Below are 57671 nucleotides of genomic sequence, written 5' to 3' on the forward strand. Positions count from 1 at the left end.
CTTTACGCACGACCGGGCCCAAAGGCTCCTTGGAGATGGTTTCCGGCAGAACGACGTAGTCGGTCGGGGTCGCCAGCTTGCTGCGTTGTGCGTAGAGCTGGGATTTGTCGGAGGTCAACACGTCGCAACGACCGGATTCCAGCGACTTGGCGCTTTCATCGGAGGTGTCGAAGGTGATCGGGGTGTATTTCAGACCGTTACCGCGGAAGTAGTCGGAAACGTTCAGCTCGGTCGTGGTACCGGCTTGAATGCAGATAGTGGCGCCGTCGAGCTCTTTAGCGCTTTTCACGCCCAGCTTGTTGTTCACCAGGAAGCCGATGCCGTCGTAATAAGTCACGCCGGCAAACACCAGGCCCATGCCCGAATCGCGGGAGCTGGTCCAGGTGGTGTTACGCGACAGCACGTCGATTTCGCCGGACTGCAGCGCAGTGAAGCGCTCTTTGGCGTTCAACTGGCTGAATTTGACCTTGGTCGCGTCGCCGAATACGGCAGCGGCCACAGCGCGGCAGACGTCGGCGTCGATGCCGATGATCTTGCCAGTGGAGTCCGGAACCGAGAAGCCCGGCAGACCGTCACTCACACCACACTGTACGAAACCTTTCTTCTGCACTGCATCCAGGGTTGCACCCGCCTGAGCGAACCCACTGACACCGAGCACTGCGGCTGCAGTCACGATGGCCAGGGTGGATTTCAATATCTTCATTCAAACCTCCAGTTTTGCTCTTGTTGTGTCGGAGCTTGAGCCCTGTCGCACCCTTATGAGGCGTTGTTGACCCGTGTTGGCTTTTTTTAGGGTCAACCGACGCAGGACCGTCGCTATGAGTCTAGTAGGAGAAAATCCACGTTCTGGATAACTCCCTTCTCACCAATCGGCCGAACGGGCGGTAGCCCTTTCACGTTCGCGAAGCCCGTAGCGGCCATTGGCGAACATCCATCACCGGATTCTTTGCTATCCCACGACCAGCCGTACACTGATAGTGTTACCGCCAGGCATGAGATTGGTTGCACAGGTTCTCCCATAGCAAAGCCCGTACCAGACCGCTCGCTAAAGCGATTAAGCGACAGGTCAATAGCAAAACTTTCAGCCTTGCGACATCTTCTTAACTGATCAACCAGACGCGCACTCAGAGCTCGCACTTCAATGAGAACGCACGCACACATATGGAGCACCCATGACCGAGCCCTTGATTCTGCAACCCGTCAAGCCCGCAGACGCCTGCGTAATTTGGCTGCACGGGCTGGGCGCCGACCGCTACGATTTCCTGCCGGTGGCTGAAGCGCTGCAGGAAAGCTTGCTGACCACACGCTTCGTCCTGCCCCAGGCACCGACTCGCGCCGTCACCATTAACGGTGGCTACGAAATGCCGAGTTGGTACGACATATTGGCTATGAGCCCGGCGCGCGCGATCAACCGCGAGCAGCTGGAAGCGTCCGCGCAACGGGTCTTTGATTTGATCAAAGAGCAGAAGGCCAGCGGAATAGACGCCTCGCGCATCTTTCTCGCCGGGTTTTCCCAAGGCGGCGCGGTGGTGTTGCACACGGCCTTTGTGAAATGGCAGGGACCGCTGGGTGGCGTACTTGCCCTCTCGACTTATGCGCCGACCTTCAGCGATGAACGGGAGCTTTCCGCCAGCCAGCAGCGCATTCCGGTGCTGTCATTGCACGGCCAGTACGATGACGTGGTTCAAAACTCCATGGGCCGGACCGCCTATGAGTATTTGAAGCAACGTGGTGTCACCGTGACATGGCAGGAATACCCAATGGGCCACGAAGTGTTACCCGAAGAAATTCGTGACATCGGCGTCTGGCTCGCCGAGCGTTTGCGCTAAAAGCTACCCATTGATCCATCCCACTACGCCGCGCCCGATTCTTGCATTACACTGGCCGGCGTATATTCCTTAACCAATTGATGAGATGACCGTGCTCAAAGCACTCAAGAAAATGTTCGGTAAAAGCGAGACTGAGCAGCTCGCGCCAGTCTCCAGCGCTCCTTCTCATACTCCCAGCCACCGCACCGACGGTAATCAGCCTGGCCGGACCGCAACCGTAGCGGCACCGAAACACGAGCCGGTGACCACACCGACCGTCCCCCCTGTAGAGGCCATCGCCTCTGAGCAGCCGCGCAGCGAAGCCCCGAAACCGGCAAAACCGCGTCGCGAACCAAAGCCAAAAGCGCCGGTTATTCCCTGGAAACTCGAAGACTTCGCCGTCGAACCCCAGGAAGGCAAAACCCGCTTCCACGATTTCAAACTCGCCCCCGAACTGATGCACGCCATTCAGGACCTGGGCTTTCCGTATTGCACGCCGATCCAGGCGCAGGTGCTTGGCTTCACCCTCGCGGGCAAAGACGCCATCGGTCGTGCCCAGACCGGCACCGGCAAAACCGCCGCGTTCCTGATTTCGATCATCACTCAGCTGCTGCAAACCCCGCCGCCCAAAGAGCGCTACATGGGTGAGCCGCGGGCACTGATCATCGCCCCGACGCGGGAACTGGTGGTGCAAATCGCCAAGGACGCAGCCGACCTGACCAAGTACACCGGCCTCAACGTCATGACATTTGTCGGCGGAATGGACTTCGACAAGCAGCTCAAGCACCTCGAAGCCCGTCACTGCGACATCCTCGTGGCCACTCCGGGCCGCTTGCTCGACTTCAACCAGCGCGGCGACGTGCACTTGGACATGGTCGAAGTGATGGTGCTGGACGAAGCCGACCGGATGCTCGACATGGGTTTCATCCCACAAGTGCGTCAGATCATTCGCCAGACCCCGCCGAAGAACGAGCGTCAGACGCTGTTGTTCTCCGCGACCTTCACCGAAGACGTGATGAACCTCGCCAAGCAATGGACCACCGACCCGTCGATCGTCGAGATCGAAGCGCAGAACGTGGCCAGCGAAAACGTCGAGCAACACATCTACGCGGTGGCCGGTGCCGACAAATACAAACTGCTCTACAACCTGGTCAACGATAACGGCTGGGAACGGGTAATGGTCTTCGCCAACCGCAAGGACGAAGTGCGGCGCATCGAAGAACGCCTGGTACGCGATGGCGTCAACGCGGCGCAACTGTCTGGCGATGTGCCGCAGCACAAGCGCATCAAGACCCTGGAAGGTTTCCGCGAAGGCAAGATCCGCGTGCTGGTGGCCACCGATGTTGCCGGTCGCGGCATTCACATCGATGGCATTAGCCATGTGATCAACTTCACCCTGCCGGAAGTCCCGGACGACTACGTGCACCGCATCGGTCGTACTGGCCGTGCCGGCGCGGATGGCGTGTCCATCAGCTTTGCCGGTGAAGACGACTCCTACCAGCTACCGTCCATCGAGGCGCTGCTGGGTCGCAAGATCAGTTGTGAAACGCCACCGACGCATCTGCTGCGGGCGGTTGAGCGCAAGCGCCCGTAACTCGGGGCTTTCAGAAAGAAGCGCAGCCGGAAACGGACTGCGCTTTTTTTTTGTCCGGTTTTCAACAGGAGCTTGCTCGAAGCAACTAAAAGTCCATAATAGACAAATTAGTTTACTTTCAGCGCCCGGAGCCGACCATGCCCAGCACGCCTTACGTCATCACCCAACCTCAGGCCAGCGAGTTGCTGGCGCAGGTCGACGTGCCGCAGATCCTGCGCAAACTGTTCCGCGATCTGGCCGCCGGGCAAGCCGTGCAGCCGGCGCAACAACTGGTGGAATTCCCGCAGGGCGCTGGAGACTTCATCAACTACTTGGGCGTGCTGGCCGAAGACGGCGTTTACGGGGTCAAGACTTCGCCATACATCGTGCGTGAACAAGGTCCGCTGGTGACCGCCTGGACGCTGTTGATGTCGATGCAAACCGGCCAGCCGCTGTTGCTCTGCGATGCCGGCGAACTGACCACGGCGCGCACCGCTGCAACCACAGCAGTGGCGGTCGACGCCCTCGCCCCGCTGAAGGCCCAACGTCTGGCGATCATCGGCAGCGGCAAGGTCGCCCAGGCGCACCTGCATTACGTCAAAGGTCTGCGTGACTGGCAGAGCATCAGCCTCTACTCGCCGAGCCTGAGCGACAAGAATCCCGACGTATTGGCGCAACTCCAAAGTCTCGATCCTCGGCTGACCATCGTCGACAGTCGTGAAGCGGCCGTGCAAGACGCCGATGTCATCATGCTCTGCACCTCTTCCGCAGGCCCGGTGATCGATCCGACAAGCTTGAGCAAACCGGCGCTGATCACCTCCATCAGCACCAACGCACCACGTGCCCACGAAGTACCGCCGCAGAGCCTCAATGACATGCAAGTGTTCTGCGACTATCGTCTGACCACCCCAGGCTCGGCCGGCGAGATGCTGATTGCCGGCGAACAACATGGCTGGGGCGAGGGCGCAATTGTCGGCGACCTGCCCGATCTGCTCAGCGAAAAAGTCCAGCGCCCCGACTACGACCGTCATGTGTTCTTCCGCTCCATTGGTCTGGGTCTGGAAGACATCGCGCTGGCCAACGCCATCTACCAACTACAGCACTAACCCCCCCGATCCTGTAGGAGCAAGGCTTGCCCGCGATGCAGACGCCGCGGTCATTCAGGTAAACCGCGGCGATGCATTCGCGGGCAAGCCTCGCTCCTACAGCATTTACGCCCCATCAGGAGACGTTCATGAGCCAGGCAGATTTCATCATCATCGGCGGCGGGATTGCCGGCGCTTCCACCGGTTTCTGGCTGTCGCAGCACGGGCGGGTGATTGTGCTCGAACGCGAATCCCATCCGGCTTATCACTCCACCGGACGCTCGGCGGCGCTGTTCACCGCCGCCTATGGCACACCGCAGGTTCGGGCATTGACTCAGGCCAGCCGCGACTTCTTCGACGCGCCACCGCCCGGTTTCTGCGAACACCCGCTGCTGACCCCGCGCGGCGAGATGACCGTCGACTTCACCGGCGACCCGGCCGAGCTGAGCAATCAATACCTGAGCGCCAAAGCCACGGTGCCGCAAATGCAATGGCTCAGCGCCGACGAAGCCTGTGCGCGTCTGCCGATCCTGCGTCGGGAAAAAGTCCATGGTGCGATCTACGACCCGACCGCCAGCGACATCGATACCGATGCCCTGCATCAGGGCTATCTGCGCGGTATCCGGCGCAATAAAAGTGAAATTCATATCGACAGCGAAGTGCTCAGCCTGACCCGGGATGCCGAAGGACTGTGGCAGGCTCAAACCGCGACTCAGACTTTCAGCGCCCCGATCATCATCAACGCCGCCGGTGCCTGGGCCGACAAGATTGGCGAGCTGGCCGGTGCCCAACCTCTAGGCTTGCAACCCAAGCGCCGGGCAGCTTTTATCTTTGCCGGCCCCGAAGGTCTGGATATCCATGACTGGCCAATGCTGGTCAGCCTCGATGAATCCTTCTATATGAAGCCCGACGCCGGCATGTTCCTCGGCTCCCCGGCCAATGCCGACCCGGTGGAACCCCACGACGTGCAGCCCGAAGAGCTGGACATCGCCATGGGCATTTACCAGATCGAAGAAGCCACCACCCTGACCATCCGCCGTCCGACCCGCACCTGGGCTGGCCTGCGCAGCTTCGTGCGCGACGGGGATTTGCTCTCTGGCTTCGATCGGCAGGTGCCGGGGCTGTTCTGGGTCGCGGCGCAAGGCGGTTATGGCATCCAGACGTCGCCGGCCATGGGCCAGGCCAGTGCTGCACTGGTGCGCGGCGAAGCTTTGCCCGAGCAGCTCACCCGTTTCGGCCTGGACGCCGAAATGTTCTCCCCCGCCCGCCTGAGCTGATTCTGATCCTGCCCTCAGGTGACGTGTCCACACGATTGCGGCAAACTTCCAGCGTCCCTTTTTAACGGGGCGCTGACGCTGCCTGGAGTTCCACTGTATGAACGCACCTGAAAAAGACTCGGCCCTGGACGCTACGTCCATGGACAACTTTCGCGCGATTGCCGATGCGATCGCCACGTTGTTCTTCCCTCACGCCGAGGTGGTGCTGCACGACCTGCGCACGCAAAAGGTCGATTACATCGCCAACAACCTGTCCAAACGGGAAATCGGCGACGACTCCTCGCTGGAAGACATGCTCAGCGAAGAGGTCAGCGAACGAAACATCGGGCCGTACGAAAAGCTCAACTGGGACGGCCAGAAGATTCGCAGTCTCAGCAGCGTACTGCGCGACAGCGAAGGGCGTCCGCTGGCAGTGCTGTGCATCAACCTGAATATCTCGCTGTTCGAGAACGCGAAAGCGGCGCTGGATTTGTTCCTGTCGCCGACCAAGCTGATTCCGCAACCGGACTCACTGTTTCGTGATGACTGGCAGGAACGGATCAACACCTTTCTGCACGCCTGGCTGCGCGAGCGTCAGCTGAGCCTGAATGTGCTGACCCGCGACCACAAACGCGAACTGGTGCTGGCGCTGCACGCCGAAGGCGCCTTCAAAGGCAAAAGCGCCTCCAACTATGTGGCCAATGTGCTGAACATGGGACGGGCGACGGTGTACAAGCATTTGAAGGAATTGAAGGGTTGAGCGTTGAGATGCGTGCTGTCTGCCAGGGCCCCATCGCGAGCAGGCTCGCTCCCACAATGGACCTGCATGCGCAAGACTAATGTGGGAGCGAGCCTGCTCGCGATGGCGATTAATCAGTCGCCGTAGATATCCGACTTGAAGTACTTCTGCGAAATCTTCTGATACTCGCCATTGGCGCGAATCTCATCGATAGCCTTGTTCAGATCCGCCACCAACTGCGTGTTGCCCTTGCGCACGGCAATCCCGGCGCCCTCGCCCACGTATTTCGGGTCCTTGAGTTCCGGCCCGACAAAAGCGTAACCGGCGCCACGAGGCATCGCCAGGAAGTCACTCAATGGGATGGTGTCGGCAAAAATCGCATCGAGGCGACCGGCTGCCAGATCCATATAGATTTCTTCGTTGTTGGCGTAGCGCTTGACGTTGACGCCCATCGGTTCGAAAACCTCGGCAGCAAAACGGTCGGTGGTGGTTGCGCGCTGCACGCCGACATTCTTGCCCTTGAGGCTGGCGTACTGGTCATCCACCACTGCGCCATCCTTCATCACCAAACGCGATGAGGTGAAGTAATACTTGTGAGTGAAATCCACCGATTTCTTACGGTCTTCGTTGATGGTCATGGACGATAGCGCCATGTCGATTTTCTTCACCTTCAGGGAAGGAATCAGACCGTCGAACTCGCCTTCGACCCACTCACACTTGACCTTCATCTGCGCACACAGGGCATTGCCGATCTCGTAGTCGAAACCGACTATCTTGCCTTCCTGGGTTTTGGACGCGAACGGCGGATAAGCCGCTTCGATGCCAATGCGCAGGTTTTTCTCGGCGGCGAACAAGCTACTGCACGCCAACAGGCTCAGGGCCAGGCCGGTGATGAGGGGGAATTTCTTCATATTCGTTCTCTCGCGGGTTGTTGTTGGTTTGGCAAGACAGAAGAAAAAACTGAAACGGGGGGAAACGCTTTTTTTGTACTTCGAATTCCATACTGGACTTTTATGTATTTTCCGTCAATCGGGCAGACAGCCTCATACCCGGCCTCTGGTCGGGTGCTGGCCAAATGTAAAAAAGGCCGGGTTGGTGCTTCGCGAACAAGCGAAACACCAACCCAGCCTCAGGAATCACCGCAAACAGTTATTCCAGCGCGGCGGCCGGCCCGAAGAACTCGTAACGGCTCTGCTTCTCCGGCACACCCAAGGCCTTGAGGTGACGCTTGATCGCTGCCATGAAGCCTTTAGGCCCCAGGAAGTACGCATCCACATCGCGCTCTTCCGGCAACCACTCGCCAAGTTGCGCCTGGCTCAACAGGCCAACCTGGTCCGCCGCCGGGCTGATGCCATCGTCTTCGGCATAGCAATAAAAACGCTTGAGCTGCGGATGACGCTCGGCCAGCCCATCGATCCAGTCACGGAAAGCATGCACGCTACCGTTGCGCGCGCAGTGAATAAAGTGCACCGGCCGCTCGGTCGCCAGCGCCGCTTCGAGCATCGGCAGTGTCGGAGTAATGCCGACGCCGCCACTGATCAGCACCAGCGGTTTGTCGCTGGCGGTCAGGGTGAAGTCGCCCGCTGGCGGGAATAGCAGGATGCTCGCGCCGACGTGCAGTTGATCGTGCAAATGGTTGGAAGCGCGACCGCCGGTTTCACGTTTGACGCTGATGCGGTACTGGCCCTTGTTGGCCAGCGCCGACAGCGAATAGTTACGTCGAATTTCTTCGCCATCGAGGATCAGTTTCATGCCGATGTACTGGCCAGGCTCTGCCGCGAGAATCGGACCCTTGTCCGCCGGTTCGAAGTAGAACGAGATGATTTCCGCGCTCTCTTCCACTTTGGCCGCCACGATGAATTCCCGCGCGCCACGCCAGCCGCCCGGCGCCTGCGCTTTCTGGTCGTAGATGCTGGCTTCGGCGCCGATCAGGATATCAGCCAGTTGATTGTAGGCCGCGCCCCAGGCACTCATCACTTCAGGCGTGGCAATCTCTTCGCCCAGTACCTCGGAGATCGCTCGCAACAGGCAGCTACCCACAATCGGGTAATGCTCCGGGAGGATTTGCAGGGCCACGTGCTTGTTGATGATCTTGGCCACCAGGTCACCCAACTGATCGAGCTGGTCGATGTGCCGCGCATACATCAATACACCGTTGGCCAGGGCGCGTGGCTGATCGCCACTGGCCTGGTGGGCCTGGTTGAACAGCGGGCGGACCTCCGGGTATTCGGAGAGCATCATGCGGTAGAAGTGAGTGATCAACGCTTCGCCGCCGCTTTCCAGCAACGGCACGGTGGACTTGACGATGGCACGGTCTTGAACGCTAAGCATAAGAGCAACCCCTGGGCTTTATATGAATAACCTTTTCATATCAGTTTCCATGCCAACAATTAAAACCCTATAAATCAGTTAGTTAAAAACACCGTAGTCATCTCGACAACAGAGGCTTTATAGTCACACCGACTACACGGAGTCATTATGACTGCAAAATTACTGCTCACGACCCTGCTGCCCCTGGTCTCCGACCTGTCCCGCGAATTGCCCGAAGGCGAGCGCTACCGACGCCTGCTCGAAGCCATGCGCGCCCTGCTCCCTTGCGACGCCGCGGCCCTGCTGCGACTCGATGGCGAATGGCTGGTGCCGCTGGCCGTGGACGGGTTGAGCACCGACACCCTCGGTCGACGTTTCAAGGTCAGCGAACACCCGCGCTTCGAAGCGTTGCTCAGCAGCCCCGGCCCGACTCGCTTCGCCGCCGACAGCGATTTGCCCGATCCTTACGACGGGCTGGTCGATGGTCTTCACGAACACCTGGAAGTCCACGACTGCATGGGCTGCCCGCTGTTTATCGACGAGCGTCCGTGGGGTTTGCTGACCCTCGACGCGCTCGACCCTGAACGCTTCGAACCGATCGAACTGGACGCCCTGCAAGCCTTCGCCAGTCTCGCCGCCGCCACGGTCAACGCCGCCGAGCGCATCGAACGGCTGGCCAATCGCGTCGAAGACGAACATCAGCGCGCCGAGGTTTACCGTCAGGCCAGCGGCCAACAGAACCGCGAAATGATCGGCCAGAGCAAGGCTCACAAACGACTGGTGGAAGAGATCAGCCTGGTGGGCGGCAGCGACCTGACGGTGCTGATCACCGGCGAAACCGGAGTCGGCAAAGAGCTGGTGGCCCAGGCCATCCACGCGGCTTCGTCCCGGGCCGACAAACCGATCATCAGCCTCAATTGCGCCGCCCTGCCAGACACGCTGGTGGAGAGCGAATTGTTCGGCCATGTGCGCGGTGCTTTCACCGGCGCGACGAATGATCGGCGCGGCAAGTTCGAACTGGCCAATGGTGGCACGCTGTTTCTCGATGAAGTGGGCGAGCTGTCGCTGACGGTGCAGGCCAAATTATTGAGGGTGCTGCAGAGCGGGCAATTGCAGCGCCTGGGCTCAGACAAGGAGCATCAGGTCGACGTGCGATTGATCGCAGCAACCAACCGCGACCTGGCAGAAGAAGTGCGCAGCGGTCGCTACCGTGCCGACTTCTATCATCGCTTGAGCGTTTACCCGCTGCTGGTGCCCGCACTGCGCGATCGCGGTCGGGATGTGCTGTTGCTCAGCGGCTACTTCCTGGAACAAAACCGTTCACGCATGGGCCTCAACAGCCTGCGCCTGACCAGCGATGCGCAAGCGGCATTATTGGCGTATGACTGGCCGGGGAACGTGCGGGAGCTGGAGCATTTGATTGGCCGCAGTGCGTTGAAGGCATTGGGCAACTGCAAACAACGGCCAAAGATTCTCAGCTTGAGCGCGGCGGATCTGGACTTGCCCAACGGCAGCGTTGAATCCGCGCCGGAACCGGTGGATGCTGCGCCGGCGGCTGCATTAATTGCAGGGGATTTGCGTGAGGCCACCGAGCATTATCAGCGCCAACTGATCAGCGCTTGCCTGGAACGGCACCAGAACAACTGGGCCAGCGCGGCGCGGGAGCTGGGTCTGGATCGGGCGAACCTGGGGCGGATGGCCAAGAGATTAGGCATGAAATAACGCGATCTCCTGTAGCAGCTGCCGGCTGCGGAGCAGTCGTAAACCGGCAAACGCGGTGCCTCAGGTACAACTCATTGCCCGGTTTGGCGAGGACTTCGTCCTCGAACGCAGCCTTCGGCAGCTGCTACAAAAATCGCGTTGGTCGTTATGCTGGGGAATATCCCTAAAGCCAGCCCCCGACAAGTCGATAACCCGGCATCGATAGTTGTTGGCGATCTTCACAATCGCCCATCACCTTTTTCCACAGAAGGTTTTTATGTCTTCCAATAAAGCCCGCGCAGATTCACTTTCGCTTCTGCTGTTTACCTTGCGCAGCGGCAAGCTGATGGCGATCAACCTGCTGAAAGTCAGCGAAATCATCCCCTGCCCGCCACTGACCAAGCTGCCGGAGTCGCACCCCCACGTCAAAGGCATCGCCACCCTGCGCGGCGCGTCGTTGTCGGTGATCGACCTGAGCCGCGCCATCGGTGAGCGACCGCTGGAAGACCCGAACGGTGGCTGCCTGATCGTCACCGACGTCAGCCGCTCCAAGCAGGGCCTGCACGTTCAGGCGGTGAGCAAGATCGTCCACTGCCTGACTACCGACATCCGTCCGCCGCCCTTCGGCTCAGGCGGCGTGCGCTCGTACATCACCGGCGTGACCTCGGTCGACGGTACGCTGGTGCAGGTGCTGGACATCGAAAAGGTTATCCACGGCATCGCTCCGGCGCAGATCGAAACAGCCCCGACCGAACTGAGCATGGAAGACGCCGAAGTACTCGGCAACGCGCGGATTCTGGTGGTCGATGACAGCCAGGTCGCCCTGCAACAATCGGTGCACACCCTGCGCAACCTCGGCCTGCAATGCCACACCGCTCGCAGCGCCAGGGAAGCCATCGACTGCCTGCTGGACCTGCAAGGCACCGCCCAGCAAATCAACCTGATCGTCTCCGATATCGAAATGTCGGAAATGGACGGCTATGCCCTCACCCGCACCTTGCGCGAAACGCCGGACTTCTCGCACCTCTATGTGTTGCTGCACACCTCGCTGGACAGCGCGATGAACAGCGAGAAGGCTCGACTGGCAGGGGCCAACGCGGTGCTGACCAAATTCTCCTCGCCGGAACTGACCAAATGCCTGATCGCGGCGGCCAGGGCCATCACCGAACAAGGTCACTGAGTTGTGGCCGAGGTTTTTTGTTTTCTGATGCGGCGCAACCTCGCTGAGGATGTGCCGCCTTTCACTTGGCCAAATGGCATTGAGTTGACCGAGTACCGTCCCGAACTGGCCGAAGCCGTTCATCACTTGATGGAACTCGGCTATCTGGAAGGTAGCGGTCGCGTACCGGCGCTGGAAGTCTGGCAACAGCGTTTCGAAACCGATCCTGAATACGATCCGTCCCTGTGCTTCATCGCATTCGACGCCGAAGGAATCGTCGGCGTCGCCCAGTGCTGGACCAGCGCCTACATCAAGAGCCTGGTGGTGCATCCGCGCGCTCAAGGCCGCGGACTTGGCCGTGCGCTGCTGCTAAATGCTTTCAACGTGTTTCAGCAACGCCGCGAAGGCTTTGTGGACCTGAAGGTGCTGGAAAACAACCTTCGGGCACAGCGTTTGTATGAAAGTGCCGGGATGTATGTGGTCCGCCGGGAACCGGTTCCAACCTGAGACCGCTTTCGCGGGCAAGCCTCGCTCCTACACAGGTCACCGAACCTTGTAGGAGCGAGGCTTGCCCGCGAAGAGGCCTGCCTAAACAATTCAAAACCATCAGGCATACTCACCCCTTGGCCAATACCAGCCCAAGGATGCCCAAACCATGAAAACCACCACCCTGACCTTCCTCTGCCTCGCCGCCCTCGCCACCCAAACCCACGCCTCCAGCCCCGACGCCTGGGTCGCCTACGACAAAGCCGTGCTCGCCAGCTGCACCAAAACCAGTGGCCTGAAGAACGTCAAACCCGTCGGCAATGCCGCGCAGTTCGATGACCGGGTCGGTTATACCGCGCTCCTGCTGCAAGGCCAGTACCCGCAAAAACACATGAAAGGCCAGCAAGGCACCGAGTTGTGCCTCTATAACAAGAAGAGCAAAACCGCCTACGTGACCGAATGGGACTCCATCCGCCCAACAGCAAAAGCGCAGTGAATGGCGCATAACTTGCTTCGGTACAGACCTTTGCGGTGGCTTTTTGTCGCCATTTCATGCGCTCACAGGTGACTGGCCGTTCAATGAATACAACGTTTTCCTGCGTGGGTTGTGGCAAATGCTGCAACGACCACCACGTGCCCCTGACACTGACCGAAGCCCGGACGTGGGCGGCCGATGGCGGTCAGGTGATCGTGCTGGTGGAGGCCTTCCTCGCCAATGGCCTGGGCTTGCCCGTGCAGCAACGCGAACATGCCGAACGCCGTTCAATTGTGGTTCGAAGCGGCGCCTGCGACGCGCACGTGGCGATCACCTTTGCCGCGTACAACGTCGGTCCCTGCCGGAATCTTGACGAAGACAACCTCTGCCGCATCTACGAACGCCGACCGCTGGTGTGCCGCATCTATCCGATGGAAATCAATCCGCACATCCCGCTCAACCCGGCGATCAAGGAATGCCCGCCCGAGTCTTGGGATACAGGGCCGAATTTGATCATTGGGGGTGAGCTGGTGGATCAGGAGCTTGTGGGATTGATCCAGCGCTCCCGTCAGGCGGATCGCGATGAGATTCAGACCAAGGAGGCGATTTGCGCGTTATTGGGGATTCGGACGACAGCGCTGAAGGGCGATGGATTTACTGCTTATCTGCCGGACATGACTGCGTTTGCCGTGGTTATTGATCAGGTGGCTCAGCAGCCGTTGGCGGGGTCTGGTGGTGAATGGGTCTTTCATGTGTCAGGCGATGACATTGCCGGGCAAGTGCTGGCAGCCGGGGCTCAGGTGGCGACTGAAGTGCCGCTGAACTATGCGTTTATTTCGTTGCGGGCGGCTTGAGCCAGAGGTGTGTGGTGTTTGTGCGAACCCCTTCGCGAGCAAGCCCGCCCCCACAGTGGATTTGTGTCGCACACCGAATCTGTGAACGACGATGAACCACTGTGGGAGCGGGCTTGCTCGCGAAGACGGCAGATCAGGCACCGCAGAGGTAAAAACTCAGCGCTTACCCATCGAACGACGAGTGCCAGGAGGCGCTGCACCCGGAGTCTTGGTGTGACCGTTCTTGGCGCCATTCTTGTACCAAAGCTGACTGGCATTCTTCGCCGCAGCCAATTCACCCGGCTTGAATGGAAACTTGAATGCGGGGATCGCCGCTTTGGTTTCGCTGTCTGCGCTGGAGTCGACGCTGTCTGGCAGGTCTGCCTGGTCGTCGCTCAAGGCGTCGGCAACCGGCGGTTGTGTCGGGGAAGTCATGAAAGCTCCGGGTGATGCTCAAAGAGTCGGGCCCGGTAGGCGAGCCGCGAAAGGCAGCAGTATACCTGTCTCAGGGGCCGCAAGCTGCAGTTGGTCAGTAGGGTTTTGTGCTGACTGACCTGCCGCCTTCGCAAGCCTTGCTCCTACAGTGGTTCATCGTCGTTCACCGATTCCGTATACGACATAGATCCACCGGGCGCACATAAAAAAGGCGATCCATTCGGATCGCCTTTTTTATTACTTCACCACCTTCAAACTCGGTCGACCGCTGGGACGCGGCGGCTCACTGTCGGGTGGCGGAACATCATCATCCGGTTCGATATCTTCCTCGTCTTCCAGAGGCGATTCCATATCGAACACCATGCCCTGACCGTTCTCCCGGGCGTAAATACCCAGGATCGATGCGATAGGCACGTACAGGGTATGCGGCACGCCACCGAAGCGCCCCTCGAAACTGACTGCCTCGTTGTCCATGTGCAGGTGACGCACGGCCGCCGGGGAAACATTCAGGACAATCTGTCCGTCACTGGCAAAACCCTGAGGCACCTGCACCGATGGATACTCGGAATTAACCAGCATGTGCGGGGTGCAATCGTTGTCCACAATCCACTCGTAGAGCGCGCGGACCAGATAAGGTCGACTGGAGTTCATAGCGGCTCCTTAAGCCTTAGCGCATATCGCGTTCGACACCAGACAGACTCGCCTGGAAAGCCTCACGCGCAAACGAGCGCTCCATATAATCAAGCAGCGGCTTGGCAGGCCGCGGCAGTTCAATACCCAGAATCGGCAATCGCCAGAGTATTGGCAATAGGCAGCAATCCACCAGACTTTGTTCCTCACTGAGGAAAAACGGCTTGTCGGCAAACAACGGCGACACGCCTGTCAGGCTTTCGCGCAGCTCTTTACGAGCCACGACACGGGCTGCTTCCTTGGTCCGCGAATCCAGAATCAGATCCACCAGACCACACCAGTCACGCTGAATGCGATGAATCAGCAGACGACTGTTGGCACGCGCAACAGGATAAACCGGCAGCAATGGCGGGTGCGGGTAGCGCTCATCCAGATATTCCATCACCACGGTCGACTCCCACAACGCCAGGTCGCGATCGACCAGGGTGGGCAGGCTTCCGTAAGGGTTCACTTCAATCAGTTTAGGCGGCTGGCGACCAGCTTCCACGTAAATGATCTCGGCGCTGACACCCTTCTCTGCAAGTACGATGCGCACTCGGTGGGAATAGTGGTCGGCGGGGTCGGAGTAACAGGCCAACCGATTGGTCACGCCCATGGCGGTCCTCCTCGCTTGTTGAAATTATCGGAAACGGAAAAACACGCGCGCCCAGAGGGCGCCTCCCGTAACGCCTGGATCACCAGACTCGTTACACCTTCAGAGACGCCCCTGGGCGCGCGCGATTAACAGCAATGGCTTACAGAGATATCAATGGACGTCTTTCCAGTATTCACGCTTGAGCAAGTAAGCGAATACGAAGAAAAACGCCAGGTACAGCAACACATAGGTACCGATGCGCTGATGCTGCAGCTTCACCGGGTTGGCCGAGTAGGCCAGGAAGGTCACCAGGTTCTTGACCTTCTCGTCGAACTGCTCTTCGTTCAGCGTGCCGGTTTTCGGTAATACAGTCAGTTGATCGCAGGCTTCATGGGTCAAAGCGGTGCCGGTCAGCGGATCGTATTGCTTCTTGCCGTCTTCGACGATTTGAACTTGTTTACAGCCTACCACTTGACGACCCTGCAGGCCGACCAGAACGTTAGGCATGCCGACGTTCGGGAACACCTTGTTGTTCACGCCCCAAGGACGCGAAGGGTCTTCATAGAAGGAACGCAGGTAGCCGTAGAGCCAGTCGGTGCCACGAACACGAGCCACCAGCGTCAGGTCGGGCGGTGCCGCACCGAACCAGTTTTTGGCGTCCGCCGGCTGCATGCCGATGTTCATGTGGTCGCCGATCTTCGCACCAGTAAACACCAGCTTCTCGAGCATCAGCTCGTGAGGAATGCCCAGGTCATCGGCGACACGCTCGTAGCGCTGGAACTTGGCGCTGTGGCAGCCCATGCAATAGTTGGCGAACGTACGCGCGCCATCCTGCATGGCAGCCTTGTCGGAAACATCGATATCGACCTTTTCCAGCTCCGGGCCACTCGATGTCGATGCGAAAGACAGTACAGGCATCGCCGCAAGAATCAGTACAGCCAATAGCTTTTTCATCAGCCAGTCACCCTTTCCGGAACCGGTTTGGTCTTCTCGAGCCTGGTGTAGAACGGCATCAGAATGAAGTAGGCGAAGTACAGGAAGGTACATACCTGCGACAGCAACGTACGGCCTGGAGTTGGAGCCAGAACACCCAACACACCCAGGATCACGAACGAGATGCAGAACACCCAGAGCCAGATCTTGCTCAGCCAGCCTTTGTAACGCATCGACTTGACCGGGCTGCGATCCAGCCATGGCAGGACGAACAGCACAGCGATGGCCGCGCCCATGGCGATTACGCCCAGGAGCTTGTCCGGAACCGCCCGCAGGATCGCGTAGAACGGCGTGAAGTACCAGACCGGAGCGATGTGCTCAGGGGTCTTGAAGGCGTTCGCCACTTCAAAGTTCGGCTTCTCGAGGAAGTAGCCGCCCATTTCCGGGAAGAAGAATACGATCGAACAGAAGATGAACAGGAACACCACCACGCCGACGATATCTTTCACGGTGTAGTACGGGTGGAAGGCAATGCCGTCCAGCGGTACGCCGTTTTCGTCTTTGTGTTTCTTGATGTCGACGCCATCCGGGTTGTTCGAACCGACTTCGTGCAGCGCCAGAATGTGCACCACCACCAGACCGAGGATCACGATCGGCAGAGCAACCACATGCAAGGCGAAGAAGCGGTTCAGGGTAATACCGGAAATCAGGTAGTCGCCACGAATCCACTGGGTCAGGTCGTTACCGATGACCGGGATCGCACCGAACAGCGAGATGATCACCTGGGCACCCCAGTAGGACATCTGGCCCCACGGCAGCAGATAACCCATGAAGGCCTCAGCCATCAACGCCAGGTAGATCAGCATGCCGAACACCCATACCAGCTCGCGCGGCTTCTGGTACGAACCATAAAGCAGGCCACGGAACATATGCAGGTAAACGACGATGAAGAACATCGAAGCACCGACTGCGTGCAGCATGCGCAGGATCGAGCCGTGCTCGACGTCGCGCATGATGTATTCGACGGAAGCAAACGCTTCTTCCGCCGACGGGGTGTAGCTCATGGTCAGCCAGATACCGGTAACGAGCTGGTTGACCAGAACGAGCAGCGCCAGGGAGCCAAAGAAATAGAAGAAGTTGAAGTTCTTCGGGGCGTAGTACTTGCTGAGATGGTCTTCCCACATTTTGGTCGCGGGAAAGCGCGCATCAACCCAATCCATGAACTTGCTCATCACGCTTTCTCCGTATCGACGCCAATGACAATGATGTCATCGGTCTCATAGGAATGCGGGGGAACTGGCAGGTTCAAAGGCGCGGGTTGCGACTTGTAGACGCGGCCAGCCAAATCGTAGTGGGAACCGTGGCAAGGGCAGAAATAACCCCCTACCCAATCCTTGCCCAGGTCTGCTGGTGCCACTTCCGGGCGGAAGGTCGGTGAGCAACCCAGGTGAGTGCAGATACCGATCAGCAGCAGAACTTCTGGCTTGATCGAACGCGTCTCCGGGTCGACATAGGTCGGTTGCGTCGAGTTCTTGGAGGTCGGGTCAGACAGCTGGCCCTCGATCTTTTTCAGATTCCCCAGGATTTCCTCGGTACGGCGGACAATGAACACCGGCTGGCCGCGCCACTCAGCAATCATTTGCTGGCCTGGCTCGATTTTGCTGACATTCACTTTCACCGGTGCACCTGCAGCTTTCGCCTTGGCACTGGGAAACCATGACCCCACGAACGGGACCGCAGCCCCCACCGCTCCTGCAGCACCCACCACGGATGTGGCTGCTACCAAGAAGCGACGCCGGCCTGCATTCACGCCGTCATTGCTCATTCAGTCCTCTCCCATCAGCTTTGTGGCCTGTTAAATCAGGCGTCTACTAAGTAAAAATCTGAACTTATAAAAATTTTGCCGAATGGTAATGAAAAGCCCCAATTCTGACAAGGTAATTACCGAGGGGCTCCACTGCCAAGCCTTGCAGTATAGGGCTTCTGCGGATGTGGCAAGTTGTCACAGCGCAATTCCTCGATAAATCGCGCCCATAAAAAAACGCCCAGCTTCGCGAGGAAACTGGGCGTTCTTTTTGAACGCGAAAGCGAATTAACGCTTCGAGTACTGCGGACGCTTACGCGCTTTACGCAGACCAACTTTCTTACGTTCAACTTCACGAGCATCGCGAGTAACGAAGCCAGCTTTGCGCAGAGCGCCACGCAGGGTTTCGTCGTACTGCATCAGTGCGCGAGTGATACCGTGGCGGATTGCGCCAGCTTGACCACTTACACCACCGCCGATCACGGTGACGTAGATGTCGAACTTCTCGACAGTCTCAGTCAATTCCAGCGGCTGACGAACTACCATGCGGGCAGTTTCGCGGCCGAAGAAATTATCCAGCGAACGGTTGTTGATGGAGATGTTACCAGTACCCGGACGCAGGAAAACGCGTGCGGTTGCGGTCTTGCGACGGCCAGTGCCGTAATTTTGAGTCGCCGACATAATGAACTATTCCGTTAAAACTTCAGTTCTTGGGGCTGCTGAGCAGTATGAGGGTGTACAGCGCCCGCATAGACTTTCAGCTTACGATACATGTCGCGACCCAGCGGGTTCTTAGGCAGCATGCCTTTGACCGCGGTCTCGATCACGCGCTCAGGGGCTTTAGCGATCAGCTTTTCGAAGTTGATCGACTTGATGCCGCCCGGGAAACCGGAGTGGGAGTAGTAGATCTTGTCGGTGGTTTTAGCACCGGTTACACGAATCTGCTCGGCATTGATAACGACAATGTAATCGCCGGTGTCAACGTGAGGTGTGTACTCAGCTTTATGCTTGCCACGCAGACGGCTCGCGATTTCGGTGGCCAGACGACCCAGGGTCTGACCTGCAGCGTCGACGACAAACCAGTCGCGCTGTACTGTTTCCGGTTTAGCAGTAAAAGTTTTCATTCTTTATAGCCTCAGGGGCCGCCCTGTAAATTAGACGGCGGATCTTACTGAATAGTGCGTACTTTGACAAGTCAAAGGCAGCCGGATACAGACGCTTTCGGGGGCTCGGGTCGGCGCGTCCGTTCAACGGCAAGATTCTTCGGCGGCGGCGCATCACTTCCACTGCAGAAAGAGGTGCGCAATTATGCAGATTGCGAAAAATAATTCAACCTGCTTTTATGATTGTTTTGCCCAAGGAGCACCCGATGGACTATCGCCAGCTAGGCCGTACCGATCTGAACGTGAGTGCAATCTGCCTCGGCACCATGACCTGGGGCGAGCAAAACAGCGAGGCTGAAGCCTTCGCCCAGATCGAACGGGCCAAGAGCGCCGGGATCAATTTCATCGACACCGCCGAAATGTACCCGGTGCCGCCCAAGGCCGAAACCTACGCCACCACCGAGCGCTACATCGGCAATTACTTCAAAAGTCGCGGCGATCGCGCCGACTGGATCCTGGCGAGCAAGATCGCCGGCCCCGGCAACACCATCGACTACATCCGCGACAAAAACCTCAAGCACAACCGCGAGCACATCGTCCGGGCGGTGGATGCTAGCCTCAAGCGCTTGCAGACCGACTACATCGATCTCTATCAGTTGCACTGGCCGGAACGCAGCACCAATTTCTTTGGGCAACTGGGCTACAAGCACACGAGCGAAGTCAACCTCACGCCGTTGGAAGACACCCTCGAAGCACTGGACGAACAGGTCAAGGCCGGCAAGATCCGCCACATCGGCCTGTCCAATGAAACCCCGTGGGGCACCATGCGTTTCCTCGCTATCGCCGAAGCCCGGGGCTGGCCGCGCGCGGTGTCGATCCAGAACCCCTACAACTTGCTCAATCGCTGCTTCGAAGTCGGCCTGGCGGAAATCGCCATCCGCGAACAGTGCGGCCTGCTCGCCTACTCGCCACTGGCGTTCGGCTACCTGTCGGGCAAATACGAAGGTGGCGCGCGCCCGCCCAAAGGTCGTCTGAGCCTCTACAGCCGCTTCAGCCGCTATTTCAATCCTCAGTCAGAGGCAGCGTGCAGCCGTTATGTGGCACTGGCTCGTGAACACGGCCTGGATCCGGCGCAGATGGCATTGGCATTCGTCACACAGCAACCGTTCGTCACCAGCAACATCATTGGCGCCACCACGCTTGAGCAACTGGACAGCAACATTGCCAGCTTCGAGCTGAAACTTTCCGACGAAGTGTTGGCGGGGATCGAGGCGATTCACCAGGATCATCCGAATCCTGCACCTTGATTGATTCATAGGCCCAATCGCGAGCAGGCTCGCTCCCACATGGATCCGTGCCGATCACAAAATGGTGGTCTGACATAAATCCAATGTGGGAGCGAGCCTGCTCGCGATAGCGGTCTGACAATCACTGCCGCATCAAAGCGACCGCGCAATAATCTCCTTCATGATCTCATTGGTCCCGGCATAGATGCGCTGCACCCGCGCATCCGCCCACGCCCGGGCGATCGGGTATTCCCACATAAACCCGTAACCGCCATGCAACTGCACACACTCGTCGAGCACCTTGCATTGCAGGTCGGTGCCCCAGTACTTGGCCATTGCAGCTGTCGGCACGTCGAGCTTGCCTTGCAGATGCAGTTCCAGGCAGCGATCGACGAAAACCCGGCCGATCTGGATTTCGGTCGCCATTTCAGCGAGTTTGAAGCGGGTGTTCTGGAAGTCGGCGATGGCCTTGCCGAAAGCCTTGCGCTCACGGGTGTAATCCAGCGTCCATTGCAACGCCGCTTCGGCTGACGCCAAGCCGCCCACCGCGACCGTCAGACGCTCCTGCGGCAGTTCCTGCATCAAGTAAGCGAAGCCCATCCCGGCCTGGCCCAGCAGGTTTTCCTTTGGCACCCGAACATCCTGGAAGAACAGCTCCGAGGTGTCCTGAGCCTTCATGCCGACCTTTTCCAGACGCTTGCCCTTGGCGAAGCCCGGCGTATTGGCCTCCACCAGAAACAGACTGGTGCCCTTCGCCCCCGCCTTCGGATCGGTCTTGGCCACCACGATCACCAGGTCAGCCAGAAAACCATTGGTGATGAAGGTCTTCGAACCGTTGATCACGTATTCGTCGCCATCCAGCACAGCGGTGGTTTTCACCCCTTGCAGGTCGGAACCGGCACCCGGCTCGGTCATGGCAATCGCGGTGACCATCTCGCCAGACACCAGTTTGGGCAGGTATTTGTGTTTCAGCGCTTCACTGCCGTAATGCAGGATGTAAGGCGCCACGATGTCCGAATGAAGAGAAAAACCGATCCCGGTCAGCCCCAGGCGGCCGACCTCTTCGATCACCACCGCGCTGTAGAGAAAGTCTGCCCCCAGCCCGCCGTATTCTTCCGGCAGATGCGAACAGAGCATCCCCGCCTCCCCCGCCTTGTTCCAGAGTTTGCGGTCGATATAGCCTTGTTTTTCCCATTGCCCATGGAACGGCACGGCCTCTTTTTCGAGGAACGTTCGCACGCTGTCGCGAAAAAGTTCGTGCTCGGAGCTGAACAAGGTTCTGGGGATCATGCGACACCTGTGGTTATTGTTAGTCGGAAATGTCCTTCAGAGACTAAGCCTCGCTTCCGATACAGGACACTGGACACATCCGACAAAAAATAAGACGATCCCGCCGTCTGGTGACCACTTTCCCCTATAAGAATAAAGTTGAATTATGTCTAACCAAGTCTCCACGCCCTTGCGGCGCGTCAGCATCCTGGCTATCGACCGGGTTTTCGCTTCCACCCTCATGCAAGCCAAGGATTTCTTCCATCTGGCCAGCCTGCGCTATGGCAAACAACTGGGCCAAGGACTGACACCGGCGTTTGAAACCCGGTTGGTCAGCCCCGATGGCAAACCGGTGAACAGCTTCAGCGACGTGATCATGCCGGTGGACGGCGGCCTGGAAAATGCCGACGTCATCATCCTTCCCGCCTTCTGGGACGATTTCGACACCCTCTGCAAACGTTATCCACAGGTCCTGCCGTGGCTGCGTCAGCAGCATGCACGCGGCGCAGTGTTATGTGGCGAGGCCACTGGCGTGTTCTGGCTGGCCGAGGCCGGGTTGCTCGACGGCAAGGAAGCGACGACCTACTGGCGTTTCTTCAATGCGTTTGCCGAGCGCTTCCCGCAGGTCCAGCTCAATCAGGACAAACACCTGACCGACGCCGACAACCTGTATTGTGCCGGCGGCACCACGTCAGCCTGCGACCTCTACATTTACCTGATCGAGCGTTTTTGCGGCGCCCACGTGGCCCAGGCCGTGGCCCGCGACATTCTTTACGAAGTGCAGCGCAGCTACGCGCCGGGGCGGATCGGTTTCGGCGGTCAGAAACTGCACCAGGACGTGATCATCCTGCAGATCCAGCATTGGCTCGAAGAACACTTTGCCGACAAGTTCCGCTTCGAAGACGTGGCCCGCGAACACGGCATGAGCATCCGCAACTTCATGCGCCGCTTCCAGACCGCCACCGGCGACAAACCGCTGCATTACCTGCAGCGACTGCGCATCGAAACCGCCAAGGGCTTGTTGTCCGGCAGCCGCAAGAGCATCAAGACCATCAGCTATGAAGTCGGTTACGACGATGCGAGCTTCTTCGCCCGGCTGTTCCGCCAGCACACGGAGTTGTCGCCGAACCAGTATCGACAGCAGTTTCAACAAGCGGCTTAAGGGCTGGACGCAAATCCAATGTGGGAACGAGCCTGCTCGCGATGACGGCCTCACCTCAAAAAAAGAAGTGACTGACAGACCGCAATCGCGAGCAGGCTCGCTCCCACGGGGTGGTGCGCCCTCCATCTGACATACAGGGTTTTTTCCCACGGCAAAAAACGAATTGAGAGCCCCGCCCCGCCCTGTTTTGCGGCTAGGCGCTGATCGCTGCAGTCTTCAACATCTTTCCCTGCCAACATCATCAGGGAAGATCAACCATGACCATCGGCTCAAGCTACAACTACCCCGCCCACGTTGCCAAAGACGCCGTTCGAAAAAAACGCTCGACGGTCAACAAATGGTCAGGCCGTTTCCCCAATCCGCCCGATTTATGCTTCGACTACCGCGCGTTGGTCGAACAGGAAAACGGCATCGCCAGGGCCACTGCCCCGCAGCACAGAATCTGCATCATCGGCGCCGGCGTGACGGGCCTCACCGCCGCCAGAGAACTGCATCGCTGCGGATTCACCCACATCACCCTGATCGAACAATCAACTCGCATCGGCGGCCGGCACCTGACTGTACCCGGAAGCCGACAATCGAACGCGAGCCATACGCCGTTTGAAATGGGCGCCATGCGCATGCCCTTTTTCAACCGCGTGGATGAATCGCCGATCGAGGGCCGATCGCTGATGGCCTACTACGCCGATACGTTCGATCTGGCGTTTAGCGATTTCGCCAACCCTGGAAGCCAATGGGTCAAATCAACCGGCATCTATTTGCGAGAAGGCAGTCTGGGCGGGGAATCGCGCCCGCAGATGCTGATCTGGAACAACCCGGACGGCGAAACCCCACCACCCGGCGAGAAGCTGCAAGCGGTTTACGCCAAATGGAAAACCTTTGCCGACCGCATGACCCGGCACGTTGCCGAGGTTTATGCCAGCCAGGCGTGGGAAGCCATGTGGGCGGCTATCGTCGAAAAATACCACAGCGTCTCGTTTCGCGACCTGGTCAGCATGCCCGCCATCGAGGCGTGGGACAAACACACTCCAGGCGACTTCGGCGGCATGGGCATGACTGCCCAGGAATCAGCGATTTTCTACGCCATCGGCATCGGCGATGGCAGCTGGGGAGCATTTTATGACGTTTGCTCCCTTTACCCGTTACGCACTGCCATTTTTGGATTCAGCAGTCAGCTACAGCTGATTCAGGGGCGGGTTGACTCACAAGGCGATCCTTTGGCCGATTCACCCCACCTGCACAGCAAGGCAGTCTTTGACTCGACCGGACTTTCTTTCGATCAGCCCCGCTACATCGGCCTCGCCGCGCTCAACGAATGCCTGCTATTCATGAAGCCCAGGGAAATGGCCAAATCCTTCTACGAACACTGCCTGGACAGAACCAATGGTCTGCTCACGGATTCGTCCGTCACCAAACTCAGGAAACTCGCCAACCAGAAAACCCGCGTGTATTTCAACTGGAAACACAGCCAACCGGAGCACACCCAGGAGCACTTCGATGACTATGATTCGGTCATCCTCACCCTTCCCTCCTGGCTGATTGAAACGCGAATCAAATTGGAGGATTTCACCCCGCAAATGCTGCCATTCGAGACGATCAATGCCTATAAAACGGCGCACTGGGAAACCAGCTGCAAGGTGTTCGCGCCATTGAAAAAAACTTTTCTGTCCGGCAACAGCAACATTCCTCAGGTCATCGTCACGGACAGTTTCATCCATGACGTTTACACCTATCGCTACAACGACAATTACAGCTATGACTGCATTCTGCTGAGTTACACCTGGGAAGATGACGCGACCAAGCTGGCGTGCTTTAGCGATACAGAACTTGTCAAAAAGTGCGCAAAAGAACTGGATCGGATTCTCATGAACTCGAGCAATATTCAGCAGAGAATTTCTCCGTACATCGGTCTCGAGCAAGCCGTGGTGCAGCGCTGGATGACGGATAAAAATGCCTTGGGCTGTGCCAAGTTGTACCGCCCCGGTGCCTACTACGACGCCGTCAGCCTGATGAAATACAACCGCGACTATGCGCATGTTTCTGGCCTGTACCTGTCAGGTGAATCATTCTCTGTCGACGCCGGCTGGACCGAACCCTGCTTCAGGGGCGCCGTCGACGCAGTTATCCATATCTGCAACAAAACCGCCGCGACTTTCAACGGCGGTTTTTCGATGAGTGACTACCCGCACTACAACGTCGCTACCTGACGCCGACCTCGGCTTTCGCTCCAGCGCCAACCTGCGTCAATACATCTTGGGAGATGGCCTACAGCCGTCACGGAATCGGCTGACTTACTCGCTGCCCTCGTTTCGCCTCTTATGAACACGCAGTTAAACCGCGTGAAAACAATAAAAAGAGGTCATCCGAAATGAGCGAGCCCATCAGCCCTGTTCGTGTAGCAGTCGTGCAATTCGATCCACAAGTCGGCATGGATAACCGTGACGTCAATGTACTTCAGAGCCTGGATCTGGCTCGAGAGGCAGCCAACGGCGGGGCGAATCTCATCGTCCTGCCTGAGCTGTCGAGTAGCGGATACTTCTTCAGCAACCGTCAGGATGCATTCGACCATTCGGAAGTGGTTCCCGAGGGGCCGAGTGTGCAGGCGTGGATGGAGTTCGCCCGCGAGCACCGGGTGTACCTTGTGGCCGGTTTGACCGAGCGCGATGGCATGCGTTTGTTCAACACCGGGGTACTGGTCGGACCCGACGGCTTCATCGGCAAGTACCGCAAGGCCCATTTGTGGAACCTGGAAAAACTCTGGTTCACGCCGGGCGACCTGGGCTTCCCGGTGTTCGACACGCCCATCGGCCGAATCGGCCTGTTGATCTGCTGGGACATCTGGTTCCCGGAAGTGCCGCGCATCCTCAGCCAGCAAGGCGCGGACATTATCTGCAGCCTGAACAACTGGGTCTGGACGCCACCGCCGCTGTTCGATGATGCGGGCAAATGCATGGCCTCCTACCTGACCATGACCGCCGCGCATGTCAACAATGTGTTTATCGCCGCCGCCAGTCGAATCGGAGAAGAACGCGGTGCGCGCTATCTCGGCTGCTCGCTGATTGCCGGCACCAACGGTTGGCCGATCGGCAAGGTGGCGTCGGCAGACAAGCAGGAAATTCTGTTCGCTGATATCGATCTGACCAGCTCTCGCAGCGCCCCCATCTGGAACAGCTTGAACGACCTGCACCGTGATCGCCGGTCCGATCTTTACGATCAGATGCTGGGTTATCACCAGCACCCTTGCCTGCCGCGCTGACAGGGGGCATGACGGATGGACACCCCAAACCAGAAACAACTGAACCACGTGCCCGCCCGCTCGCCGCTCGATAGCGCGATTATCGGGTTGATGCTCGGCACGTCCCTGCTGATCATATGGCTGTCATTCACCAACCGCTCGTTCTGGTCAGCTCATTGGCCAGACTACAGTCACCTGCTTTCGAGCCTCCCGGAGCCCACCGCCTGGTTGCGCTGGGTGTTGGGCGACATCAGCGAGGTGGCGTTCTACAAACATGAGTTCGCCTCGATCGGGTTGCTCGCCGGCGCCTACCTGGCCTACTGGGCGAATCGAACGGGCAAAGCCTGGCAAGGCTTTACCATTTGCTACGGCAGCGGGTTATGGCCGTGGCTGGTCACAAGCTCGTTGCTTGGGCTTTTACTCAGCAACTTGCTGTGGGGCTGGACGGTCACGGCCACCAGTTGGCAACCGACCTTTGCCGCCTTCGTCTCGCTGCCGGCGGCGATGGTGCTGATGTTTGGGGGCGGCTGGAAGGTGGCAATCAATGGCGCAATCATGGGTGCGCTGTTTGTCACGCCGATGTGTTTGCTGATCGTCAACTACGTCTGCAATCCTCTTGGATTGCCCGTGGTGATCGGCAACGTCTCAGGTATGGCGGCGGCGAGTGTCGGTGCCTTTCTGCTCTGCCGGTGGATGCCGAGGCTGGTGAAGTCCGCCGCACCCGAGCAGCCATCCGACGTTGCGTCTGATCCCGCTCTCATCAAAACGCCCGATTACGGGGTGTTCTGGAGCATGCGCCGGGTTCTGGCGGATTTTTCTGAAGCGCCCTTCTTCGGCAATGAATGGGCCAGTCTCGGCCTGATAGCGGGCGCCTTGCTCGCGTTCACGTTGAATCCGATGAGCCCCGTCTATGGGACCGGCTTGCTGCCGCAACTGCTCGCCGCGCAGGCACTGACGTCGGCATTGGGGATCGTGATCTGGCGGCAACAATGGATATCACGCGGCTGGTATCCGACTTATGTGCCACTGGTGTCAGTCGTACCGGCGGCAGTTCTGACCTACGGCGGCAGTTGGCAGGTCATCGCGTCAAGCGCACTGCTTGGCGCGCTGATTGCGCCGCCCCTGGCATGCATGCTGGCGCAGCGGGTACCGGGTTATATGCATGGCTTCATCGGCAATGTCCTGTCCATGGCCATCAGTACGCTGATGATCGTGCCGTTTGTGGGTTGGCTGATCAGCCACTGACAGCGTAACCACCTTTGGCCATTCCCGGATTGAATCCGGGAGCGGCCCATCACTGCGAGGTATTAAATGGACTTGCCCAAACTTTCCATTGCAGCGCTTGGCGGGACTGTGAGCATGCAATCGGAAAATACTGGCGAAGGGATTGTTCCGACTGTCAGCGGCGAAGCCCTGCTGAGTTCGGTGCCGACGCTTAAAACGCTGGCGCACATCAGCGTCGAAACGCTCGGGCTGATGCCAAGTGCCTCCCTGGACTTCGAGTTCCTGTTGAGCGTTCTGTCCTGGGCCAACTTCCAGATCGAACATGGTGCTGCAGGCGTGGTGATCACTCAGGGCACCGACACGCTGGAAGAAAGCGCCGCATTTCTGGATTATTTATGGGATCGCGACGAACCACTGGTCCTGACCGGCGCCATGCGCTCGGCCTCGGAACCGGGCGCTGAGGGTCCCGCGAACCTTCTGGATGCCTGTCGGGTCGCCCTGGCGACACACAGTCGCGGGCGCGGCGTACAGGTAGTGATGAATGGTCAGATTCATTCGGCGAGCGCTGTGCGCAAAACCGATTCGCTGGCATTGCAGGCGTTTTCATCGCCCATCGTCGGCCCCGCTGGCTTGCTGGTGGAAAGCAGCGTGCGCTATCTGCGCCCGCCCTCTCTACGCAACGTCTTGCCCTTGCCCCAGCAGACGTCGCAGAAAATCGCACTGCTGGAAGCCTCACTATCAGCTGATTGTTCGATCCTCGAAAACATTCTCGGGCTGGGTTATGACGGGCTGGTGATTGCCGGTTTCGGTGCCGGGCATGTTTCCGAGAGCTGGGCCAATGTCATGGAAACCATCGCCTGGCAGATTCCCGTCATTGTGGCGACGCGGACCGGTTCTGGATCGACTGCCCAGGTGACGTACGGATTTACCGGCGGCGAGATGGATTTGACTCGCAGGGGTGCGCTGATGGCGGGATTTGTCTGCCCGCGCAAGGCAAGAATCCTGTTGTGGCTGCTGGTGGGGTGTGAGCGACAGGGTGAGCTGGCGCGCTACCTGACTCAAGACTGACAACGGCACCTGTGTGAGCGGGCTTGATCGTTCCCACAGGGGTTCTTCGGCGCGCACAAAAAAGGGCCTGAATATGCAGTCTGAATATGCAGGCCCTTATTTATGTTTTCGAATTGTCTACGGCTTATGCGCCCGGGACAGGAATTCGTGTGACTGCATTTCCAGCAAACGGCTAAGCGTGCGCTGGAACTCGAAGTTCAGGCGACCGCCGGTGTAGAGGTCTTTGAGCTCGACTTCGGCGGAAATGATCAGCTTCACGTTACGGTCGTAGAACTCGTCGACCATGTTGATAAAGCGTCGGGCGATGTCGTCGGTGGTGACGCTCATCTGCTCGACATTGCTGAGCAATACTGCGTGGAAAATTTTACCCAGTTCGATGTAATCGTTCTGGCTGCGTGGGCCGTCGCAGAGTTCGCGGAAGTCGAACCAGGCCACGTCATCGCAGGTGCGCACGGCACGGATTTCACGGTTCTCGATCACCAGCACGTCATTCTCGATGGCTGCCGTGCATTCCGGCGTCAGGGCCCGGAAGCTCTTGCGCAGGCTGTCCTGGGCAGCGTCATCCAGCGGGAAGTGGAACAGTTCCGCTTGCTCGAGGTGGCGCAGACGGTAATCGACGCCGCTGTCGACATTGACGATCTCGGTGTTCTGCTTGATCAGCGCAATAGCCGGCAGGAAGCGCGCACGCTGCAGGCCGTCCTTGTACAGGCCGTCCGGCACGATGTTCGAGGTCGCGACCAGGGTCACGCCGTTCTTGAACAGCTCTTCCATCAACGTGCCAAGGATCATCGCGTCGGTGATGTCAGAGACGAAGAACTCATCGAAACAAATCACTCGCGACTCGTCCGAGAAGCGCTTGGCGATGATGGTCAGCGGGTTTTTTTCGCCGCCCAGGGTCTTCATCTCTTCATGCACGCGCTTCATGAAGCGGTGGAAGTGAGTGCGGGTCTTTTCCTTGAACGGCAGCGCTTCGAAGAAGGTGTCGACCAGGTAAGTCTTGCCGCGACCAACGCCGCCCCAGAAGTACAGGCCCTTGACCGGTGCCTGGTCTTTCTTGCCAAACAGTTTGCCGAGCAGGCCCGGTTTGTTCTGCGAGGCCGCGACCAGATCGTCATACAGGCGCTGCAAATGGCGTACGGCAGTTTCCTGCGCGGCGTCATGAAAGAATTCCGGGCGTTTCAGATCAGCTTGATATCGTTCTAGGGGCGTCATAATTCGTTAGCAAGGCAACAAAAACGGGCCGTCACTGTAGCGACGGCCCGTGGGAATGGCAATCGGCCCTTGGTCGGACCGAGCCGTTGATTATTCCTGAACCGGTGTCAGCGCAACACGCAAAGCACCGATGGCAGCATCGCGAGCAGCGCTGTCGGCGAAGGCCGGACTGTCGGCAACGCACTCGCCTTCCAGCCAGACGCTGAAGCTCAGGTCTTCACTGCGCACGTCCAAGGCTTGACCGGATTGCAGTTGCTTGGTCACTTGTCCTGCGGTTTTACCGTCGGCGAAGTTGCGCGACAGCAACAGTTGCTCGCCATCGGCCGCCAGTAGACGGAAGCGGAAACTGCCGTCGTCTTCACGAAAGCTGACGAAGCGCGCCGCTTTCGCAGCTTTCTTCTTGGTGGTCGCTGCAACTTGGGTTTGAGCGACGAAAGAGCGCAGGCCGACCGCTTCACGCAGTTCGTGGAGGAACGGCGTCGCCACCGAGCGGGCCTTTTTGGCGCCGATCTGCAGCATGTCTTCCAGATCCGCCGGGCGTTCGATCAACTGGTGATAACGCTCGCGGGATTCGCCCAATTCGCTGTCGAGCAACTGGAACAGACGGTTCTTCGCCTCGCCCCAACCCAGGCCCTGAAGCAATTCGCTGCGAAATTCGTCGGATTGTGCCGGCGTAGCGAAGGCCTGGAACAAGGTGAACAGGTGCGAATTGTCCGGATCCTTGGCTTCGCCCGGGGCACGGGAGTCGGTGACGATCCGCGAAATCGCGTCCTTCATTTCCTTGGCGCTGCTGAACAACGGAATGGTGTTGTCGTAGCTCTTCGACATCTTGCGACCGTCGAGCCCTGGCAAGGTGGCGACGCTCTCCTCGATCAGCGCTTCGGGCATGGTGAAGAACTCTTTGCCCTGGCCGAACAAGTGATTGAAGCGCTGGCCGATGTCACGGGCCATTTCCACGTGCTGGATCTGGTCACGACCGACCGGCACCTTGTGGGCGTTGAACATCAGAATGTCTGCAGCCATCAACACCGGGTAGCTGTACAAGCCCATGGTGATGCCGGCGTCCGGGTCTTCGCCGGTCTCGACGTTCTTGTCCACCGAGGCCTTGTAGGCATGGGCGCGGTTGAGCAGGCCCTTGGCGGCCACGCAAGTCAGCAGCCAGGTCAGTTCAGGGATTTCCGGGATGTCGGATTGGCGATAGAACGTCACGCGGTCCACGTCCAGGCCACCGGCCAGCCAGGTCGCGGCGATTTCCAGACGCGAGCGCTGGATGCGCTGCGGGTCATCGCATTTGATCAGGGCGTGGTAGTCGGCCAGGAAGTAGAACGAATCGGCATTGCTGTCACGGCTGGCGACGATCGCCGGACGGATAGCGCCAGCGTAGTTGCCCAGGTGCGGCGTGCCGGTGGTGGTGATGCCGGTGAGGATACGTGTACGAGTCGTCATGGGTAATCGCTTGTCAGACTGCAATCAATTCGAAAGACGCGGCAGGATCAGATCCTTGAGATCGGTCAGCTTGCCATGAAAAAAGTGTCCGCATTCTGCCACTTTCAGCAGCTCATGGGGGCGATCGAGTGCGTCGGACCAGTCGTAAACGAGCTGCGGATCGATGACTTCGTCGGTTTCCGGCTGGATCAGGGTCAACGTACCTTGTTGCGGCAGTTGATCCTGGTCGCCCAAACGCATGACGGCGGGCGCGACCATGAACAAATGCTTGAGTTGTTCGCCCTTGACTTCCAGGCGTCCGCCGAGACTTGCTGCAACAAATCCGCCAAAGGAGAAACCGAACAGGGTCAGGGGCACGTCAGGATGTCTGGCCCGCAGCCACTCGGCCGCCGCCTGGGCATCGTCGACTTCGCCAGTGCCCATGTCGTGCGCGCCTTCACTGGCGCCGACGCCACGGTAATTGAAACGCAAGGTAATCAAACCGGCATCGCGCGCGGTGCGCTGCAAGGTCGAGACGACTTTGTTGAGCATGGTGCCGCCCTGCACCGGGTTCGGGTGGCAGATCAGCGCCAGGCCGCGGGGTTGCTCGCTGTCCGGCCCCTCGTTATTCAAGTACAGGGCTTCCAATTGGCCGACCGGGCCATCAATCACTACAGGGGTTTCGCGCATAAGCAAGGAAGGAACTCCGTGACCTCGAATCGGGTCGACTCGTCTAGCCAATTGTCTGTGCCAATCTATTGCGAGTGAATCGCGGTATACAGCGCAGGTTCGAGCCGTTAACGTAAAGCAAAGCCGTTTATAGAGGAAGGACTCGTGGAACACTCGCTCTTAGTTTGGTTGTTGCCGACTCTTGCCCTGGTTGTGGGTGTCGCCATTGGATTTCTGATCGCTCGCCTGGTGCCGAATGCCGCGCCTAACCGCACGCAACGTCAGCTGGATGATATTCAGGAACGTTTTGACAATTATCAGAACGAAGTGGTCACCCACTTCAACAGCACTGCAACACTGGTCAAGAAACTGACTCAGAGCTATCAGGAAGTGCAGGATCACCTCGCCGAGGGCGCCAACCGTCTGGCCCTGGACGAGCAGACTCGCCAGCGCTTGCTGGCTGCCCTGCACGCCGACGCGGCGCAGGCTCCACGGGAACGTCTGACGCCACCGCGCGATCAGGAACCGCCCCGCGACTACGCCCCCAAAGCCCCGAACGCGCCGGGCATGCTCGATGAGCATTACGGCCTGAAGAAGTAATCAGGTTTCGCGCGACATGAAAAAGCCCTCTGATGAGTGATCGTCCGAGGGCTTTTTTGTTGCTGAGCCAAGATATGTGGTGTCAGTTTGGGCCCCTTCGCGAGCAAGCCCGCTCCCACATTTAACCGAGCCCTCTCTGGGGAATGCGATCGAATGTGGGAGCGGGCTTGCTCGCGAAGAGGCCCGAACCGGCGATACAAAAAGCTCAGGCCGGACAGTTAGCCCAACACCTCACTGGCCACCTGATCAATCGCACCCTTGGTGATATCAACAATCAAATCGGCCTCCTCCTCGGTCAGGATCAACGGCGGGGCGAAGCCGAGAATGTCGCCATGGGGCATCGCCCGGGCGATCATGCCGCGTTCGAGACAGGCCGCCGACACTTTCGGGCCGACCTTCAACGCCGCATCGAACGGGGTACGCTGCTCACGGTCAGCCATGAACTCGACGGCAGCGAGCATGCCGTCGCCGCGTACTTCACCCACCAACGGGTGACCTTCCAGAGTTTCGCGCAAACGGCGATTGAGGTAGCTGCCGACCTTCTCGGCGTTGGCCGTCAGGTTTTCCCGCTCGAGAATATCAAGGTTAGCCAAAGCAGCCGCGGCGCAGATCGGGTGCCCGGAATACGTCCAGCCATGGCCCATTGCACCTTGGGATTCGGAGGCTTTTTCGATCACGTCCCAAACCTTTTCGCCGACGATCACCGCCGACAACGGCGCATAGGCGCTGGTCAGGCCTTTGGCCGTGGAGATCAGGTCCGGGCGCATGCCGTAACGCTGACTGCCCATCTTCGAACCCAACCGACCGAAGGCGCAGACCACTTCATCGGCGATCAGCAATACATCGTATTTATTCAGCACCGCTTGAATCGCCGCCCAATAACCGGCCGGCGGCACGATGATGCCGCCGGTGCCCATCAACGGCTCGCCGATGAACGCGGCCACGGTGTCCGGGCCTTCGGCCAGGATCATTTTTTCCAGCTCATCCGCGCAGTAACGCACGAACGCGGCTTCATCCATGCCAGTGGGCGCCTTGCGATACCAGTGCGGGCAAACGGTATGCTTGACGCCATCGGCCGGCAAATCGAAATGCTGATGGAAGGTCGGCAGGCCAGTCAGGCTGCCGGTCATGATGCCCGAGCCGTGGTAACCGCGATCACGGGAGATGATTTTCTTCTTCTGCGGGCGACCCAGTACGTTGTTGTAGTAACGCACCAGTTTGACCTGGGTTTCGTTGGCGTCGGAACCGGACAAGCCGTAGTAAACCTTTTTCATCCCTTCTGGCGCCCAGTCCATGATGCGACTGGACAGCTCGATGATCGCCTCGGTCGAGTGGCCGACGTAGGTGTGGTAATAGGCCAGTTCCTTGGCCTGCTTGTAGATTGCGTCGGCGATTTCGGTGCGACCGTAGCCGATGTTCACGCAATACAGCCCGGCAAAGGCGTCGATGAATTCACGGCCTTCGTGGTCGCGAATACGAATGCCCGAGGCGCTCTTGATGATCCGTCCCTTGAGCGCCCCACTGGCGTGGTCATGGGCGTGAGTCGAGGGGTGCATGAAGTGCGCGCGGTCTTGTTCGAACAGCGTATCGAGTTCTTGGTTCATGGCATGTCTCCTGAGAACTGGCCTTAGAACTGGCCTTGATGGTGCAGGCAAAAGTATTTGGTTTCGACAAAGGCTTCGAAGCCCTCGGTGCCGCCTTCACGGCCCAACCCCGAGGCTTTCATGCCACCGAACGGGATCGGGGTGGCCGGTGACCTTGACGCCGTTGACTGCGATGATGGCGTGGTCGAGACGGCGAATCAGGGGGTAGATCAGGTCCAGACGGTTGGAACAAAATGTAGGCTGCCAAACCGTATTCTGTGTCGTTGGCCATTTCGATGGCCTGCTCGATTGTGTCGAAAAGCATCACCCCGGCAATCGGCGCGAAGTTTTCTTCGCGGTAGATACGCATCTGGGGCGTAACATCGGTCAGCACCGTCGGTTGGTAAAACAAACCGGCCATCGGCCGACGCAGCCGCAACATCTGGCTGTCGTGGCTATCTGGAGCCGATCACCATCGGCCGGTCTGTTTTTCCTCGCCCTGAGCATCGCTTTGGCTTACTTGGCACGGCGCCTTGAAGTGCGCCTGGAGCTACGCTGCGCAGATCTTCGAGCATCCGCAACAGGAACGTACCTGCGCGTTTCTCAGCGCGGTGAAAGAGGCGAATCAGGAAAAACCAGGGAATAACACAAATCCCGATGTGGGAGCGGGCTTGCTCGCGAAGGGGGCGTGTCAGTCGATATTAATGTCGACTGACACACCGCTTTCGCGAGCAAGCCCGCTCCCACAGTTTTTATGGGCAGGTGTTACTGATACTGCTGAACAGGCTGGCCCTGCTGCTGATATTCCTGACCCGGAATCGGCTTCAGGTTGACCTCGACGCGACGGTTCTGAGCCCGGCCATTCACATCACCATTGCTGGCAATCGGGTTATCCGGGCCGGCACCACGCGCCGACAGGTTGGCGCCGCCGACACCTTGGGAGGTCAGGTAAGTCGCCACACTTTGGGCGCGACGCTGGGACAGGTCCATGTTGTGCTGACGGCTGCCGGTGCTGTCGGTATAGCCGACGATCTCGATCTGGTTCTGGTTGAACTCCTTGAGCGAGCCCGCCAGATTGTTCAGCGGTTGGTAGAAGCTCGACGCGATGTTCGCCGAATCGGTGGCGAATGTGATGTTGCCCGGCATGATCAGCTTGATCTGATCGCCCTGGCGCTGCACTTCAACGCCAGTGTTGGCCATGCTGGCCCGCAGTTTTTTCTCTTGCTGGTCGGCGTAGTAACCGTAACCGGCGGCGGAAGCCCCCACCACGGCGGCGCCAATCAGCGCGCCCTTGCCACGGTTATCGTGACCGATGGCAGCACCGGCCAGCGCACCGGCCAAGGCGCCGAGGCCACCGTATTTGGCGGTTTTGCTCATGCCCGTAGAACCGCCATCAGCCTGACCCTGGTTGTCATAAGGGTTCTGCGATGCGCAACCGGACAACAAAGCCATAGCAGTAGCGACAATAATCAAACGACGCGAGGTGAACATGGAGAGCTCCTACTTTTTTTGCATTCTGTGGTGCAGCGGACTTAAGCAATGAACCTTTGCGGGCGTTGGATCATGGCCAACGCCAAAAATTCCGTCGTGCCTTTCACAACTGCATCTTCAGGCTCGTACAAAGGGGTTACCGCGCATTTCATCGCCCAGACAAGTGTCTGGACCATGACCGGTCACCACCGTCGCCTCTTCGTCGAGGGTATACAACCGGTGCTTGATCGAACGCACGAGAGTCGCCTGATCGCCTCCCCATAAATCTGTGCGCCCTACCCCACGCTTGAACAGCGTATCTCCGGCTATCAGCAGCTTAGCCTCTGAAAACCAAAAGCTCATGGAACCTGGTGTATGACCCGGCGTGTGCAACGCCACGCCACACCCGCAAGCCAGCTCTTCATCGTCGGCCAACCAGCGATCCGGCGATGGCACCGGGGTATAAGGCACACCGAACATCTGACACTGCATCTCCAGATTGTCCCAGAGGAATTGATCTTCTTTATGCAGATGCAGCGTCGCGCCGGTTTTCTCCTTGAGCTGCCCGGAAGCCAGAAAGTGATCAAGGTGCGCGTGGGTGTGAATGATGCTGACCACCTTCAGGCCCAACGCGTCGAGGCGCGCGAGGATCAGTTCATGATTGCCGCCCGGGTCGACGACGATGGCTTTTTTGGTGATCGGGTCGCCGATGATTGTGCAGTTGCACTGCAACGGCCCGACGGGGAAGGTTTCGCGGATGAGCGCTGGGGTCGGAACGTTCATGGGAGGTCCTGATTAGTCAATTTCGAACAGGATACCAGCGCGCATTCCTCAAGACTCAATGGCGCACGCCGACACAGACTTGCGAGCCAGTTTTCTGACGCCATTAATAAAAAAATAGTGGCCACGTGATATCAATTGACGCTGACTCTGGTGCAAAATCGCGTTCTTGTAGCGGCCACATACAGGACGGTCGCAGCCCCTCTCAGGATATTTAGAATGTCGTCTCCGCTTGGTTACGTTTTAACAAAACCATCTGTTCTGACCGGTAACCAACAAGTCGACAGTTTGATCTACGGCACTTCTTGGCTGAGCCCTGACTTTGGCGCAGACATCTTCGCAACTCGGTTGACCTATAGTTTCCTCAACCCCCAATCGTATTTCGCTGCCAAGTACAGCGTCAAAAATGAATTTCTGAACAGTTTCGCCCTGACATCGGCCCAACAAAATGCCGTGACGGGTGCGCTTGGCGCCTGGAGCGCCGTGGCTAACATCAAATTCACTCTGGTCAGTGACAACATCAATACCGTGGGCGATTTGCGATTCGGCGGCTATTGGGGCATGGATAACGGCGCCGCTGCCTGGGCCTACTTCCCCGACCAGACACCGCTGGCCGGGGATGTCTGGATCGGGCCGACGACAAACAACTCTGCGCCCGTCAAAGGCACTTACGACTTCATGACGTTCGTGCATGAAATCGGTCATGCCCTAGGTCTCAAGCATCCATTCGAGTCGAGCCAATCCAACAGCACGCTGATCTCGCCCCTGCTCGACAATTCGCATTACTCGATCATGAGCTACAACAATGCGTATTCCTATCAGCCGACGACACCGATGCTGCTGGATATTCTCGCGATCCAAAAGATTTACGGCGCCAACATGCTTTGGCAAACCGGCAACAACGTCTATCGCTGGGCACCGGACCAGTCAGTGTTCGAAACCATCTGGGATGCCGGCGGCAACGATACGATCGATGCCAGCAATCAGCTGGCGGCCGTCAGACTGAACCTGAATGAGGGTGAGTTCAGTAACATCGGCAAGGCATTCGTCGACATTGCGAACCTGGAACTGATCAATGACGGGCTGGCGATCGCCTTTGGCGCCAAAATCGAAAATGCCATCGGTTCGGCCTTTGACGACGATTTGATCGGCAATGCACTGGATAACGTTCTCGATGGCGGTGCAGGCCAAGACATCATGATTGGCGGTGCAGGTAACGACGTTTACGTTGTGGATAATGTTAATGACGTGGTGGTGGAAACCAATACTTCACTGACTGAAATCGACACGGTCATGTCATCCATCAGCTACACCCTGGGCAGCAGTAGCAATCTGGAGTACCTGACTCTTACCGGCGGCGATAATCTGGATGGTACGGGTAATGCACGAAGCAACCGCCTCGTCGGCAACGTTGGCCATAACACGTTGGACGGCAGCCTCGGCGCCGACGTGATGATTGGCGGCTCCGGTAACGATACCTACATCGTCGACAACCTGAAGGATCAGGTCACTGAAACCAGCACCCTGGCGAGCGAAATCGACACCGTCAGCTCCTCAGTGAGCTGGACCCTCGGCGCTAACCTGGAAAACCTCACTCTCACGGGCAGCGACAACCTCACCGGTATCGGCAACATCCTGAATAACGTGCTGACTGGCAACAGCGGCAATAACATCCTCAACGGTGGTGCGGGGCTGGATACGATGGGCGGCGGCACCGGCGACGACATCTATGTCCTCGATCAGGCCGGTGAACTGGCGCTGCTGCAGGAAACAGCCGATCAAGGCCATGATCTGCTGTACATCAACTACACGTCGACCCCGGTCACCAGCACCGTCGATCTCAGTCAAAGCAACCTGCAAAACGTCGAAGATGTCACCGTCACCGGCCTCGGCAACTTCACCGTGATCGGCAACGACCTGGACAACATACTGCTCGGCAACGCCTACGACAACACCCTGCAAGGCGGGGCCGGCAACGACTGGCTCGATGGCTGGGCCGGGGCTGACAAGCTAAGTGGCGGCAGCGGCGATGACACCTACGTCATCTACAGCAATGGTGCACAAGTCACCGAACTGGCTGACGAAGGCCACGACCTGATCAGGACGGCGGTTAGCTATTATTTGGAAGACAACGTCGAGGATGGCGCGCTGCTCGGTTCTGCAGCACTGAGCCTCACAGGTAATAAGCTGGACAACAGCCTCACCGGCAACGCCGCCGCCAACATCCTCGACGGTCGGGGCGGGGCCGACACTCTGGACGGCGGTGCGGGCAACGACACCTACTCCGTCGACAACCTCGGCGACACGGTAATCGAACGCGGCACCTCGCTGACCGAGATCGACACGGTCGAATCGTCGATCAGCTATACGTTGGGCAGCAACCTCGAAAACCTGACCCTTATCAACTTCAACGACCTGAATGCTACCGGCAATGCCCTGAATAACCGCATCGTCGGTAACTACGGCGACAACACCCTGGACGGAGGCCTTGGCGCCGACGTGATGATCGACGATCGCGGCGGCGACACCTACATCGTCGACAACCTCAAGGACGTGATCATCGAGACGGGCATTGGGTTTTGGGATATCGACACCGTGCGCTCCTCGGTCAGCTGGACCCTCGGCGCCAACCTGGAAAACCTCACCCTCACCGGCAGCGATAACCTCACCGGTGTCGGCAATGCCCTGCGCAACGTGCTGACTGGCAACAGCGGCAATAACCTCCTCAACGGTGGCGCCGGCCTGGACACACTGATTGGCGCTGCCGGCGACGACACCTACGTCCTCGACCAATTCGGCGAACTGGCGCTGTTGCAGGAAACTGCCGACCAGGGCCGCGACCTGCTGAACATCACCTACGCCTCGACCCTGACCACCAGCACCGTCGACCTCAGCCAAACCAGCCTGCAGAACGTCGAGAACGTCACCCTCACCGGCCTCGGTGCCTTCACCGTGATCGGCAACGACCTGAACAACACTCTGCTCGGCAACGCCTCCGTCAACACCCTGCAAGGTGGGGCCGGCAATGACTGGCTGGATGGCGGCGTGGGTGCCGACACCCTCAGCGGCGGCAGTGGCGACGACACCTATGTCATCGACAACGCCGCCGACAAAGTCACCGAACTGGCCGACGAAGGCCGCGATTTGATCCGCACCGCGGTGAGCTACACCCTCTCGGTCAATATCGAAGACGGCGTGCTGCTCGGCGTCGCCGCGTTGAACCTCGCGGGTAACGAACTCGATAACAGCCTCACCGGCAACGCCGCCGCCAACCTCCTCGACGGCAAGGCCGGGGCCGACATCCTGGACGGCGGTGCCGGCAACGACACCTACCTCGTCGACAACCTCGGCGACACGGTGATCGAACGCGGCACCTCGCTGGCCGAGATCGACACGGTCGCCTCGTCGATCAGCTACACCCTGGGCAGCAACCTCGAGAACCTGACCCTCACCGGTGGCGACCACCTCGACGCCACCGGTAACGCCCTGAGCAATCGCCTGACCGGCAACTCCGGCAACAACGTTCTGGATGGTGGAATTGGCGCCGACGTGATGATCGGCGGCAACGGCAATGACACCTACATCGTCGACAACCTCAAGGACGCGATTACCGAAACCAGCACTCTGGTATCTGAAGTCGACACCGTGCGCTCCTCTGTCAGCTGGACCCTCGGCGCCAACCTGGAAAACCTCACCCTCACCGGCAGCGACAATCTCACTGGCGTCGGCAACACCCAGAACAACACCCTGCTCGGCAACGCCGGCAATAACCTGCTCAACGGTGGCGCCGGACTGGACACGCTGATCGGCGCTGCCGGCGACGACACCTACGTCCTCGACCAATTCGGCGAACTGGCGCTGTTGCGGGAAACGGCCGATGAGGGTCGCGACCTGCTGAACATCAGCTACGCCTCGACCTTGACCACCAGCACCGTCGACCTCAGCCAAGCCAGCCTGCAGAACGTCGAGAACGTCACCCTGACCGGCCTCGGTGCCTTTACCGTAGTCGGCAACGACCTGAACAACACCCTGCTCGGCAACGCCTCCGTCAACACCCTGCAAGGCGGGGCCGGCAATGACTGGCTGGATGGCGGCGTGGGCGCTGACATCCTCAGCGGCGGCAGCGGCGATGACACCTACGTCATCGACAACGCCGTCGACAAGATTGTTGAAAACGCTGACGAAGGCCGTGACCTGGTCAGGACGGCGGTGAGCTACACCCTCTCGGCCAACGTCGAAGACGGCGTGCTGCTCGGCGTCGCCGCGTTGAATCTCACGGGTAACGAACTCGATAACAGCCTCACCGGCAACGCCGCCGCCAACCTCCTCGACGGCAAGGCCGGGGCCGACATCCTGGACGGCGGTGCCGGCAATGACACCTATATCATCGACAACCTCGGCGACACGGTGATCGAACGCGGCACCTCGCTGACCGAGATCGACACGGTCGCCTCGTCGATCAGCTACACCCTGGGCAGCAACCTCGAGAACCTGACCCTCACCGGTGGCGATAATCTGGACGGTACCGGCAATGCCCTGAGCAACCGCCTCGTTGGCAACAACGGCAATAACACGTTGGACGGCAATCTCGGCGCCGACGTGATGATCGGCGGCAACGGCAATGACACCTACATCGTCGACAACCTCAAGGACGCGATTACCGAAACCAGCACTCTGGTATCTGAAGTCGATACCGTGCGCTCCTCTGTCAGTTGGACCCTCGGCGCCAACCTGGAAAACCTCACCCTCACCGGCAGCGACAATCTCACTGGCGTCGGCAACACCCAGAACAACACCCTGCTCGGCAACGCCGGCAATAACGTGCTCAACGGTGGCGCCGGACTGGACACGCTGATCGGCGGTGCCGGCGACGACACCTACGTCCTCGACCAATTCGGCGAACTGGCGCTGTTGCGGGAAACGGCCGATGAGGGTCGCGACCTGCTGAACATCAGCTACGCCTCGACCTTGACCACCAGCACCGTCGACCTCAGCCAAGCCAGCCTGCAGAACGTCGAGAACGTCACCCTGACCGGCCTCGGTGCCTTTACCGTAGTCGGCAACGACCTGAACAACACCCTGCTCGGCAACGCCTCCGTCAACACCCTGCAAGGCGGGGCCGGTAATGACTGGCTGGATGGCGGCGTGGGCGCCGACATCCTCAGCGGCGGCAGCGGCGATGACACTTACGTCATCGACAACGCCGTCGACAAGATTGTTGAAAACGCTGACGAAGGCCGTGACCTGGTCAGGACGGCGGTGAGCTACACCCTCTCGGCCAACGTCGAAGACGGCGTGCTGCTCGGCGTCGCCGCGTTGAACCTTACGGGCAACGAACTCGACAACAGCCTGACCGGTAACGCCGCCGCCAACATTCTCGACGGCAAGGCCGGCGCCGACACTCTGGACGGCGGCCTCGGCGCCGACCTGATGATCGGCGGCTCCGGCAACGACACCTATATCGTCGACAACCTCAAGGACGTGGTCAGCGAGACCAGCACCCTGGCGAGTGAAGTCGATACCGTACGTTCCTCGGTCAGCTGGACGCTGAGTGCCAACGTGGAAAATCTCATCCTTGCCGGGACCAATAACCTCAACGGTGTCGGCAACGCCCTGGACAACGTGCTGACCGGCAACGCCGGCAACAATGTGCTCAACGGTGCCGCCGGCCTGGATACCTTGAACGGCGGTGCTGGCGACGACACCTACGTCCTCGACCAGGCGGGCGAACTGACGCGGCTGCAGGAAACGGCCGACCAGGGTCGCGACCTGCTGAACATCACCTACGCCTCGACCCCGAGCACCAGCACCGTCGACCTCAGCCAAAGCAACCTGCAAAACGTCGAGAACGTCACCCTTACCGGCCTCGGTGCCTTCACCGTGGTCGGCAACGACCTGAACAACACCCTGCTCGGCAACGCCTCCGTCAACGACCTGCAAGGCGGGGCCGGCAATGACTGGCTGGATGGCGGCGTAGGCGCCGACACCCTCAGCGGCGGCAGTGGTGATGACACCTATGTCATCACCGATAACGCCGCCAATGTCACCGAATTGGCCGACGAAGGCCGAGACCTGATCCGCACGGCGGTGAGCTACACCCTGTCGGCCAACGTCGAAGACGGCGTGCTGCTCGGCGTCGCTGCGTTGAACCTCACGGGCAACGAACTCGCCAACAGCCTCACCGGCAACGCCGCCGCCAACCTCCTCGACGGCAAGGCCGGTGCCGACATTCTCGACGGCGGTGCCGGCAATGACACCTATATCATCGACAACCTCGGCGACACGGTGATCGAACGCGGCCCCTCGCTGGCCGAGATCGACACGGTCCTGTCGTCGATCAGCTACACCCTGGGCAGCAACCTCGAAAACCTGACCCTCACCGACGGCGACAACCTCGACGCCACCGGCAACGCCTTGGGCAACCGTTTGACCGGCAACAGCGGCACCAACGTCCTGGACGGTGGAACCGGTGCCGACGTGATGATCGGCGGCAGCGGCAATGACACCTACGTCGTCGATAACCTCAAGGACGCGGTCTCCGAAACCAGTACCCTGGCGAGCGAAATCGACACCGTGCGCTCTTCGGTGAGCTGGACCTTGGGTACCAACCTGGAAAACCTCACCCTCACCGGCAGCAATAACCTCAACGGTGCTGGCAACGCTCTGAACAACATTATCAACGGCAATAGCGGCAATAACCTGCTCAATGGCGGAGCGGGCAATGACCTGCTCGACGGTGGCATGGGCAATGACCTACTGGTGGGAGGCCTGGGTGCAGATACCTTCACGGGCGGCTCTGGCGCCGATCGGTTTGTTTTCAATCTGCTCAACGAACTGGGCAAAGGGCTAAACAGTGACGTCATCACCGACTTCAGCAGCCTGCAGGGCGACAAGATTGACCTGTCGAAACTCGATGCCAATATCCTCACCACTGCGTTCAACGCCTTCACTTTCATTGACTCGAATGCGTTCACAGGAGCAGGACAACTGCGTTTCGAAGATCATGTGCTGTACGGCAACGTCAACGGCACGCTGGGGGCAGACTTCGAAATCCAGCTAGTAGGCGTGGACACCTTTAGTACCAACGATCTGGTGGCGTGACAACGGCAATACCATGAAAAACGCCCCGACTGGTTCGGGGCGTTTTGCTTTAAGAGTTGCGGTTGTCCCTCAGCTAAGACAAAACCCCCAGCTCCTTCGCCCGCGCCACTGCCTGCGTGCGCCGCTCAACCCCCAGCTTACTGTTGATATGACTGGCATGGGTCTTCACCGTATGCAGCGAAATAAACAACTGATCACTAATTTCCTGGTTCGAACACCCCTGCGCGATCAGTCGCAAAACGGCCAGTTCACGCGTACTGAGTTGTTCGGCAGCAGGCGATGATTCCACTACCGGGCGGGAGGCCAGGGCCGGAAGTTTTGCCGAAAGACTCTGCGAAACGGCCGTCGACGCACAGAGTTGAAGTTGCCCGCGCAGCCAGTCCGGGTGTTCGGCCAACAACTGGTCAAACGGTTGCAAGACACCACCGGCGGCTGCTTCCAAAGCCTGGGCCAGCGCCTTGCGCGCCTCGAACTCGCGCCCGCCCACCAGCAACAGAATAATTTTCTGATTCAGCGCCATCACGCTAAGCATCTGCCGGCCGCTGTGCTGACCGTGTTCATGCAACGCATTCAAGCGCCCTTCGGCGACCATGGGCTGGCCTTTCATCACGTCCAGCACCGCCTGTTGCAGTTCAATGTGCAGCGGCAGTTGCGGATGGAATTCCGGGGGGGCTGCCGGGTGCTCGCCGTTGTAGGTCTGGCCCAATCGCACGAGCCAGGCTTCGGCCAGGTCGGTGCGGCCCTGGGCCAGCCAGAGTTCGCATTTGACCAGGGTGATCATCGCCAGGTAGTAAATCGGCGGGACGTCCCAGATGTGCATCAGGCGCTCGGCCTCGGCGAGTTCGGCGAAGGCTTTGGCGAACTCGCCGCTGCTGCCCTCCAGACGGGCAATCACGCAGTGGCCGATCAGCACACTGATGTCGCGACAGGCCCGCGCTTCGGCCAAACCTGCGAGCAAACGTGCCCGTGCGGCTTGGGGTTGCAAGCGCAGCGCCAGCAAAAAACCCTCGTATAAGGTCAGCCGTGCACGAACCGCATAAAGCCGTTGCGGGGATAAGCCTTGCAGGCGCTGCAATCCCTGGCGGACTTCATCCAGTGAGCGAAGAATCTCCCCACGTGCTTGCAGCACGCGGGCGCGGTCGTAATGGGCCAGCGCCTCGAACAGCGGATTGCCGACCCGTTGTGCCAGTTCAAGGGACTCACGATTCAGCCCCCGGGCACGCCAAAGGTCGCTGTCGGCAATGGCAAGGTTAGACAATGTCGAGAGGCACATCAGGCGCTGTCCATAGCGTTTGGCCGGCAGGCTCTCCAGCGCTTCGGTGCAATAGAGCAACGTCAGTTCGCGATTGCCTCGGCCCCGGGCAATGATGCCGCTCAGGGCCAGCCATTGCGCCAGCATGGACTTTTGCGCAGTGGCCGACGGCGCCGGCAGGAAGCGGCTCAAGTGGCTGGCCAGTTCCTCGGCGGCGTCCAGTTGGCAGGCCAGCCCCAATGCCCAGCTGTAGAGCACGATCAGCCGTGGCGTGCTGATCAGCAGGCTGTCGGGCAAGTCCATTTTCCAGCGCAGCAGCATGCCGACGTTCTGCTCGGCCAGCAGCTGTTCTTCAGAGAGGTTTTGTACCAAATTTGCTGCAACGTCCAGATGCCCGGCACGCAACGCCTGCTCTACCGCCTCATCGAGTAACCCTTGAGCGTTGAACCAGCGGCAGGCACGCAGATGCAGGCTGGCCGTCGGCACCATCGCCTGGGCGGTGGGCCGGCTGCGCAGCAGGTCGGAAAACAGGTGGTGATAGCGATACCAGTGACCGTGTTCGTCCAGCGGCACCAGAAACACCTGATGCGCCAGCAGGAAACGCAGGATCTCGGCACTGTCATGGGCTTCGCGCACGGCGTCGCACAACTCGCTGCAAAAGCGCTCTTGAGGCGCGGTGTCATACAGGAATGACTGAACCTCGGCGGGCAGGCAATCGATGACTTCTTCGAGCAGGTAATCGCGAATCAGCCCTTCCCCACCGTACAGCGATTGGGGCAATGCACCCTCGCTGCCCGCCTCGGAGGCCGCCAGCAGCCAGAAGCGCAGCCCGGCCACCCAGCCTTCGCTGCGCTGGATCAAACTCTCCAGCGCCTCGCCACGCAATGAAATGCTGTGTCGATCAAGCAGGGTCAGGGCTTCATCATGGGTCAGTCGAAGATCCTGTTCATGCAGCTCGAGCAGTTGCCGCGACAGTCGCAGGCGTGCCAGATGCCAGTCGGGACGTTGCCGACTGGTGACCATGACCAGCAGGCCATCGGGTAAATGATTGAGAAAAAATTGCAGGCAACGATCAAGCACGGGGCCTTGGGCCAAATGATAGTCATCGAGCACCAGCAACAGCGGCGTACCCGGTGAAAGGTGCACAGCCAGTTCATCGAGCAAACCGTCCAGCCATTCTTCGAAGGCGAACGGCTGATGACGCTGGCGCATTTTCAGCAGCCCCAGCGCCTGGCTACCCAGTTGCGGAAAATACTCCTGAAGGCCTTCGAGCAGGCGCTCAAGAAAACGGCCGGGATCGTTGTCCCGCGGGCTTAACCCCAGCCACAGGCTTTGCCAGTGATCCGGCAATCCCTGGCAAAACTCCACCGCCAACGAACTCTTGCCGAACCCCGCTGGCGCACTGACCAGCAACAGCCTGCCACCGAGGCCGGCGCTCAGGCGCTCGCACAAACGCGGCCGCAGCACATGGCCGTCGGGCAGCGGAGGCCGGAAAAAGCGCCCGCCCAATGTGGCGACGGCAACGCTTGCAGGGCCCGGAAGTGGGGACAGATCAGTCATGGCCGGCTCTTGTTTGAAATGCTGATGGCGGCGTTACAGATGTCCGCAGCCTAGCGGTAAACGAAGAGCTATTGAAGGTTATTGCTACAAATGACTACAAAAAGACTACGAACAGAAGTGTCGGTAAACCGGACAGCCCACACCTGCCTCGTAGCAGCTGTCGAGCCTGCGAGGCTGCGTTCGGCTGCGAAGCAGTCGTGAATCCGGCTAACGCGGTTTGCCTGACGTATCGCAATCTCTGGTTTTACGACTGCTTCGCTGCCGAACACAGCCTCGCAGGCTCGGCAGCTGCTACAACGATCTCTATGAACATCCAAAAAAAAACCCCGAACCAGTCGGGGCGTTTTTTCGAGGATGCGGCCTCGGTTTACACCGTATTAGCGAACGCCTTCCTGACGCAAGGCTGCCGGTGTGAAGTCTGCGGTGCTGGCAGTGAAGCCGAAGTTATATGCCGACTTCTCTTCGTTCTTCATGCCCAGGGCCAGGTAGCGGCCCGATTGCAGGTCGTACAAGGTTTCGAGGGTGTACCACGGCACTTGCTTGTCGTAGTAGTTCTGGGAGTGAGCCTCGGCAACGCGCCACAGTTGCCCGCGACCGTCATAGTGGTCGACCACCGCCGCCTGCCAGGTGTCTTCGTCGATGTAGAAGTCACGTTTGGCGTAGATGTGACGCTGACCTTCCTTCAGGGTCGCGACCACATGCCAAACCCGACGCAGTTCATAACGAGCCAGGTCCTGATTGATGTGACCGGCCTTGATGATGTCGGCGTACTTCAGTTGTGGCGAATCGAGCTTGTAGCTGTCGGAGGCGATGTACATCTCTTTCTTGCCTTCGAGCTTCCAGTCATAGCGATCCGGCGCACCGTTGTACATGTCCAGGTTGTCGGAGGTACGCAGGCCATCGGCAGCGGTACCCGGCCCGTCATAGGACACTTGCGGCGCACGACGTACACGGCGTTGCCCGGCGTTGTAGACCCACGCCGAACGCGGTTCTTTAACCTGGTCGAGGGTTTCGTGTACCAGCAGCACACCACCGGCCAGACGCGCCGGCGCGGTCACTTTCTGCTTGAAGTAGAACAGGATGTTGCCCGGATTTTTCGGGTCGTAATCCTTCATCTTGTCGCGGAACACGAACTGGTCCTCGAAGTACACGAGGCTGAACGAGCCGTTCGGCTGCGGCGTGGCCTGGGTGATCAGACGGGTCACACTGCCGCCGCGATAACGGGTGATGTGGTTCCAGATGACTTCAACGCCGCTTTTCGGAATCGGGAACGGGACCGCGGTTTCGAAGTTTTCCAGACCGTTGCCGCCGGACACCAGGTTAGTGTTGGTGGCGTTCTTCTTGATCGAGGCAAACACCTCATCCGGCACGGTGGCGCCGCGATGGGACGGGTAGACCGGCATCTTGAAGGTTTCCGGGTAGCGCTTGAACATCGCGTACTGGCCCGGCGCGAGCTTGTCCTTGTACTGGTCGAGGTTCTGCGCGGTGATGGTGAACTGCGGTTTTTCACTCGCGAACGGGTCAGCCAGGAAACCCTTGCTGTCCACGGCACCGGCGTTTTTCGGCATGGGTTTCCAGGCCGGGATCGATCCGTCGGCGTTGCCCGCCATCTCGGCGCCCATCGGGGTCAGGCTCTTGCCCAGCTTGTCCGCTTCGGCCGCCGGGACCGCCGCCATGACACCGGTTGCCAGCAGCGACAGACCCAGAACACCCACGTGGAACAGACTCTTTGTTATTTTCATAAATGTGTTCGTCCTGAAAATACAGTGCTTAGAAGTTCACGCCGAAGCTGAGCGCAACAAAGTCGCGATCATCCACGGTGGTGTACTTGCCGTCGAAGAAGTTGGTGTACGCCAGGCTCGCGGTGTAGGTGTTCTGGTATTCGGCATCGACACCCAGGCTCACCGCTTTACGACCTTCCTCGAAGTTGCCGCCAGGGCCAGGGGAGTAACCGCTCACGTCGTGGGACCAGGCCACGTTCGGCTTGAGGTTCACACCGGCGAATACGTCGTTGTATTCCCAGATGGCGCGACCGCGATAACCCCACGACATCGCGGTGGTAAAGCCCTCGTCGTCGCAGTTGCGGCTGCGGTTGTTGGTAGCAGCACCTGGGCCGGCACCGTTGATGGTGCTGGTGTTGAGGATCGCCGAGCAGGTGTTGAGGCCGCCGGTAGCCGGCAGTTCACCAGGCCCGTAGACCGGGTCACGGCCGTAACGGATGTCGGAGCTGCTTTCCAGGCCGCCAACATGGGTCACGCCCACTTCGCCAACCAGGGTCAGACGGCTGGCGCCCATGACCTGATCGAAGAAGTGCGTCAGAGTGGTCTGGAACTGGGTGATTTCTTTGCGGCGATAGCCGTGAAGATCCTGACCCGGTACACCGGGGAGCAACGAAGCGTTGGCCAAGGCACCGCCCAATGGGCGCACGCCAGCGAACAGAATGTCGGTGGAGTTGAGCTGCACCGGCGCGTTCGGACGGTAGCTGAGTTCACCGCTCCACGCAGTGCCGGTAGGCAGGGTCGTGGAGAAGCTCAAGCCGTAGAGGCGGATGTCCTCCGGGTACTCGACGAAGTACTCGGAATTACCTGCGACCACCAGCGGCCCCAAGGCGCGGAACGCCGCCGGCAAAGCTGCCACGCCGTTGTAGATCGATTGCGGAGCACCTGTTGCGCTGAAAATCGGCGCCCGACTGTGGTAGTTCATGAAGTACGCGCCGAACTCGGTATCGAGCGGTTCGAACATGTACTTCAAGGACGCGCCCCACTGGCCGCTGTCCCGCGCATCGCGGTCAGGGCCGCGACGCACCAGCACACCTTCTTCGTTGACGTCGACGCCCGCGTTGGCCAATGGGCCCAATGCGATGGCCGGAATGGTCGAACGCTTGTTCAGCACACGCAGGTTGTTGTCGCAGCCGTCGGCAATGATGTCTGGCTGGGAGAAGAAGGTGCCGCAGTTATCGACAACCGTCTGGTCCCATTCGAGCTGATAGAAGGCTTCGGCCGACAGGTTGTCGGTCAGGCTCTGGGAGACGTAGAACATGTTGACCGGGATCAGACCTTCCTTGACCTCGGCGCCGGGACGACGGAACGCAGACACGTCGATCGGGTTGATCGAGTTGATGCCGCCGCCGATGAAGGTACTTTCACCCCAGCTCACGACCTGCTTGCCCAGACGCACGGAACCCGGTTGATCGGCAATGGCGTAGTTGTGGTAGACGAAGGCGTCGAGGATCTGACCGCCAGCGGACTTGGCGCCTTCCTTGCGATTTTCGTCGCTGATGTCCTTGAACTCGCGGCTTTCATCCTTGAGTTCGAAGTCGTACCAGTATTTTCCCCGGACGAAGACACCGGTGTCGCCGTACTTCAATTCAAGGTCATGGATGCCCTTGAAGATCTTCGAAAAAGTTTCGCCGCTCTTGAAGTTGTTGTGACCGTCATCGGACGTCTGGGACAGGCCGTGGCCCCCGTTATTGACACCGATGAGGTTCTTGTTCGGGCTCTGAGTAGACCAACTGGCTCCGATCGACAGGGATGAGTCGAATTGACCTTCGATCTCACCGACGTTGAAACTGACGCCGAATGCAGGCCCGGCGAGCGAAGAGGCGAGACTGACTGCCAGGGGCAGTTTCGCCCGGCGCCAGAACTGGTTTACTGATGTCATCGACGCTACTCCATGTGCATTATTGTTATGGCTGAGTACTTTTAAAAACGTTGTGGGTGACCGGAAGCCAAGCGGTTCCGACGTCATCCAAAGTTGCATCGCCCCGTTTTGTGCGCGCTCCGTTCTTAAAAATTCCTTGAGCGGACTATAGCCAGCAGGTAGTAGTGCTTGATCCCTCTAAAGTGTGATTTGCAGCTGCCGGCCACTCTGGAACAGTCCTTTCGCCAGTCCGACACATGTCGGCACGGCAAGGATGGCTGAAAATTTGGATTTCACAAGCCAAGCGCTTGCTTGGTGGGTCTGGCGCGCCGTTTTCGGCGCGCCAGCCGACGCTCAAAGCGTCGAGAGGAAGGTGCTGTTGTTGGCCTGCCATTCAGTGATGTCGACGCGGATGCGCTTCTTGTCGAGCTTGCCCACGCTGGTCTTGGGAATTTCAGTAACAATGGCGATCTGGCTCGGGATAGCCCACTTGCTCAGGTGTCCCTGTTCAACGAATGGCTTGAGGTGTTCCTTGAGCTCTTTTGCCCCGATCTCATGCCCTTCCCTGACTACCAGCAGCGCAAACGGCCGCTCGCCCCACTGCGGATCGGCGATGCCCACCACTGCTACTTCGCGTACCGCAGGGTGGCGGCTGATCAGGTCTTCCAGGTCCAGGGAGGAAATCCACTCGCCGCCGGTCTTGATCACGTCCTTGATCCGGTCGCGAATGTCGATCACGCCCATGCTGTCCAGCGTCGCCACGTCGCCGGTGTGCAGCCAGCCTCCGGTCCAGAGCTCGGCGCCTTTCTGCGGTTCGTTGAAATAACCCTCGGAGAGCCACGGTGCACGCAGCACCAGTTCGCCCTGGGTCTCGCCATCGGCAGGCAGGAAGTTGCCGTCGGTGTCGACGATCGCCGCCTCGACCAATGGCCCCGGTACACCGGCCTTGATCCGGTAGGTGGTGCGTTCGTCTTCGGTTCCGGCCATCAGCTCATCGTTGAGGTGCGCGCACGATACCAATGGCCCGGTTTCCGACATGCCGTAAGCGGCGGTCAACTGAATACCCTTGGCCTTGGCCGCGTCGTACAGTGCATGGTTGAGCGCACTGCCGCCGATGACAATTTTCCAGCCACCGAAATCAATGTTTTGCGCCGCCTTGGCATTGAGGACCATTTGCAGAATGGTCGGCACGCAGTGGGAAAAGCTCACCTTCTCCTTGCGCCACAGTTCCACCAGATACTCGGGGTCGTAACGGCCGGGGTAGACCTGTTTGAGCCCGAGCATGGTTGCTACATACGGCAAGCCCCAGGCATGCACGTGGAACATCGGGGTGATCGGCATGTACACATCGTTGGTGCCCAGTAGCCGCACGCTGTCGATGGAACCCATGATGGTCGCCACGCCCATGGTGTGCAGCACCAGTTGCCGATGGGTGAAATACACGCCTTTGGGGTTACCGGTGGTGCCGGTGGTGTAGAACGTGGTGGCGACCGAGTTTTCGTCGAAGTCTTCAAAGTCGTACTGCGGGCTCGCGGCGGCCAGCAGTTGTTCGTACTCGCCGACAATATTCGGCAGGTCGGCGGTTTTTTCCGGCAAATCGGTCAGCAGCAGGGTTTTCTCCACTGTGGTCAGCTGCCCGGCAATCGCCTGGTACAGCCCGACGAATTCGCTGTTGACCAGCACGAAGCGGTCCTCGGCGTGGTTCATGGTGTAGAGAATCTGTTCCGGCGACAGGCGCACGTTGATGGTGTGGATTACTGCACCGATCATCGGGATGGCAAACATGCATTCCAGGTAGCGATGGCTGTCCCAGTCCATCACTGCCACGGTATCCCCGGCCTTCACGCCGGCGGCTGTCAGCACGTTGGCCAGCCGCGCGACCCGTTCGATCAGGGTCGGATAGCTGTAGCGCAATTGATCGCGGTAGATGATCTCGCGGGTTTTTTCGTAACGGGCGCCGGACATCAGCAGCCGTTTAATCAACAGCGGATACTGGTAAGCGCCCTCGGCTGGGGGGATAACGCGAGTCTGCAACATAAGAGTCCCTTTTCTGACTGCACGGTCTTGGCTTTTAAAGCTAAGCACTCTAGAGCCCTTGAGCGCCAGCCAAATCAGCCGAAGGGATGATTTGCACAACCGTATAAATGCTAGCTTTGCGCCAGCATTTGCCGGAATTCGTTACTCGTCACGCTGAACCCAACGTAGGAGCTGCCGAAGGCTGCGATCTTTTTACTTTTTGGCGACTTCAATACCGCTGAAGATCAAAAGATCGCAGCCTGCGGCAGCTCCTACGGAGTTTTGTGCCTATTTCGAGAAATCAGTGCGTCTCGGTGAACGCGAGTTTCACGCCGATGGCGATCAGCACCGCGCCCATCGTCCGGTCGAACCAGTGGCCCATGCGAGCGAAACCGGCACGCACGCGCTGCTGACTGAACAGCATCGCCACCAGGCAGAACCAGACTGCCGTCGCCGCTGCGAGATAAATCCCATAACCGGCCTGTACCGCCAATGGTGTGTGCGGGTTGATCACCACGGTGAACAGCGACAGGAAAAACAGCGTGGCTTTCGGGTTCAGGCCATTGGTCACGAATCCCGAAGTGAAGGCGCCACGCGCGGTACGTTCGCCCGCTTCCTGGTGCAGGTCGTCAGCCACCGGTTTGGCCGGTTGCGCGCGCAAGGCCTTGAAGCCGATGTACAGCAGGTACGCGGCGGCGGCCCATTTCAAGGCGTTGAACAACACGATCGACTGAGACACGATCAGCCCGATACCCAATAGCGAATAACCGACGTGCAGGAAAATCGCCGAGCCTACGCCCAGCGCCGTCCAGGTTCCGGCACGACGACCGTGGGTCACGCTCTCACGCACCACCACGGCGAAGTCCGGGCCGGGGCTGGCGACGGCCAGCAGGTGAATCAGGGCGACGGTCAAGAACTCTGTCCAGTACATGGGGGCTCCTTTTAGGCAGGCTGATCAATTGAAATTTTTCCAGGGATGAACCACACCCTATGGCATCTGTGAAATCCGTGGCCACCGCAATCTGTGCATTTCCTGTAGGAGCGAGGCGCCCGCGAAGAACGATAACGCGGTGCATCAGAAACACCGCAGTGTTTGCTTCGCGGGCAAGCCTCGCTCCTACAGCGAACAGTCTTCGGCAGCGGCTACAAGAAGTGCATCGCTGTTGAATGGAACAATTGTTTCATCTGGTAGGCTCGGCAGATTACGCCTTCAGTTCAATGCACAAAAGGTACAGTTGATGACGAACTCTCGCCGCGCCGTTTTCCTCGACCATCCGTCCCTGGACCTCGGCGATCTCGATCTCAACCCACTTCGCGAGTGCTTCAGCGACGTGCAGCTGTTCGCGCAGACAACGCCTGATCAGGTGATCGAACGCCTCAAGGGCGCTACTGTCGCGATCAGCAACAAAATCCCGATCGATGCGGCTGCCATGGCGGCCAGCCCCGAGCTGAAGCTGATCCTGATCACCGCCACCGGCACCAACAACGTCGACCTCGCCGCCGCTCGCACCCACGGAATCACTGTTTGCAACTGCCAGGGTTACGGCACGCCGTCGGTGGCTCAGCACACGATCATGTTGTTGCTGAATTTGGCGACGCGTCTGGCCGACTATCAGAAGGCGGTCGCCGAAGGTTGCTGGCAGCAGGCGAAACAGTTCTGCCTGCTGGACTATCCGATCGTAGAACTCGAAGGCAAAACCCTCGGCCTGCTCGGCCACGGTGAACTGGGCAGTGCCGTGGCGCGGTTGGCCGAGGCGTTCGGCATGCGCGTATTGCTGGGGCAGATTCCGGGGCGCCCTGCCCGGCCGGATCGTTTGCCGCTGGATGAGCTGCTGCCGCAAATCGACGCCCTGACCCTGCACTGCCCGCTCAACGAACACACTCGCCACTTCATCGGCGCCCGCGAACTGGCCTCGATGAAACCTGGTGCTTTCGTGGTCAACACCGCGCGCGGTGGTTTGATTGACGAGCAGGCATTGGCCGATGCCCTGCGCAACGGTCACTTGGGCGGCGCGGCCACCGACGTGTTGAGCGTCGAACCACCCACTGCAGGCAATCCGCTGCTGGCCCCCGATATTCCACGATTGATCGTCACCCCGCATAACGCCTGGGGCAGTCGCGAGGCGCGGCAGCGAATCGTTGGCCAGTTGACCGAAAACGCCCAAGGCTACTTCAGCGGTCAAGCGCTGCGGGTCGTCAGTTGATAAACTGCGGCACTTTTTTTCAGGAGCAGAGTATGGATCCGCGCAGTGAAGTACTGCTTCGTCAGGCCGAGTTATTCCAGGGTTCGGTGCTGCTGGCCGGTTTGCCCGCCGATGATTTGCTGGGCCGCTTGCCCGATGCCCACGGCTGGTGCTGGCACGCCGGCGATCAAGCGGCGCTGGACGCCCGTTTCGCCGAGCGCAGCCATTTCGGCGTGAATGCGCCGGAGCGCGAGTTCGACAGCGCCGTGGTGTTTCTGCCCAAGTCCAAAGACCTGACCGACTACATCCTCAACGCCCTCGCCTCTCGTTTGGCCGGCCGTGAGTTGTATCTGGTGGGCGAAAAGCGCAGCGGCATCGAAGGCGCGGCCAAGCAGCTAAACCCCTTCGGTAAACCCCGCAAGCTCGACAGCGCACGGCATTGCCAGCTCTGGCAGGTCACCGTGGCCAATGCACCCGAAGCCAAGTCGCTGGAAAGCCTGGCCCAGGAATATGAACTGCCACTGGCCGAAGGCCCATTGAAAGTGATCAGCTTGCCGGGCGTGTTCAGCCACGGTCGTCTGGATCGCGGCAGCGCCCTGCTGCTGGAACATCTGGATAAACTGCCCAGCGGCCACTTGCTGGACTTCGGTTGCGGCGCGGGTGTGTTGGGGGCGGCGGTCAAGCGGCGTTATCCGCACAACCAGGTCACCCTGCTCGATGTGGACGCGTTTGCCGCGGCCAGCAGTCGCCTGACCCTGGCCGCCAACGGCCTGGACGCGGAAGTGATGACCGCCGACGGCATCGATGCCGCGCCCATGGGTTTGAGCGCGATTTTGAGCAATCCACCGTTCCATGTCGGCGTCCACACCGATTACTTCGCCACCGAGAACTTGCTGCGAAAAGCGGCCAAACATCTAAAAAACGGTGGCGAACTGCGCTTGGTAGCGAATAGCTTTCTGAAGTATCAACCGCTGATCGAAGAGCATTTGGGCGCGTGTGCGATCAAGGCTGAAGGACAGGGTTTCCGAATCTACCGGGCCAAGCGCGGCTGATAAATAAGTGCTTGCCTAACGGATTCTGCCTAGGCAGAATTCGCTCCGTCCTAGGGGAGTAGTCTCCCACGAGCGCCATGCTCGTCCGGCATACGTCAACATACTTGGTCCTCAGACCATGGCGTATGCGACCCAAGCGTCCGCATTAGACGGATCGCAGGGTTTGACAAGACCTATGACACGAACACCTTACCCGGGGCGGGAAGGCTGTACGTGTCATAGCCGTGTCGACCCGCCCCTTAGGAAAACCCTGATGATGTTGGACTCTCTGCTCGTTCCCACCGCAATCGTTGCCTTGGCCGAAATCGGCGACAAGACGCAACTGCTCGCGCTCATTCTCGCCGCACGTTTTCGCAAACCCTGGCCGATCATCGCCGGCATCGTCGCCGCGACCCTGGCCAACCATGCGGCAGCTGGTGCGGTAGGTGCCTGGTTCGGCAGTTTCTTCTCGAATGCGACGTTGCACTGGATCCTCGCCGCGAGCTTCGCCGCCACCGCGCTGTGGACGTTGGTGCCGGACAAGATGGACGAAGACGAAGCCAGCACCGCCCGCAAGTTCGGGCCGTTCCTGACTACGCTGATTGCGTTCTTCCTCGCGGAAATGGGCGACAAGACTCAAGTCGCTACGGTGATGCTTGCCGCGCAATATCCGGATTTGTGGCTGGTGATCATCGGCACCACCGTCGGGATGTTGATTGCCAACGTGCCGGTGGTACTGGCAGGTAACTTTGCGGCGGACAAACTGCCCTTGACCCTGATTCGTCGCCTGGCGGCGTCGGCGTTCATGGTCCTGGCGATTGTTGCGGTGTACAAGGCGATGGAGAGCAGTGGGTGGGTTTGACGCTGTAGGTCGTTAGACCGCGTTATCGTTCTTCGCGGGCAAGCCACGCTCCCACAGGTTTTCGGTCGATTACATAATGTGTGTACGACACAAAACCTGTGGGAGCGAGGCTTGCCCGCGAAGGCGTCAGCGGCATCAACGCCTATCGATCAAGATTTATTGGCTTTTTCATATAACGGCATGACTTTAGGAATCGCCGCCTGCAAGGCAGCAATCCGACTGGCCGACGCCGGGTGAGTGCTCAAGAATTCTGGCGGCGCGCCATTCGAGGCTTTACTCATTTTGTTCCAGAGCGAGATCGCGGCGTTCGGGTTGTAACCGGCGCGGGCGGCCAATTCGAGGCCGATCAAGTCTGCCTCGTTTTCATTGCCGCGACTGTTGGGCAAGGTCATGCCGTATTTGGCCACGGTGTCCGCCAGGGCCAGGCCGCCCTCACCCAGGCCGAACAACGCACCAGCACCCTGCTTGGCCATTTCGATACCGTAGGCCTTGGACATCGCTTCACGACCGTGCTCGCGCAAGGCGTGAGCGATTTCGTGGCCGATGATGGCGGCGATTTCGTCGTCGGTGAGTTGCAGGGTGTCGATCAGCCCGGAGTAGAAAATGATCTTGCCGCCAGGCCCGCAGGAGGCATTCAGCTCGTCGCTCTTGATCAGGTTCACTTCCCATTGCCACTGGGCCGAGTCCGGACGGAACACCGGCGCCTGGGCAATCAGCCGCCTGGAGATCGCCTGGACGCGCTTCGCATCGTTACTGGTTTTATCCAGCACGCCTTTGCTGCTCGCCTCCCCGACGGTCTTTTGATAAGACTGGGCGTACATCTGGTTGACCTCGGAGGTCGACAACATGCTGAACATGTATTGCTTGCGCTCAACGCCCACGGCGCCACCGCTGGTGGTGTTGACCGACTGACAACCGGCGAGCAGCAGACCTGCGCTCAGTGCACACAAAACCAATGTCTTATTCATCAAGAAACTCCCTGGAAACATGCCGGGTATCCTAGGTGGGGATTTGTATCGGCGCCAGATACAACGGACGTGTAGCACGTACATTTCAGACAAAGTCCTTATCACTGTAGGAAAATTTTCACATAACAGCGCCCGCCACGGCCGATCACGGTCAGCAATGATTCATTTGCGACATCCAGCACCCCAAAACAGCCAATTCGTCATGCGTCGTTCATGACCTTCCAGCTTCCTGCCGATACAGCACCGCAGATGTCCTCTTGCGTGCGGAGCACCCATGAAATTCAAGTCGATCCAGTTTTCCGTTGCCGCCCTGGCCGGCGCCATTGTGCTCAGCGTGGTTGCAGCCCTGGTGCTGTATGCGCTGTTTTCCGGCGCCCGGACCCAAGACATGGTCCAGCAGCGGACTCAGGCGCAGTTCGAGCAAGTCATCGAACAACGCCTGACGTCGCTGGCGCAAACCCAGGTCAGCCAGATTCAGCGCGAACTCGAAGCACCGCTGCTGATTGCCGGCGGGCTGGTTCGCGTCAACGCGCTGATCGGCACCCCCGGCGCCGATGGCCAGCCACAGTTGAGCCTGAGCCGTGAGCAACTGATCAGCCTGATCAAGGAAAACGTCGCCCGGAACCCGAAAATTCTCGGCACCTACATCGGCTGGGAAAAAAACGCACTCGACCACAATGATGCGGCCTACGTCGACACTCCAGTGGTCGGCATCGACGCCAGCAACGGGCGCTTCCTGCCGTGGTGGTTCCGTAATGAAGACGGCAGCCTGGGCCTGGACAAACTGGTAGACGTCGACGACCAGAAAACCCTCTCCACCGGCGTGCGCGCCAGCGAGTACTACCTGTGCTCCAAAGAAACCAAAAAATCCTGCGTGATCGATCCGGCGCCCTACAAGGTCGGCGACAAAATCGTCATGCTCGCCTCTTTCATTGAACCGATCATGCTCAACGGCGCGTTTCAGGGCATCGTCGGCGCCGACCTGTCGGTGAACTTCATCCAGGAAATGCTCCTGGGGGCGAATCAGAAACTGTACAGCGGCGCCGGGGAAATGGCGTTGATCGGCGGTAATGGCCGGATCGTCGCCTACACCAAAGACCCGAGCAAATTCG

At 59.2% G+C, this 57671-nt stretch carries 46 protein-coding genes, 1 pseudogene and 1 riboswitch (2 of these 48 running past the window's edge); of the genes and pseudogenes, 22 read left to right on the forward strand and 25 right to left on the reverse strand.

Features of this window, described 5'->3' with window-relative positions; all coding sequences use genetic code 11:
- On the reverse strand, positions 1 to 703 hold the 5' portion of the coding sequence (locus ACYZT2_RS23645) for an amino acid ABC transporter substrate-binding protein (protein WP_461967813.1). Its footprint begins 326 nt before the window's first position; only the first 703 of its 1029 coding nucleotides appear in the window; it begins with the start codon at positions 701 to 703; its stop codon lies beyond the left edge, outside the window.
- A gap of 469 nt (positions 704 to 1172) precedes the next feature.
- Here ACYZT2_RS23645 and ACYZT2_RS23650 point away from each other — a divergent pair, with 469 nt between their 5' ends.
- From ACYZT2_RS23650 to ACYZT2_RS23670, 5 genes are all read left to right on the forward strand, one after another.
- Positions 1173 to 1829 carry an alpha/beta hydrolase gene (locus ACYZT2_RS23650; RefSeq protein WP_461967815.1) on the forward strand — a complete coding sequence of 219 codons (657 nt, stop codon included), beginning with the start codon at positions 1173 to 1175 and terminating at the stop codon, positions 1827 to 1829.
- 85 nt (positions 1830 to 1914) lie between these two features.
- Positions 1915 to 3402 carry an ATP-dependent RNA helicase RhlB gene (rhlB, locus tag ACYZT2_RS23655; protein WP_461967817.1) on the forward strand — a complete coding sequence of 496 codons (1488 nt, stop codon included), beginning with the start codon at positions 1915 to 1917 and terminating at the stop codon, positions 3400 to 3402.
- A 137-nt stretch (positions 3403 to 3539) separates the two neighbouring features.
- Positions 3540 to 4487: an ornithine cyclodeaminase family protein gene (locus ACYZT2_RS23660; protein WP_461967819.1), complete on the forward strand. Its 948-nt coding sequence runs from the start codon at positions 3540 to 3542 to the stop codon at positions 4485 to 4487.
- A gap of 128 nt (positions 4488 to 4615) precedes the next feature.
- Positions 4616 to 5743 (forward strand): NAD(P)/FAD-dependent oxidoreductase, encoded by a 1128-nt coding sequence (locus ACYZT2_RS23665; protein ID WP_461967821.1) that lies wholly within the window; start codon positions 4616 to 4618, stop codon positions 5741 to 5743.
- Positions 5744 to 5840: 97 nt separating this feature from the next.
- Positions 5841 to 6482 carry a helix-turn-helix transcriptional regulator gene (locus ACYZT2_RS23670; protein WP_038981650.1) on the forward strand — a complete coding sequence of 214 codons (642 nt, stop codon included), beginning with the start codon at positions 5841 to 5843 and terminating at the stop codon, positions 6480 to 6482.
- A gap of 113 nt (positions 6483 to 6595) precedes the next feature.
- Here the strand turns inward: ACYZT2_RS23670 and ACYZT2_RS23675 are convergent, their stop codons facing one another.
- Both ACYZT2_RS23675 and hmpA read right to left on the reverse strand, forming a co-directional pair.
- Positions 6596 to 7372: an ABC transporter substrate-binding protein gene (locus ACYZT2_RS23675; protein ID WP_461967823.1), complete on the reverse strand. Its 777-nt coding sequence runs from the start codon at positions 7370 to 7372 to the stop codon at positions 6596 to 6598.
- 238 nt (positions 7373 to 7610) lie between these two features.
- Positions 7611 to 8792, reverse strand: coding sequence for an NO-inducible flavohemoprotein (gene hmpA / locus ACYZT2_RS23680; RefSeq protein ID WP_461967825.1), 1182 nt, complete (start codon positions 8790 to 8792; stop codon positions 7611 to 7613).
- A gap of 147 nt (positions 8793 to 8939) precedes the next feature.
- On the opposite strand from hmpA, the gene norR reads away from it, so the two are divergent.
- The 5 genes from norR (at position 8940) to ACYZT2_RS23705 (ending at position 13446) form a co-directional block, all read left to right on the forward strand.
- Complete coding sequence (gene norR / locus ACYZT2_RS23685; protein ID WP_461967827.1) at positions 8940 to 10493, forward strand: nitric oxide reductase transcriptional regulator NorR; 1554 nt, start codon at positions 8940 to 8942, stop codon at positions 10491 to 10493.
- Positions 10494 to 10749: 256 nt separating this feature from the next.
- Entirely contained in the window at positions 10750 to 11652 is a 903-nt protein-coding gene (locus ACYZT2_RS23690) for a chemotaxis protein CheW (protein WP_461967829.1), read from the forward strand.
- 27 nt (positions 11653 to 11679) lie between these two features.
- Positions 11680 to 12138, forward strand: coding sequence for a GNAT family N-acetyltransferase (locus ACYZT2_RS23695; protein ID WP_461967831.1), 459 nt, complete (start codon positions 11680 to 11682; stop codon positions 12136 to 12138).
- A gap of 148 nt (positions 12139 to 12286) precedes the next feature.
- Positions 12287 to 12613 (forward strand): hypothetical protein, encoded by a 327-nt coding sequence (locus ACYZT2_RS23700; protein ID WP_461967833.1) that lies wholly within the window; start codon positions 12287 to 12289, stop codon positions 12611 to 12613.
- Positions 12614 to 12696: 83 nt separating this feature from the next.
- Positions 12697 to 13446, forward strand: a complete 750-nt coding sequence (locus ACYZT2_RS23705) for a YkgJ family cysteine cluster protein (protein ID WP_461967835.1) — start codon at positions 12697 to 12699, stop codon at positions 13444 to 13446.
- 156 nt (positions 13447 to 13602) lie between these two features.
- Here the strand turns inward: ACYZT2_RS23705 and ACYZT2_RS23710 are convergent, their stop codons facing one another.
- The 8 genes from ACYZT2_RS23710 to rplM form a co-directional block, all read right to left on the reverse strand.
- A complete protein-coding gene (locus tag ACYZT2_RS23710; RefSeq protein WP_461967837.1) occupies positions 13603 to 13860 on the reverse strand; it encodes a hypothetical protein in 258 nt (85 codons plus the stop codon).
- Positions 13861 to 14097: 237 nt separating this feature from the next.
- The gene (locus ACYZT2_RS23715; RefSeq protein ID WP_018930121.1) at positions 14098 to 14511 is read right to left on the reverse strand and encodes a ClpXP protease specificity-enhancing factor; all 414 of its coding nucleotides are present in this window, start codon (positions 14509 to 14511) and stop codon (positions 14098 to 14100) included.
- A gap of 16 nt (positions 14512 to 14527) precedes the next feature.
- Positions 14528 to 15145, reverse strand: coding sequence for a glutathione S-transferase N-terminal domain-containing protein (locus ACYZT2_RS23720; protein WP_007905304.1), 618 nt, complete (start codon positions 15143 to 15145; stop codon positions 14528 to 14530).
- 150 nt (positions 15146 to 15295) lie between these two features.
- Positions 15296 to 16078, reverse strand: coding sequence for a cytochrome c1 (locus ACYZT2_RS23725; RefSeq protein WP_461967839.1), 783 nt, complete (start codon positions 16076 to 16078; stop codon positions 15296 to 15298).
- On the reverse strand, positions 16078 to 17289 hold the full coding sequence (locus ACYZT2_RS23730) for a cytochrome b (RefSeq protein ID WP_461967841.1): 1212 nt from the start codon (positions 17287 to 17289) through the stop codon (positions 16078 to 16080). Before ACYZT2_RS23730 ends, ACYZT2_RS23725 begins: the two co-directional genes overlap by 1 nt.
- Entirely contained in the window at positions 17289 to 17882 is a 594-nt protein-coding gene (gene petA / locus ACYZT2_RS23735; RefSeq protein ID WP_007905300.1) for a ubiquinol-cytochrome c reductase iron-sulfur subunit, read from the reverse strand. The genes ACYZT2_RS23730 and petA overlap by 1 nt, the downstream gene beginning before the upstream one ends.
- Before the next feature lie 267 nt (positions 17883 to 18149).
- Positions 18150 to 18542, reverse strand: coding sequence for a 30S ribosomal protein S9 (gene rpsI / locus ACYZT2_RS23740; protein WP_002555064.1), 393 nt, complete (start codon positions 18540 to 18542; stop codon positions 18150 to 18152).
- Positions 18543 to 18556: 14 nt separating this feature from the next.
- On the reverse strand, positions 18557 to 18985 hold the full coding sequence (rplM, locus tag ACYZT2_RS23745) for a 50S ribosomal protein L13 (protein WP_007905295.1): 429 nt from the start codon (positions 18983 to 18985) through the stop codon (positions 18557 to 18559).
- Positions 18986 to 19230: 245 nt separating this feature from the next.
- Between rplM and ACYZT2_RS23750 the strand changes: the two genes are divergently transcribed.
- Positions 19231 to 20271: an NADP(H)-dependent aldo-keto reductase gene (locus ACYZT2_RS23750; protein WP_461967855.1), complete on the forward strand. Its 1041-nt coding sequence runs from the start codon at positions 19231 to 19233 to the stop codon at positions 20269 to 20271.
- Positions 20272 to 20403: 132 nt separating this feature from the next.
- Here ACYZT2_RS23750 and ACYZT2_RS23755 read toward each other — a convergent pair whose 3' ends face one another.
- Complete coding sequence (locus ACYZT2_RS23755; protein WP_038981619.1) at positions 20404 to 21540, reverse strand: acyl-CoA dehydrogenase family protein; 1137 nt, start codon at positions 21538 to 21540, stop codon at positions 20404 to 20406.
- A 244-nt stretch (positions 21541 to 21784) separates the two neighbouring features.
- Here ACYZT2_RS23755 and ACYZT2_RS23760 point away from each other — a divergent pair, with 244 nt between their 5' ends.
- From ACYZT2_RS23760 to ACYZT2_RS23780, 5 genes are all read left to right on the forward strand, one after another.
- Complete coding sequence (locus ACYZT2_RS23760) at positions 21785 to 22681, forward strand: GlxA family transcriptional regulator (protein ID WP_461973233.1); 897 nt, start codon at positions 21785 to 21787, stop codon at positions 22679 to 22681.
- Between the two features lie 257 nt (positions 22682 to 22938).
- Positions 22939 to 24888 carry a flavin monoamine oxidase family protein gene (locus ACYZT2_RS23765; protein WP_461967858.1) on the forward strand — a complete coding sequence of 650 codons (1950 nt, stop codon included), beginning with the start codon at positions 22939 to 22941 and terminating at the stop codon, positions 24886 to 24888.
- 161 nt (positions 24889 to 25049) lie between these two features.
- Positions 25050 to 25937 carry a nitrilase family protein gene (locus ACYZT2_RS23770; RefSeq protein ID WP_461967860.1) on the forward strand — a complete coding sequence of 296 codons (888 nt, stop codon included), beginning with the start codon at positions 25050 to 25052 and terminating at the stop codon, positions 25935 to 25937.
- Positions 25938 to 25952: 15 nt separating this feature from the next.
- Positions 25953 to 27161, forward strand: a complete 1209-nt coding sequence (locus ACYZT2_RS23775; RefSeq protein WP_461967862.1) for a hypothetical protein — start codon at positions 25953 to 25955, stop codon at positions 27159 to 27161.
- A gap of 66 nt (positions 27162 to 27227) precedes the next feature.
- Positions 27228 to 28208: an asparaginase gene (locus ACYZT2_RS23780; RefSeq protein ID WP_461967864.1), complete on the forward strand. Its 981-nt coding sequence runs from the start codon at positions 27228 to 27230 to the stop codon at positions 28206 to 28208.
- 117 nt (positions 28209 to 28325) lie between these two features.
- On the opposite strand, the gene zapE is transcribed toward ACYZT2_RS23780, so the two are convergent.
- From zapE to ACYZT2_RS23795, 3 genes are all read right to left on the reverse strand, one after another.
- The gene (gene zapE, locus ACYZT2_RS23785) at positions 28326 to 29420 is read right to left on the reverse strand and encodes a cell division protein ZapE (protein ID WP_461967866.1); all 1095 of its coding nucleotides are present in this window, start codon (positions 29418 to 29420) and stop codon (positions 28326 to 28328) included.
- Positions 29421 to 29510: 90 nt separating this feature from the next.
- The gene (locus ACYZT2_RS23790) at positions 29511 to 30866 is read right to left on the reverse strand and encodes a tryptophan--tRNA ligase (RefSeq protein ID WP_461967868.1); all 1356 of its coding nucleotides are present in this window, start codon (positions 30864 to 30866) and stop codon (positions 29511 to 29513) included.
- Positions 30867 to 30890: 24 nt separating this feature from the next.
- On the reverse strand, positions 30891 to 31535 hold the full coding sequence (locus tag ACYZT2_RS23795) for an alpha/beta hydrolase (RefSeq protein ID WP_461967870.1): 645 nt from the start codon (positions 31533 to 31535) through the stop codon (positions 30891 to 30893).
- Positions 31536 to 31679: 144 nt separating this feature from the next.
- Between ACYZT2_RS23795 and ACYZT2_RS23800 the strand changes: the two genes are divergently transcribed.
- Entirely contained in the window at positions 31680 to 32114 is a 435-nt protein-coding gene (locus ACYZT2_RS23800; protein ID WP_217854458.1) for a Z-ring associated ZapG family protein, read from the forward strand.
- 218 nt (positions 32115 to 32332) lie between these two features.
- On the opposite strand, the gene ACYZT2_RS23805 is transcribed toward ACYZT2_RS23800, so the two are convergent.
- From ACYZT2_RS23805 to ACYZT2_RS23820, 4 genes and pseudogenes are all read right to left on the reverse strand, one after another.
- A complete protein-coding gene (locus ACYZT2_RS23805; RefSeq protein ID WP_461967873.1) occupies positions 32333 to 33718 on the reverse strand; it encodes an aminotransferase in 1386 nt (461 codons plus the stop codon).
- A 23-nt stretch (positions 33719 to 33741) separates the two neighbouring features.
- Positions 33742 to 34118 (reverse strand): annotated as a pseudogene (locus ACYZT2_RS23810) (aldehyde dehydrogenase family protein); the annotation flags it as partial.
- 344 nt (positions 34119 to 34462) lie between these two features.
- Positions 34463 to 35188 carry an OmpA family protein gene (locus ACYZT2_RS23815; RefSeq protein WP_461967875.1) on the reverse strand — a complete coding sequence of 242 codons (726 nt, stop codon included), beginning with the start codon at positions 35186 to 35188 and terminating at the stop codon, positions 34463 to 34465.
- 117 nt (positions 35189 to 35305) lie between these two features.
- Positions 35306 to 35950 (reverse strand): MBL fold metallo-hydrolase, encoded by a 645-nt coding sequence (locus ACYZT2_RS23820; RefSeq protein WP_461967877.1) that lies wholly within the window; start codon positions 35948 to 35950, stop codon positions 35306 to 35308.
- Positions 35951 to 36166: 216 nt separating this feature from the next.
- On the opposite strand from ACYZT2_RS23820, the gene ACYZT2_RS23825 reads away from it, so the two are divergent.
- A complete protein-coding gene (locus ACYZT2_RS23825) occupies positions 36167 to 43048 on the forward strand; it encodes a M10 family metallopeptidase C-terminal domain-containing protein (protein WP_461967879.1) in 6882 nt (2293 codons plus the stop codon).
- A gap of 73 nt (positions 43049 to 43121) precedes the next feature.
- On the opposite strand, the gene ACYZT2_RS23830 is transcribed toward ACYZT2_RS23825, so the two are convergent.
- The 5 genes from ACYZT2_RS23830 to ACYZT2_RS23850 form a co-directional block, all read right to left on the reverse strand.
- Entirely contained in the window at positions 43122 to 45860 is a 2739-nt protein-coding gene (locus tag ACYZT2_RS23830) for a LuxR C-terminal-related transcriptional regulator (protein WP_461967881.1), read from the reverse strand.
- Positions 45861 to 46237: 377 nt separating this feature from the next.
- Positions 46238 to 47602, reverse strand: a complete 1365-nt coding sequence (locus tag ACYZT2_RS23835; protein WP_461967883.1) for a DUF1329 domain-containing protein — start codon at positions 47600 to 47602, stop codon at positions 46238 to 46240.
- Positions 47603 to 47630: 28 nt separating this feature from the next.
- Positions 47631 to 49520, reverse strand: coding sequence for a DUF1302 domain-containing protein (locus ACYZT2_RS23840; protein WP_461967885.1), 1890 nt, complete (start codon positions 49518 to 49520; stop codon positions 47631 to 47633).
- A 333-nt stretch (positions 49521 to 49853) separates the two neighbouring features.
- A complete protein-coding gene (locus tag ACYZT2_RS23845; RefSeq protein WP_461967887.1) occupies positions 49854 to 51536 on the reverse strand; it encodes a fatty acid--CoA ligase in 1683 nt (560 codons plus the stop codon).
- A 280-nt stretch (positions 51537 to 51816) separates the two neighbouring features.
- Positions 51817 to 52446: a LysE family translocator gene (locus tag ACYZT2_RS23850; RefSeq protein ID WP_461967889.1), complete on the reverse strand. Its 630-nt coding sequence runs from the start codon at positions 52444 to 52446 to the stop codon at positions 51817 to 51819.
- 307 nt (positions 52447 to 52753) lie between these two features.
- Between ACYZT2_RS23850 and ACYZT2_RS23855 the strand changes: the two genes are divergently transcribed.
- The 3 genes from ACYZT2_RS23855 to ACYZT2_RS23865 all read left to right on the forward strand — a co-directional run bounded on the left by ACYZT2_RS23855 (position 52754) and on the right by ACYZT2_RS23865 (position 55591).
- On the forward strand, positions 52754 to 53719 hold the full coding sequence (locus tag ACYZT2_RS23855) for a 2-hydroxyacid dehydrogenase (protein ID WP_461967891.1): 966 nt from the start codon (positions 52754 to 52756) through the stop codon (positions 53717 to 53719).
- 32 nt (positions 53720 to 53751) lie between these two features.
- Complete coding sequence (locus ACYZT2_RS23860) at positions 53752 to 54750, forward strand: methyltransferase (RefSeq protein WP_461967893.1); 999 nt, start codon at positions 53752 to 53754, stop codon at positions 54748 to 54750.
- 41 nt (positions 54751 to 54791) lie between these two features.
- Positions 54792 to 54915, forward strand: a riboswitch (yybP-ykoY riboswitch).
- A 91-nt stretch (positions 54916 to 55006) separates the two neighbouring features.
- Positions 55007 to 55591, forward strand: coding sequence for a TMEM165/GDT1 family protein (locus tag ACYZT2_RS23865; RefSeq protein WP_461973235.1), 585 nt, complete (start codon positions 55007 to 55009; stop codon positions 55589 to 55591).
- 149 nt (positions 55592 to 55740) lie between these two features.
- Here the strand turns inward: ACYZT2_RS23865 and ACYZT2_RS23870 are convergent, their stop codons facing one another.
- The gene (locus ACYZT2_RS23870; protein ID WP_461967895.1) at positions 55741 to 56559 is read right to left on the reverse strand and encodes a M48 family metallopeptidase; all 819 of its coding nucleotides are present in this window, start codon (positions 56557 to 56559) and stop codon (positions 55741 to 55743) included.
- Positions 56560 to 56833: 274 nt separating this feature from the next.
- Between ACYZT2_RS23870 and ACYZT2_RS23875 the strand changes: the two genes are divergently transcribed.
- Positions 56834 to 57671, forward strand: the 5' portion of a protein-coding gene (locus ACYZT2_RS23875) for a methyl-accepting chemotaxis protein (protein ID WP_461967897.1). Its footprint extends 1304 nt past the window's final position; 838 of the gene's 2142 nt are visible here — the first part of the coding sequence; the start codon lies at positions 56834 to 56836; the stop codon falls past the right edge of the window.

This window comes from Pseudomonas sp. MDT1-85, from assembly GCF_054898065.1.

Bases quoted from the DNA above. Each gene is read 5' to 3' on its own strand.
- ACYZT2_RS23650 (WP_461967815.1), top strand. From the start codon at position 1,173: ATGACCGAGCCCTTGATTCTGCAACCCGTCAAGCCCGCAGACGCCTGC.
- rhlB (WP_461967817.1), top strand. From the start codon at position 1,915: ATGACCGTGCTCAAAGCACTCAAGAAAATGTTCGGTAAAAGCGAGACT.
- ACYZT2_RS23660 (WP_461967819.1), top strand. From the start codon at position 3,540: ATGCCCAGCACGCCTTACGTCATCACCCAACCTCAGGCCAGCGAGTTG.
- ACYZT2_RS23665 (WP_461967821.1), top strand. From the start codon at position 4,616: ATGAGCCAGGCAGATTTCATCATCATCGGCGGCGGGATTGCCGGCGCT.
- ACYZT2_RS23670 (WP_038981650.1), top strand. From the start codon at position 5,841: ATGAACGCACCTGAAAAAGACTCGGCCCTGGACGCTACGTCCATGGAC.
- ACYZT2_RS23675 (WP_461967823.1), bottom strand. From the start codon at position 7,372: ATGAAGAAATTCCCCCTCATCACCGGCCTGGCCCTGAGCCTGTTGGCG.
- hmpA (WP_461967825.1), bottom strand. From the start codon at position 8,792: ATGCTTAGCGTTCAAGACCGTGCCATCGTCAAGTCCACCGTGCCGTTG.
- norR (WP_461967827.1), top strand. From the start codon at position 8,940: ATGACTGCAAAATTACTGCTCACGACCCTGCTGCCCCTGGTCTCCGAC.
- ACYZT2_RS23690 (WP_461967829.1), top strand. From the start codon at position 10,750: ATGTCTTCCAATAAAGCCCGCGCAGATTCACTTTCGCTTCTGCTGTTT.
- ACYZT2_RS23695 (WP_461967831.1), top strand. From the start codon at position 11,680: ATGCGGCGCAACCTCGCTGAGGATGTGCCGCCTTTCACTTGGCCAAAT.
- ACYZT2_RS23700 (WP_461967833.1), top strand. From the start codon at position 12,287: ATGAAAACCACCACCCTGACCTTCCTCTGCCTCGCCGCCCTCGCCACC.
- ACYZT2_RS23705 (WP_461967835.1), top strand. From the start codon at position 12,697: ATGAATACAACGTTTTCCTGCGTGGGTTGTGGCAAATGCTGCAACGAC.
- ACYZT2_RS23710 (WP_461967837.1), bottom strand. From the start codon at position 13,860: ATGACTTCCCCGACACAACCGCCGGTTGCCGACGCCTTGAGCGACGAC.
- ACYZT2_RS23715 (WP_018930121.1), bottom strand. From the start codon at position 14,511: ATGAACTCCAGTCGACCTTATCTGGTCCGCGCGCTCTACGAGTGGATT.
- ACYZT2_RS23720 (WP_007905304.1), bottom strand. From the start codon at position 15,145: ATGGGCGTGACCAATCGGTTGGCCTGTTACTCCGACCCCGCCGACCAC.
- ACYZT2_RS23725 (WP_461967839.1), bottom strand. From the start codon at position 16,078: ATGAAAAAGCTATTGGCTGTACTGATTCTTGCGGCGATGCCTGTACTG.
- ACYZT2_RS23730 (WP_461967841.1), bottom strand. From the start codon at position 17,289: ATGAGCAAGTTCATGGATTGGGTTGATGCGCGCTTTCCCGCGACCAAA.
- petA (WP_007905300.1), bottom strand. From the start codon at position 17,882: ATGAGCAATGACGGCGTGAATGCAGGCCGGCGTCGCTTCTTGGTAGCA.
- rpsI (WP_002555064.1), bottom strand. From the start codon at position 18,542: ATGTCGGCGACTCAAAATTACGGCACTGGCCGTCGCAAGACCGCAACC.
- rplM (WP_007905295.1), bottom strand. From the start codon at position 18,985: ATGAAAACTTTTACTGCTAAACCGGAAACAGTACAGCGCGACTGGTTT.
- ACYZT2_RS23750 (WP_461967855.1), top strand. From the start codon at position 19,231: ATGGACTATCGCCAGCTAGGCCGTACCGATCTGAACGTGAGTGCAATC.
- ACYZT2_RS23755 (WP_038981619.1), bottom strand. From the start codon at position 21,540: ATGATCCCCAGAACCTTGTTCAGCTCCGAGCACGAACTTTTTCGCGAC.
- ACYZT2_RS23765 (WP_461967858.1), top strand. From the start codon at position 22,939: ATGACCATCGGCTCAAGCTACAACTACCCCGCCCACGTTGCCAAAGAC.
- ACYZT2_RS23770 (WP_461967860.1), top strand. From the start codon at position 25,050: ATGAGCGAGCCCATCAGCCCTGTTCGTGTAGCAGTCGTGCAATTCGAT.
- ACYZT2_RS23775 (WP_461967862.1), top strand. From the start codon at position 25,953: ATGGACACCCCAAACCAGAAACAACTGAACCACGTGCCCGCCCGCTCG.
- ACYZT2_RS23780 (WP_461967864.1), top strand. From the start codon at position 27,228: ATGGACTTGCCCAAACTTTCCATTGCAGCGCTTGGCGGGACTGTGAGC.
- zapE (WP_461967866.1), bottom strand. From the start codon at position 29,420: ATGACGCCCCTAGAACGATATCAAGCTGATCTGAAACGCCCGGAATTC.
- ACYZT2_RS23790 (WP_461967868.1), bottom strand. From the start codon at position 30,866: ATGACGACTCGTACACGTATCCTCACCGGCATCACCACCACCGGCACG.
- ACYZT2_RS23795 (WP_461967870.1), bottom strand. From the start codon at position 31,535: ATGCGCGAAACCCCTGTAGTGATTGATGGCCCGGTCGGCCAATTGGAA.
- ACYZT2_RS23805 (WP_461967873.1), bottom strand. From the start codon at position 33,718: ATGAACCAAGAACTCGATACGCTGTTCGAACAAGACCGCGCGCACTTC.
- ACYZT2_RS23815 (WP_461967875.1), bottom strand. From the start codon at position 35,188: ATGTTCACCTCGCGTCGTTTGATTATTGTCGCTACTGCTATGGCTTTG.
- ACYZT2_RS23820 (WP_461967877.1), bottom strand. From the start codon at position 35,950: ATGAACGTTCCGACCCCAGCGCTCATCCGCGAAACCTTCCCCGTCGGG.
- ACYZT2_RS23825 (WP_461967879.1), top strand. From the start codon at position 36,167: ATGTCGTCTCCGCTTGGTTACGTTTTAACAAAACCATCTGTTCTGACC.
- ACYZT2_RS23830 (WP_461967881.1), bottom strand. From the start codon at position 45,860: ATGACTGATCTGTCCCCACTTCCGGGCCCTGCAAGCGTTGCCGTCGCC.
- ACYZT2_RS23835 (WP_461967883.1), bottom strand. From the start codon at position 47,602: ATGAAAATAACAAAGAGTCTGTTCCACGTGGGTGTTCTGGGTCTGTCG.
- ACYZT2_RS23840 (WP_461967885.1), bottom strand. From the start codon at position 49,520: ATGACATCAGTAAACCAGTTCTGGCGCCGGGCGAAACTGCCCCTGGCA.
- ACYZT2_RS23845 (WP_461967887.1), bottom strand. From the start codon at position 51,536: ATGTTGCAGACTCGCGTTATCCCCCCAGCCGAGGGCGCTTACCAGTAT.
- ACYZT2_RS23850 (WP_461967889.1), bottom strand. From the start codon at position 52,446: ATGTACTGGACAGAGTTCTTGACCGTCGCCCTGATTCACCTGCTGGCC.
- ACYZT2_RS23855 (WP_461967891.1), top strand. From the start codon at position 52,754: ATGACGAACTCTCGCCGCGCCGTTTTCCTCGACCATCCGTCCCTGGAC.
- ACYZT2_RS23860 (WP_461967893.1), top strand. From the start codon at position 53,752: ATGGATCCGCGCAGTGAAGTACTGCTTCGTCAGGCCGAGTTATTCCAG.
- ACYZT2_RS23865 (WP_461973235.1), top strand. From the start codon at position 55,007: ATGTTGGACTCTCTGCTCGTTCCCACCGCAATCGTTGCCTTGGCCGAA.
- ACYZT2_RS23870 (WP_461967895.1), bottom strand. From the start codon at position 56,559: ATGAATAAGACATTGGTTTTGTGTGCACTGAGCGCAGGTCTGCTGCTC.